The sequence below is a fragment of the Helicobacter marmotae genome (assembly GCF_003364255.1).
Classification (GTDB): domain Bacteria; phylum Campylobacterota; class Campylobacteria; order Campylobacterales; family Helicobacteraceae; genus Helicobacter_C; species Helicobacter_C marmotae.
Genome location: NZ_NXLR01000013.1, coordinates 1 through 57,286 on the forward strand (window position 1 = coordinate 1; position 57,286 = coordinate 57,286).

Sequence of the window (57,286 nt, forward strand, 5' to 3'; positions counted from 1 at the left end):
TTACCACTGACATTTTGCATAGAAGCGGTAATCTCTTCTACAGCTTGAGCGGTTTGCTCTAATGAGCTTGCTTGAGAGTTAGTGAGATTAGTGAGGTTATTTACGGCTTCTTGCAAAGTTTGTGCCTCTTGGGTTAAGCGTTGAGCAAATCCACTTGAGATAGCAAGCATTTGCGACATTTCTTTTCCCAAAACATTTGCTGTAATTTCAACATTACCTTTCGCATTAGGAATTTGGCTTGTAAAATCTAACCTCTTGTATTGCTCAAAAACATCATGAATTAAATTCATATCACTTCCCACACGTTTTTGCAGCACGTCAAGTAATTCATTTAAAATATCTTGGAGTTTTAAAAGATTAGGATTATTTGCCCTTGTCTTTAAGCGGATAGTCAAATCCCCCTGCTCGACCTTATGGACAGAATCTATGGCTTGAGAAATCGCCATATTATCTATTTCCATATGGGCTTTAATATCCACCACCGCTTCATTAATACGTTTTGCCATTTTGCCAAGCTCATCGCCTTTATCTACAGCAATATGAGCGACATCATTTCGCTCATATTTTAAAAATGCAAAAAACTCCTTTAGCCCATCATAAATCATTCTTATATCTTTTTGCATAATAAATTTCACATAGCCCACGACTAAAAGATTCACGATCACCATAGTAATAAGTAAAATAACAATAATATTTATCTCTGTAGAATGCAGCTCTGCTAAAAGCTCATCATATGGAGCAAAATTAAACATTGTCCAATATACACCATCCCACACTTCAAAGCTATGGAGAGCCACTAAGCCCTCTAAGCCCTCCTTTGATACCATTTCTACAATATCTTGGCTCTCTTTGTTTGACTTTTGGAGCTCTATTGCCCTCTTTGTACCCAATGTATCACTTACTGATAGTATTGAAGAACCTATTGCTCCTTTATCATAATAAGCTACCACGAGCTCATTGTCCCCAAGCAAAAGTCGGCGAGTATGCGGGAAAGCATTAGTTGCCTTTGAGAGAATCTGCTCCCCAAACTCACTCATATTAATAACAGCCCCCACAACTCCTATACGCTTTTTCTCATAATACACGGGAAAAGCAATACTTATTGCCTTAATTTCTTCTGAACGATACATTAAAGAAGTAGGGTCAGAAAACATCACTTCCTCAGGAGAGGCATTCCTTATAGGGACATTTGCAAAAGTTTCTATTAAGTTTTTGCCATCTTTGCTCCTTATATCGTATATGGAGCCTGTATTAATGCCTTGATTGTAGCTTTGTGGATTATCATCTACAAATACCATACCCTCTTGAATATCCTCATCATACAAGTTACTTTGGATTTTCACATAAGTTGCCACTATGCTTTGGTCATAATCCACAATATAGCCAAGTAGGCTTTTTAAAACTAAAGGAGACATCACCTCTTGCTCATTTAAACGTGCCTCAATCGCCTTAGCCATAGATTGCAAGCCCGCTCCTGCGACGTTAAAGTATTCTTCAGATTTTTGTGTATCAGAGCTTGCCTTAGCCATTAAAAATCTTTTAGCGTCATCTAGCATACTGCCTTTGATATTCAAAGACACAAGTAAAATTGCCCAAATATTCCCAATAAGCAAAGCTAATGTCAAAATCAAACTTACTTTATTGCCAATACTCATATTTCTAAACATATTCAATGCCCCTCTTTCTTTTCAAAGATAAAATTAAAATTAGTTGTAAAAGGTTTTAAATTTCTTAACCATTTTAAACAAAATAATTTTCTATATTAAAATGCTCTTTCTTCTAAAAATAGTAAATGAATGGAGAAAAAAGTAATAATTACACTAAAAAAGAGAATTTTGTGTAATTATTGGAATTTTAAATAATTCATAGGTTTTCGCTGTAGCTATGCGACCTTTGGCAGTGCGCTCTAAATAGGCATTTGCCAATAAATACGGCTCAATCACATCTTCAATGGTTGCCTCATCTTCACTCATAGCCGCTGCAATGGTGCTTAATCCTATAGGTTTGCCTTGAGCTTGGAGTAAAATATCCAAATAGCGCAAATCGAGTTCATCAAATCCTAATTCATTTACGCCAAGCTCATTAAGAGCGTATTTCACACATTCAAGGTTAATCTCCCCCTCACTTGCATAAAGCCCCACATCGGCAAAATCCCGCACCCTACGCAATAATCGTAATGCAATACGAGGCGTGCCCCTTGAGCGCTTAGCGATCTCATCTGCTCCACTTTGAGAGATAGTCCGCTTAAGCTTTTGAGCTGCTAATGACACAATGCGCGAAAGTTCATGGCTTTGATAAAATTGCAAACGAAAACTCATGCCAAATCTATCCCGCAATGGATTTGATAGCATACCTGCACGAGTTGTCGCACCAATAAGCGTAAAAGGTGCAATATCAAGCTTAATCGTCTGAGCTGCTGGACCTGAACCGATGATAATATCCAAACGAAAGTCCTCCATAGCAGGGTAGAGAATCTCCTCAATAGCCGGACTTAGGCGATGTATCTCATCGATAAATAAAATATCCCCATCATTGAGATTGGTTAAAATCGCTGCTAAGTCACCTGCTTTTTCGATCATAGGGGCGGCACTTACTTTGATATTACTCTCCATTTCATGCGCGATAATATGACTAAGAGTGGTTTTACCTAATCCGGGCGGTCCAAAGAATAAAATATGATCCAAGCATTCTTTGCGCTTCTTACTCGCTTCAATGGCGACTTTTAGATTCTTTTTAATCTTTTCTTGTCCGATGTATTCTTCCCACATATTTGGGCGTAAAGAAGCCTCTTGGGCAGATTCAAAGCTTAATTTCTCTACCTCAACTACACGATTTGGCTCAACACTTTGAATATTTGACTTTTGAAGTGAGATTTTTTCCATTAATAGCTCTCCCTATCGCTAGGGAAAGCACATGACTTCACATCTTTAGCATAAGCCCTTATAGCCTCTTTAAGCATACTTTTGCCATCACAATAACGGCGCACAAACTTAGGCTGAAATGTATCAAAAAACCCAAACGCATCACTCCATACCAAAATCTGCCCATCACAATCCACCCCCGCACCAATGCCAATGGTAGGGATTTTAATCGCTTGAGTAATGGCATGACCTGTTTGCTTTGTAACACCCTCAATTAAGATTCCAAACGCTCCTGCTTCCTGCATAGCAAGCGCGCATTCTATGAGCTCATTACATTGGGCTTCTTGCTTGCCCTTTATTTTGAATCCACCATCAAAGCGCATAAATTGAGGCTTTAAGCCAATATGTGCCATTACTGCAAACCCCTCATCACACAGCGCTTTAATGAGTGCATACTTTTCTATGCCTACTTCGAGTTTAATAGCATCTGCTCGCGTATGTTTATAGAATTTACGTGCATTTTTTAGAGCTTCTTTTGTGGTAATATAACTTCCAAATGGCATATCTGCAATAAGAAAAGAATGCTTCACTGCCCTACACACAGCCTTTGTGTGATAAATCATCTCTTCTGTAGTGAGGTTAAGTGTATCATTATTTCCCCCAAAGCTCATATTGAGGCTATCACCTACTAAAAGTATATCCACCTCGCCATCAAAAATATGCGCCATAAGTGCGTCATAAGCGGTAATAGCTGTGATTTTCTCCACACCCTTTTTTGCCCTTAATTGCCCAAGTGTCATCTTTTTATCTAGCATAATGCCTCCTTATTAAGATTCTATATGTAAGAGCACTACCCCGCATATAACCATAGCAATGCCCAAATACCCTATAAAACTTAGCTTTTCTTTTAAAAACACATAGCCTCCTAAAGTAGTGCCAATAATCCCCACTGCACCCCAAGTCGTATAAGCCACGCTTAAGGGGATAACCTCAATTCCTAAGGCTAAAAGTGTAAAAGCCACACAAACCATTACAATACAAGCTAAAGTGTAACCCTTATGTGTAAAGCCTTGTGATTTTTTTAAAAGCAAATTCGCCCCAATGTCAAAAAACGCTGCCAAAACCACCAAAGAGAGTGCCATTGCTTGAGTATGAAGCCAATGCTCCATTATCTTTGCCTCCTATGGGCTCTAAGCTCAGCATAATTCATAAGACAAATCCCGCATAAAGCAAGCAAAATGCCGCATTTTTGATAAAATGAGAGCTCTTCATTAAAATAAAAAATCCCAATGAGTGTTACACACAAGCCTCCTAGAGCCTCCCAAATCGCATACGCTATACTAATAGGCAAGCGCTTTAAACAAAGCGCCATAAAAAAATAAGACAATACAAGCAATATATACATACCCAAAAGCCCAAAATTCCTATACTCTTCTTGTAAAGTGGCTTTCAGCAGACTTAGGGCTATGATTTCTACCATAACAGCGCAGAATAAAAATACATACGCCTTTATTAAACTCATTTTTTTGCTCCTTTATTTTGAGGGAGAAACAATGTGGGCTTTTGATATATCAACATTAAAATCACAGCACTCATAGCAAACATCACAAAACTTAGAATCTGCCCCATAGATAAGCCAAAGTTATAATATCCCATTTGCACATCTGCCTCTCTAAAGTATTCACATATAAATCTTGCCAATGAATAAAGCATACCATAAGCCACAAGCAACGCACCGGGCTTTTTCACATAACGCATAAGCCAAAACAAAATAAGAAACACCAATATCCCCTCGCTAAAAGCTTCAAAAAGCTGACTGGGGTAGCGTAACTCCCCATTTACCAATATGCCTATTTTTGCTGATATGCCATCAGTTTCTATCACTCGCCCAAAAAGCTCATGGTTAAAGAAATTCCCCAAACGTCCAAATACATAGCCCAAGGGAATGGAAATGGCTGAGAGGTCCATAAATACCCAAAAAGGCTGCTTTTTAAAATAGCAAAATAATATCGCCGCTATCACAAACCCACTCACCGCTCCATGATAACTAATCCCGCTAATGCCCACAAACACACCATCTTCATAGGGGTTAAACATCTGCCAAGGCTGCAGGAGATATTCCCATCTCTGCGGAGAATAAATCAGCACATATCCTATACGACCGCCTAAAATCACACCTATTTCTACCCAAATAAAAAAGCTATCAAGAAGTTCTTGTGTAATGGGGAAACGTTTGGGTTGGTATTTGACAAAAGCCTTAGCAATAAGAAGTGCTATAAGCATAGCCCCCACATACATAATCCCATACCAATGGACATTGATATTAAATACCTCAAAGGCTATGGGGTCAATGTATTCGTAGATTCTATTCCATACGCTATAGTGTTCCAAGCTTATCCTCCATGATTTTAATTTTAAACTCATCAATCATATCGATTTCATCAAAAAACATAAATAATCTCACATCATCAACAATAATCTCTATAGTGATTTTATCTACACTTCGTAACTTAAACAAATACCCCAACACATACGAGCTAAGCGGATAAGCTTGGATAAAATAAAGCCGCAAAAGCTCATTATGGGCTAAAAATTCAGGCAAAATATTTTCAAGGTCAATTTTAAAGGCTAAAAACGCATCATAGGTCTTTAGCTTCCCTACACTTCTTACCATTTCTAAATCATTAATACTTACAACACTTAATCCCATATACCCCACCATTTATTAATTTACAATAGAGATTTTGCCTCCACTTTGCGCTCCATACTAAAGGCGATACATTTTCTACCTGCAAGGGAAATTACTTTATCTTGTCTTAGGCTTTTCTTAGAGCTTTGCAAAAGCCAAAGAATCTCTCATCTACTAGAGACTCTCTATAAGAATCACAGAAAGCCCACAGCAATTCTTCGCTTCGCTATGCTCCCGCTAGATATGACAAGGGAGCGAATTTTCTAGCGATTCTCTTTTTTCTTTTTCTATAAGGTGGAAGGGCTTAAATGTGCAAAGTTTTATAAAATAATGAGGCTTATATACTTTACTTGTGCAGGCAAGCTCCAACCCCATAATAATGCTCCACAATAACACTCTTGCCCCATTATATATCCACCCCCGCCATACTTGTATGTCGCTTTATAGATAGACTTCACTGCTAGGGGAAGTTTGGGACTTTTGTCATTCTAAACCTGTATAGCAGGTGAAGAATCTCTAAAAGAATTTCTAGTAAATTAGGTAGAGATTCTTCATCTCCGCTCACGCCATCCATAAAACATAACAATATGGCAAACTCTGCAATGCCTCCAAAGCCAATTCTAGCAAAGCTTTATTGCATGCAATTAAACATCAATTAAACATCGATTAAACTTGGCTATATTTTACAACGTAATGAAAGTATGCCCCTAGGAGGGCTTACCCTCAAGCGAAATGCCCCACCACACGCTTTAATAAGAGCTTTTCCCCTCCCGCCTAAAGGCACAAAAGCAGTGTTTTTAGCATATTTGTAGCAAGGCTTAAAAGGGAAAGATAATGTGACAATAATATGCGTAGCCTTAATAATCATCTTACAAGTAATGCCCTTAGATAATCCCAAAGAGCAAGGCAAGGGGCGAGATTTGGGCAATGTGTAAAGATGTAATTTATCTATGCGCATTATATGGTGCTCGATGATATTATGAGCACATTCGCAAAATGCAAGTCCGATATTATCGATACTTTGCCCCTTGCAAGGAAGATGAGATTCTATCCATACAAGCATAGCCCCCACATCGCTCAAACTCGCCTTAAATTCCCTTTGATACACTCTCATATTTTAAGTATGGAACTTGCTAATGGCGTCATTAAGTGCTTTTACCTTTAAAGACATATCATTAGCGATTTTGTGGATATTATGCCCCGCACTTTGGGTGGATTCTGAAGATTTGGCTATATCTTGCATCATATCTGCAAGTTCTTTGGTACTTTGGGCAATAGAAGTGCTAATTTCTCTTAAAGAGAGAGCATTGTGTTTGGTAGAAGTGAGCTTAGCATGGGTATCATGGGCTTCATCAATAAGGGGCTTTGTCTTCTCTGCGATATGTGTCATATCTTCGCTCCCCTCTTTGACATTCTGCCCCATATCATTAATGCTTTGTATCACCAGATTCACACTTGCAGCGATTTCATTGAGGGATTTTTGCGTTTTTTCTGCGAGCTTTCTCACTTCATCGGCTACCACCGCAAAGCCCCTGCCATGCTCTCCAGCACGTGCGGCTTCAATGGCGGCATTAAGGGCTAGGAGATTGGTTTGGTCTGCTATATCATTAATAATCGATAAAACAGATTTAATTTGCTCAGCCATACCCTCTAGCTCTTCTACATGGGTTAAGATATTATGCTGATTCTGTGCGGAAGTATTAATAAGTGCTATGGAATCTTGGAGATTTTTCACAAATTCATCAAGCACATGTTCGGTTTGCTCTACATTATTTCTTGTCTCATTGGCAATTTGCAAGGCATTATCAAGATTCTCACTGACATTATGAGCTAAAGCATTTACCTTATCTACTAATTCAAACTGCGAATCAGCATTTTGAGATAAAGTATGAGATACATCTAAAAGTTCATTACATGTTTGGGTGCTCTCATCGCTTACATGCTTGCTTAAGGCGATGGTATCTTGTATGGTTTGGATAAATTTATTCACATAGCCTGAAGTAGTCCCCACCTCATCATTACTTTTTATAGCAATGCGCTTGGTTAAGTCCCCACTTCCCCCCTCTGTGAGATCTCTTGCCATATTACGTAGATGATTAAGCGGCTTTACAAGCTCTTTTTCAAAGAATATATATAAGCCAAGCAATATCAATATGCCTGCTACAAACATCGTAAGCAAAAGATAATTTTCGCTCTCTTCAATTTGCTCATAAAAGCTCTGTGTAGAGATTTTAAGCTCTAATACCCCCAGCACATCTCCACTTTGAGTTTTCTCATATTGATGACATGCCATGCAACTCTCATCGGCTATCAAAGGCTTAAGAAATGTTACATTATGTATGCCATTTTCATAAGATTCTTTAAGTTTAGCCTCCTTGCTTGCAAACACATCAAGCACTTCTTTATCATTGCTGACTTTTGCACTCATACCAAATAAATCAATCACACTTTGGCTTTTATGGATTTGCAGCCCAAGCACTCCTGAAATCTTGCTCGCATCTAAAAGCCCAGCATCAATCACTTCCCTTATGCCTATATTCATACTCATACGCACAGTTTGAAAGATAGAATCCCCTAGCATTTGCGCATTTCGCTTCCCCTCCTTGACTGCCATATTTTGATAGCCTGTGCTAATAATGCCATAAAGCACGCCAAAGCCAATGATAATAAACACCATTAAAGTAAAAAGCACTTTTGAACGAAATGATTGCAACATACTCCCCCCTCCTTTTTAGCTTATTTTAATCGTTTTAATGCTTCCTTGACAATTTCAGATACGCTTGTAAGCTCAATGCCATCAAGCATTTTTGCAATCTCATTTTCCTTAAAGCCCAAACTCTGCAAGGCAAGTGAGGCTTCATGCTTGAGATCATTATAAACGGGCGCACTCTCTAAGAGCTCTGCAAAGAATCCTGCTACATCAATCATAATTTTCCCCGCACCTTTATGCCCTACGCCGGGCACCTTTTTTAGCGCATCAATATCCTTATTTGCCACAATATGCGCAAACTGCTCAGGGCTATAGGTAGAGAGGATAGCAAGGGCTACTTTAGGACCTACGCCATTAATTTTAAGCAATCGCTCAAATGTCTGCCTCTCTATATCCCTAACAAAGCCAAAAAGCAAATGTGCATCTTCGCGGATAATATGCACACAAAGAATCTGCACTGCCTTTTGTGCATTTCCTTCTAGCTCTGCCCTCAAGGCATTTGTAGCATTAAAAGACATCTGCACCCCATAAATCACTCCCCCCACATCTATTTCGATACGCATAGGCTCTAATACACATACCACGCCCCTTAAACCCACAATCATACTCATTGTGCCCGCTCCACCTTTTGGAGTTTATGTTGGTTTTGTTCAATATGTATATCCGCACTCTCGCCATCGCTAAGGAGTAAAACATCTTTAATTTCTGGGAAAAAGCTTTCATATATAATTTCATTCTCTCCCTGCCATGGGCTATCTGCGACAATGCTTGCTTCTTTTGTTTGCTTATCAAGATGCTCTAAAATCGCATTGAGGTCTTTACTCTCCTTTTGCAATTCAAGGAGTCGCTCTTTGAGATATTTTGCACGACGAAGTAAAATCACATATTCTGCTATGCTATCAGTAATGTTACGTTCATTGGGTTTATTGTTTTTCTTATTATCTTCTATAATCACTTTGATTTTTTCTATCACGGGTTTTGTCCTACGCACTAAGGCGAGATCTTTGCTTAAAACGCTAAGAAGTGAATTCATCAATTGGAAGTTATGCTCAAGGCTTGCATTAATATGCTGGACTTCTTCTTGCGTTTTTAAAGAAGCCCTTGAAGAAATGGTAATTTGATTTTCCCCGCCGCTTATATTTGTAATATGTAAAGAATGCGAGAGGGTAAGGTTTGTGTGTGAATGAAGAGTACCAATGACTATATCTTTAGCCCTGACATTTCCACCATTAGCCTGCTCTATAAATACCTCTTCCCCCTCTATATTGCCTAATTCTAAGCGATTAATATGGACTTTCTCCCCTAAGGCTTTGCCTTTATGAATATCGATATTGACTTCTTGGGCTTGCACTACTGAACTCTGGTGTGTTTGCCCATTAATTTCTACTTTATGGGCTATGATTTTGGCATTTTCTGCGACACTCCCATAAATCTTCACATCTGCTGCCTCAAGCACGATACCTGCACCTATAGCATCTTGATTAGGATCTGCACATGCTACTTCAAGTACAAAGCCCTTTTTATCTCCTCCAAGGAGTGAGCCACTTTTACGTAAGCTTACTTCAGGCAAATGAAAGTCAATAATCATTTTTAGCTCCCCCTCGCCTAAACTCACATAGGAATCTTGCAGGGCATAATACTCGATGACATCTGATTTTTCTTCCATCCTAAACTCTTCTTCTTTACATCTTAATTGTGCTTGGGATTCTCTTTTTTCTTTTTTGACATTCACATACTCTCCCCTTAAATTACGCCCACTCACGCCCTCTTGTGCTTTGAATCCTAACCCCACTAGCTCCCCACTCTTTGCTGCAAAGGAGGCAAAATCAACGCTAGGGATATGACTCGCATTCCACTCTTCTTGTAAGATAAATTTAAAATGTGAATTCATACTCGGGGTATATCCCCCCGCTTTTGCAATCACAAAACTTCGCGTAGCCTCTAGCTTGCCAGATATTTCAAGGGACTGAAACAACTCCCTTAAAGCTTGAATCTCTTGTGCAGTCTTATCCCCAAAGATTCGCACCACAACGCGTTCTAATACCTTTGCTCTTGTAATTTGTGCATATAATTCATTAAAAAACCCCTCATCATCGCCTATCTCTAAGCCCTTTTTGAGCTCTAAGCTTAGCTCATAGCATTCACTATCCACATTTAAGGCTACAAATGGGGCTAAATCCCCCTCTTTTAACCCACGCAATACGACATCATAAACTTGTTTTAGCTCAAAATCATTTTGATTATATTTTGCCTCATCACCTAATATTTGCTCGCATTCCTCTGGGGTAAGGATACTAAAGTCTTTCTTTTTTTCACCGCGATAAAGGGTATTGATTTGCAATATATCAAAGCTCACCATTTGCTCTTCTATCGCATACATTTCGCAGATTTTTTTAATTTCAGCCTTGACATCAGGGCATGCTTTGATAGAAATAGGTTCAAAAAGCTGCATACGACCCCCTCGTAGCTCTAAAGTTTATTTATTACAGCTATGATTGTACGCTTTTAATCTTTATAAAGGGTAATTTTTGATTAAAAAGGCTTTTTTAACCAATAGCAGCGGTATTTTGCTCTCACGTATTGCTGGCTTAGTGCGCGATTTATGTATGGCAAAAATCTTGGGGGCAAGCATATATAGTGATATATTCTTTGCTGCTTTTAAACTCCCCAATCTCTTTAGACGTGTCTTTGGTGAGGGGGCTTTTACACAAAGCTTTTTGCCTAATTTTATCCATAGCCGCAGAAAGGGTATGTTCGCACTCATTACTTTTTGTATCTTTGCACTTTTTATTTTTGTCCTCTCTTTGCTTGTAGCTTGCTTTAGTGGGTTTTTTACCAAGCTGCTTGCATACGGATTTGATGAGCATACCATAGAGCTTGCTAAACCCATTGTAGCCATTAACTTTTGGTATTTAGAGCTTGTGTTTATCGTAACCTTTCTCTCTGCACTTTTACAATATAAAAACTGCTTTTGGGTCAATGCCTACAATACCGCGCTTTTAAACCTTGCGATGATTGCTGCCTTATTTTTAAGTGAGAGTAAAGATTCTATGCAGGTAGTCTATATGCTAAGCTATGGGGTTATCTGCGGGGGCATAGCTCAAATTCTTTTACATTTTTATCCCCTCTATCGCTTGAGATTCTTTAAACTCCTATGGGTAGGGGTGATAGAACTCTCACAATGGATACACTCTAAACACGCAAATGCCAAAGTCAAAGCGCGCATAAAAGAGGCAAAGGCAGAAGTAAAGGCGTTTTTTAAGCAGTTTTTCCCCGCTATGCTTGGGAGCTCCACTGCACAGCTTGCTAGCTTTACAGATACACTTTTAGCTTCATTTCTTGCCACAGGGAGCATTAGCGCCCTTTATTATGCCAATAGAATCTTCCAATTCCCCCTAGCGATTTTTGCTATAGCTATTTCAACCGCGCTCTTCCCCCTCATCGCAAAAGCCATTAAAAATAAGCAAAACACCCAAGCCCTAAATGCCCTCAAAAAGGCATTTTGGTTTTTACTCATTATTTTATGTATATGTGTCATTGGGGGAATTATGCTGAGTGAAGAAATCATTAGCCTTTTATATCAATGGGGGCAATTTAGTGAAGAAAACACTCGCATTGTCGCCCAAGTTTTTAGCGCGTATATGATTGGCTTAGTGCCCTTTGGCTTAAGTAGAATCTTCTCTTTATGGCTTTATTCCTATCAAATGCAAGCTAAAGCAGCAAAAATATCAGCTATTTCTTTGCTCTGTGGCGTGATATTCTCACTTATCCTTATGCACCCATTTGGCGCAATGGGACTAGCCCTTTCAGGGAGTTTAAGCGGTTTTGTGCTTTTTATGCTCACACTTAGAATCTTTGGCTTCAAGCAATTCTTAGCTATAATATCTCACACAAAAGCATGGCTACTGCTTGTAGGCATTATCAGTATTGAGGTTTTGCTCCTCTATTGGCTCAAACCCTATATCAAAACCTTTGTGCAGGCATTTCATCTCTTTGTAAGGAATCTCTTATGATTACACTCTTTGATAGTGCAAAAAAGCAAAAGCTCCCCTTTGTGCCATTGGTGGAAAACAAAGTGCGCCTTTATGTATGCGGACCTACCGTGTATGATGACGCGCATTTGGGGCATGCACGAAGCTCTATAGCCTTTGATCTCTGGCGGAGACTCTTTTTGTTTTTAGATTTTGAAGTGCTTTTTGTCAAAAACTTCACAGATATTGATGATAAAATCATTAAAAAATCCCTACAAAGTGGCATAAATGTAAAGGAATTAAGCGAAAAGTACATCAACCTCTACCTGCAAGATATGGACGCCCTTTTAGTATTACGTGCAGATATTGAGCCAAAAGCCACAGACAATCTCCCCCAAATATGCCAAATGATAGAATCGCTCCTGCAAAAAGGCTATGCCTATAAGGGAGAAAATAGCGATATTTATTTGAGTATCCATAAAGATACGCGCTATGGAGCCCTCTCTCATCGCAGTGAAGATACGCAAAACCAAAGCCGCATACAAAATGCACAAGATAAATTAGAGAGTAATGACTTTGCATTATGGAAAGGCTATAAAGGAGCACAAGATATTGCTTATGAAAGCACTTTTGGTAAGGGTCGTCCGGGCTGGCATATTGAATGCTCGGCAATGATTGAAGAACATCTAGCCTATAAAGACAAGCCCTATGCGATTGATATACATGCAGGGGGTGCGGATTTGCTCTTCCCTCATCATGAAAATGAGGCTTCTCAAACGCGCTGTGCGACTGGAAGAGAGCTTGCTAAATACTGGTTGCATAATGGATTTGTCAATATCAATGGTGAAAAAATGAGTAAATCACTTGGCAATAGCTTTTTTATCAAAGATGCCCTTCAATCCTATGATGGCGAAATTTTGCGCAATTACCTGCTAGGGGTGCATTATCGTCTAGCCCTTAACTTTAATGAAGAAGATTTATTGCAGAGCAAAAAACGGCTTGATAAAATCTACCGACTAAAAAAGCGCATACTGCCCAGTAATGATATGCCCGATTCTACGGCACATAATGATTTAACATACCTCAATATGCTAAAAAATATTGCTAAAAACGCACAACAAGATTTTAAAAATGAGCTGCTTTTAGCCCTAAGTGATGATTATAATATCTCAAAAGCTCTAAGTATTATTGAAGATATGCTTGCACGTAGTAATGAAATCTTAGATAAAAACCCCAAAGACAAAGCCCAAAAGCAGACTATTAGAGCAAATCTTGCCTGTGTAGAATACCTCCTAGGGCTTGGAGGTAAAGAAGCTCAAAGCTACTTCCAGCTCGGACTAAGCCAAGAAAAAAAGCAATATATTCAAGCACAAATTCTTAAAAGAATAGAAGCAAAAAAGGCAAAAGATTATGCCCTAGCAGATAGCATACGCGATAGCCTTAAACAAGAGGGGATTGAAATTATGGATACCCCCTCTGGCACAACTTGGGAGAAGATATAAGAGGGCTATACTATAAGATTCTCACTTTAAGGACATAAATGCCCTTTGTTACTAAGCATTATTATCTCAAAGAGCCTATAGCAGCGTTTTTATTCCTTATGCGGGAGCGGGGCTATAGCCTCAAAGCCGCTCAAAGGGCGATAGATAAAGCTTATCTTAGACAAAATGGACGCAAAGTAGCCAAAAATGAAATGCTCTCTGGGGCAGTGCAATTAGATGAATTCCAAGCAACTGATATAAATCTCGCCCCACTTTATGCCAATGAAGATTTTTGCGTATATGATAAACCCCATAATCTCCTAAGCCACCCTAAGGGGAGATTCTATCACTACTCACTCAATGACGCCCTAAAATCTCGCTTTGGCAATACAGCTAGCATTCTCCATAGGCTTGATAAACAAACAAGCGGGCTTTTACTCTGCTCTATTAACCCTAAAACACAAAAAGAGCTAAAAAAACTCATGGAGCAAAGGGCGGTAAGCAAAATATATCGCGCGATTATTCAAGGGCGTCTTAAAGAAGAGATATTGATAGATGAGTCCATTAGCACACAAATGCGTAAAGGCGGGGATTTGTGCATTAAAAGCATTATTTGCAAAAATGGCAAGCCAAGCCGCACATTAGTGCGCCCCATTGCGTATGATACAACTTCAGATTCCACACTTATTGAAGCTATCCCCCTCACAGGGAGAACGCATCAAATCCGCTTGCATTGTGCCTTTATAGGGCATAGAATCTTAGGCGACCCACTCTATGGGGCAAAGGAAGAATACAGCAGAATCTACCTAGAAAATCCGCAACTCCCACAATATACGCAATACTTTGGCGCGCCATATTTATGCTTGAATGCCTATCAACTCAACTTCTCTTTTAAAGACAAACTCTATAGCTTTAGGAGTGGCTTTAGCTTCCATTGTGCTCCACACTTTAGCTCATATTTTCATACTTCCGCTACAATGCCCCCTTTAACGTTACAAATATGGCGAAGTTAAGAATATGGCAAGGAGGGGTTATGAGAGCATTTTTAGGCACATTAGTTATTATTTTTGGAATCACCATTTTTTGGCAAGCATGCACAGAGAATGTACTTAGCTCATATCAAAAAGAAATCTCCACCACACCACAAAGCATTCTCCTTCACTTTAAAGTGCCTATCACGCAAGATCCAGATGGCATAATCCACCAAGCAGATGAAGATACATTCACACTTAATGGCAAACATATTAGCGCAAAATATGTATATAAATCTCCTTATGAACTCCTTATTATGCCCAATATGCCACTCTTAGCGCCAAATACAACATATAAACTCGCCATTAAGCTCTCAAACCTTGCAGATTCTTTGCTTACCAATTTCCTCTCACTTTCACTACATACCCAATACACACAAATAGCATTCTCTCAATTCACTCCCATATATACTGATAGCCATAGCTTTTCTCTCCATACAGAAATCGCCCTCTCACAAAAGGTAGATATAAGCTCTCTCCTGCAAGCCATAGAACATAAAGACCACAAAGCCATAGCCCAAGCTATTACCTTTAAAGATGATGAAAATAACCATATTCCCTTCACGCTTTTATCCATAAAAGACAAACTTTTTTTAGAAACTCCCTCTTTAGAGATAAAAAAGGGCAGTACAAACTACACACTCACACTCAAAGCCTCATATTTTGGACTAAAAGATGATGAAAGCCTGCATTACATACACGCAAGTAGTGCTCATTTAGAAGTTATAGACATACAAGCCATTAATGCCCAAACCCCTTATATTCAAGTGCATTTCTCTGCCAATCTTGCCAATGAGGCACATTTACAAGACTTTATTAGCATTACACCACATATACAAAGCAAAATCTCACAACAAGGCAATACCTTACGCATTGATGCGCCATTTCAACCCTCACAGACCTACCTCTTACGTATTAAAGAGGGCATTAAAGGCATTGGCACTTCACACTTGCTTACTCCCAAAGAAGAGCATATTACTTTTCATCAAATCCCCCCAGCTCTTGCATTTTCACAACAAGGCGTGTTTCTCCCCCATAATGCACAAGATAAAATCGCATTTAAAAGCATAAATGTCAAAAATGTGAATCTCAAAGTAAGTAAAATCTACCCAAATAACACAACCGCCTACTTATACAAGCAAAATCTCATCGGTGATATGCAATATCACGACTATAGCAATGAATATTATGGAGATTATGGCATATATGCAGATTTTAAGCAGCTAGGTGATGTAGAGCTAGAGCAAACATTTTCCATTGATTATGTCAAAAACCAATGGATTCAAAGTGAAATTGACCTCTCTTCACTCAAAGACAAGCAAGGTATTTTTATCCTCTCTCTTAGTTTTACACAAGATGATGTAGATTATGAATTTTTAGAGGGTACGCCATCATGGCGTAAAGAGCAGTTTTTTAACCAAGCAAGCATAGAGAAGCATTTAATTTTTTCCAATATTGCCCTCTTAGCCCAGCAAATCAATAATAAACTTGAGGTGTTCGCCCTTGATATGCTAAGCAACCAACCTCTCTCTTCTGTGCAAATCCAAGCCATTAGCCATAAAAATCAAATGCTACAAACACTAAATACCAATGCGCAAGGCTTTGTGGCTTTTGAAAATGCAAAATCCATTCTCTATCTCCATGCGAGCAAAGAGGCAGATAATACGATTTTAAAGCTAAATACCCCCATTAGCACAGAAGGCTTTGATACAGGAGGGATAGACATTAAAAAGGGCATAGAGGCTTACATTTACACAGATAGAGGTGTGTATCGCCCCGGGGAGAATGCCTATATCAATATCATAGCAAGGGCAAATGCTAAACCTATAACACACCCCATATATATAACTATCATCTCCCCACAAGGCAAAAGCATAGTGCAAGATATTATGCTAAAAGATTCGCTTTTTGGGCTATTTTCTTACACTTTTAGCACGAATGCATCTGATCCTAGCGGGATTTATCAACTTAAAGCTAAAGTCGGCGGGAGTGAATTTTGGCATAATATATCAGTAGAAAATATCATACCAAATCGCATAAAAGTAGAGCTACATACAGCAGATATAATCCATGCACAAGCCCTAAAAGAGCATGGCAATGCGAGCTTAGATATAAAATCACATTATCTCTTTGGTGCCCCTGCAAGCAATTTAAACTTTGAGGGGAATCTTTTTATCCAAGAAAAGCCCTTTTATGCCCCTGCATATAGCGAATATACCTTTTCTCACCCTCAATCTTTGCGATACCGCTTTGAATCTTTCAAAGCAGGGAAGCTTGATAAAAATGGCTATCAACATATAGATTTTAACCTCCAAAAACTAGAAAATATAGGTAAAAACTTGCAATCTACCTTTAATGTCAAGGTCTTTGAAAATGGAGGGCGAGCTGTGAATGCAAGCAAAGCAGTAGATATAGTGCTCTATGATAGCTTTGTGGGTATTAAAGCCCCAAAAAATCGCTATGTGAATGCCAATGCAGCTATCAACCTCCCTATTATTGTGCTCTCAAGCCAAACGCACCAAATACTGCCAAACCACGAGCTTATTTATAGAATCTACCATAATAGCTACTCATGGTGGTGGGATTATAGTAATTATGATGATTTTGTGCGCCATATAAAAAGTGATAAAAACACAAAACTTCTTCAAGAGGGCACGCTCCTATCCAAATCCACTCCTAGCACTTTAAGCTTTAGCCCTAATCAAAATGGCGAGCTTTTCATAGAGGTAGAAGATACCACCAATGGTGCAAAAAGTGCTATCTCACTCTATGCAAGCCAAAATGGCGAACCAACATTAATACCAAAGCTCACACAACTCAAACTCCAATCGAACAAAACACACTATCTCAGCACAGATGAAGCCATAATTAGCTTTGAAAGCCCTAAAGATTCTAAAGCGCTTATTAGCATTATAGGGCAAGATAGGATTTTAGATCGTTTTTGGATTGATACAAAAGAGGCAAATACACACTTTACACTCCCACTCAAGGCAAGTTATGCGCCCAATATCTATGTAGCTGTGCATGTATTGCAAGATTACAATACCCTTAGCAACGACCGCTCTCAACGGCTCTATGGCGTTATCCCCATTATGATAGAAGATAAAGATTCTAAACTCACACTCAATATAAATGCCCCTACACTTATACGCCCAAATAGCACATTTGAAGTCAAACTAAGCAATAAAGAGCATAGAAGGGTGGCTTATAGTCTAGCCATTGTCGATGAAGGACTGCTTGATTTAACAAACTTCAGCTCACCTAATCCTTGGGCATATTTCTATCAAAAATTCGCATTGCCGCTTTTAAGCTTTGATAATTATGACTTAATCATCGGGCGCAATATTGGTAAAATCTCACAAGTGCTAAAAGCTGGTGGCGATGAAGCCATGGGAAGTGCAAGGCGCAAGGACTTAAGCCAAGCACAGCGATTTAAACCTGTGGTATTTTATAGTCCCCCTATTATGAGTGATGAGCATGGAGAAGCGAGCTTTAGCTATGATATGGGTGCATATATGGGAAGTGTGAGAATTATGGCAGTAGCCCTAGATGATAGAGCATTTGGAAGTATCTCACAAAATATGCAAGTAAGTGCGCCTGTGGCTATGCTGCCCACCATCCCTAGAAGCCTAAAAATCGGCGATACCTTTAGCCTAGCTATAGAAGTACTCCCCACACAAGAAAAAGTGGGCAAAGCCACACTCACACTTAAAAGCGGTGAGAAAATTGCACTTGATAGAGATAAAATTGCACTTACTTTTAAAGATAAAACCCCGCAAATAGTATATGTAAATGCCAAAGTAAGTAGTGAGCATATAGGGCAGGATTTTATTGATATTACGCTCTCAAGCGGGGATTTTCATATGCAAGAGAAGACAGACATTGACATCTTGCCTTATAATCCCTATATCACATTAAGCAAAAAGCTAACGCTTGAGCCTAATGCCTCTATTCAACTAGAAAATCCAACAGCTTTTATTAAAGATTCGCAAAGTGGCTATGTGCTTATTAGCCAAAATCCCATTCTTAGCATTGACCACCGCCTAAGGTGGCTTATGGGCTACCCATATGGCTGCATAGAGCAGACTACCTCAAGCGTATTTCCTCAACTTTTTTTAACCACATTAAGCAAGGCAGATTTTATTGATAAGCCTACCATAGTGCATAATATCAACGCAGGGATTGCACGTATTGGGAGGTTTCAGACAAATGATGGAGGGTTTGCATATTGGCAGGGAGGCTCAAAGCCTGATGAATGGGGCAGTGCGTATGCGGGGCATTTCTTACTTCTAGCCAAATCGCTTGGCTATTATGTCCCCGAGAATGTGCTTAAAAAATGGCTTATGTATGAGATAAATTATGTCAAAACCATGCCATTAGAGAAAGTGATATACCCTCTCTATTTGCTCTCTTTAGCCGGAGAGCCACAAGTAGGCTTGCTTAATAGCATATATGAGCAGCACTTTCACACTCTGCATATCACCGATAAATGGCTTTTAGCTGCTGCCTATAAACTTGCCGGCTTTAGCTCCACTGCAGAAAAAATGACCAAAGACCTCCCTACTAAAAGCACTCCAAGAGATGAAAGCTACTATCACTTTAGCTATGGCTCGCCTTTACGCGATGAGGCGATGATTTTACAAGCATATATAGATATTTATAAAAGTATGCCCCCAAGTGCTTTTCACTCTATTACCCAAGCTTTAGAAAGCAATGAATGGTATTCCACTCAAAGCCTTGCCTACGCACTCCTAGCCTTAGCGCAAAATCCTCCCATACCACAGAATGAACAACTTATTGACATTGACTTTAATGATAAAAACTTTAAGGCTAAAGATATACTAAAAGTCCCCTTTAGTGCGTTACAAGGGGAAATACACTCAAAAAGCAACTCCCCTCTTTATCTTAATCATGTATGGCATGGAATCTTGTTAGAGAAAACACTTCAAGCAAAGGAATCAAAAATCGCCATTAAGCGGAGCTTTGTTGATGAAAACAATACCCCCATAGATGTAAAAACTCTGCCATCAGGGGCTAGCTTTTATCTTAAGCTTACGCTAGATAATGCCCATAAACCCGTGAGTGTATCAAATGTGGCTATCACGCAGAATCTCCCCAGTGGTTGGGAGATAGAAAATACAAGGCTTAATCCCCATAGCAATATCCCCTCTTTTATCCATGAAGATGTGAGCTATACGGATATAAGAGATGATAAAATCATGTGGTTTGTAGATTTTAACGGGCAGAAAAAGGAGATGTTTGCAAAGATTAATGTCATCACGCCCGGCTTATATCTCTTACCACCTGCGTATGCAGAAGCGATGTATGATAATAGCTTTTTAGCCAATACAGAATCTCTGCCTATTATAGTAACCCGCCATAATGAAGAGTAAAAAAGCATTTGCATTTTTTAAGGGCATTTTTTTACTCTGTGGCTTTGGCTTTGTGCTCTTTATGGCATATGGTTTAGGGGTATTTGTAAATTTCTACCAAATGCTTAAGCACACAGAGGGCGATATATTCCAAACTCAATATAGTAAAAGTGTTGTAGATAGAAATGGGGTACTTTTAAGTGTATTTTTAAATACACAAGAGCAGTGGCATCTTAAATCTCCCACTCAAAACGTCCCGCTTAAATTATATGCCGCCGTGCTTACCTATGAAGATAAGCATTTTGATAAACATTTTGGCATTGATATACTAGCCCTTTTGCGAAGCCTAAAATATAATGCAAGTAGCCTCTATAAGCGCACCTCAAATAAACATATGGGTGGGAGCACTATCAGTATGCAAGCAGTCAAGCTCTACACCAAAGCCCCACGCACATTTACTCATAAAATCAATGAAATATTCCAAACGCTAGCCCTTGAAGTGCGCTACAGCAAAAATGAGATTCTCAATATGTATCTTAATAATGCTCCATATGGGGGCAATATTGTAGGGTATTACTCAGCTGCCCTTTTGTATTTTAATAAAGAGCCAAATTCTCTTAGCTGGGCGGAATCTGCCCTCTTGGCAGTTTTACCCAATGCACCCGGACTTATCAATTTAGAAAAAAACACATCTATTTTGCGCACTAAACGCAATGCCTTGCTCTATAGATTGCACCAAAAGGGCTACTTTAATGCACATATCCTCTCCCTTGCACTGCAAGAAAAGATACCCGCGCATAAACTTACTCATCATAATATCGCACCGCATTTAAGCACATATCTTGCCTTAAAAGAACAAGAGCATATCATACATACAACCATTGATAAAGCAATGCAAATGCGTTTAGAATCTACCATTAAACAATACCACCACAAGCTTTTACCCCAAGGTATATTGAATCTTGCTGCACTGATTGTAGATACCCAAAGTGGGGAGATACTCTGCTATGTGGGTTCGCAAGATTTTTTAGATATACAAAATTATGGGCAAATTGATGGAATCCGTGCTATGCGTTCTCCGGGCTCACTTTTAAAGCCATTTTTATATGCACTAAGCATTGATGATGGCTTGATTGCACCAGAGAGTTTGCTTATTGATGTACCCATATTTTTTGCTAATTTTCATCCACAAAATGCGCTTAAAACCTACCAAGGGCTTGTAATGGCACAATATGCCCTGCAAAAATCACTTAATGTGCCATTTGTAAAGCTTCTTCAAATATATGGATATGAAAAGTTCTTCTTCAAACTCCAAAGTATGGCGGGCTTTAGCTCAAGTAATCCCTATCAATATGGCTTGTCCTTTATACTTGGCTCTAAAGAAATGAATATGCTCCAAATTGCAAGACTTTATAGGGGGCTAGGCAATTATGGGCTATTTGGAGATGTATCATTTCTCCCACGCAAACAAAAAGAGCAAATGCGGAGATTTCTCACAAAAGGCAGTGCGTACCTCACCTTACAAACGCTCAAAGAATTAGAGCGAGAGGGGAGCTTAGAATACCACAAAGCAAAAATGACATTTTCATGGAAGAGTGGCACAAGTTATGGCAGAAAGGACGCATGGGCTGCAGGAAGCAGCCCCAAATATACTATTGTCGTATGGGCAGGCAACTTCACAGGCAAGCCAAATCCTAATATCTTAGGCGTCAAAACCGCAGGGAGCCTGCTCTTTGAAATCCTCTCCACACTCCCTGATAATAATCTACACTTTGACTTCCCCTCACAAGATATTATCTCTATTGAAGTAGATAAATTTAGTGGCTACACCTTAAGTGATGAGCATAGAATCTTACTTAAAGGGCAAGATTCTATAAAAAGCATTCTCTATCCGAGTGAAGCAAACCCATTGCGCACCTCGCCTTTTTATCGCAAGGTATTTATGTATCAAGGAGAAGAAGTAGATTCTTATAACCCCCATTTTATAGACGCAGCACCCAAGTTTGTTTTAAAACTTCCTCATGATGTCCTTGCATATTATCAAAATCAAGATGTCAATATCACTAAACATATACAAACAGAGCATAAAAATGTGCGCATTCTCTACCCTACGCAAAATCTCAAAATCCTCCAGCCAAAGGACTTTGATGGGCAAAAGGCACTCATTATACGTATAGCTAATCTCAAAAATCAGCATATCTCTTGGTATCTCAATACAGAGCTTATCCACCACTCTCCTCAAAGCACATTCAAAATATTTCTCAAGCAAGGGAGCTATCACTTAAGTATTGTGGGCGAAGATGGCAGTATGGATAGTGTCAAATTTGAAATAGAATAATAATTACCAAAATAAGTTAAGATTGCAAAAAACACGAAGGAGAAAGTATGAAATTTCAAGGCAGCAATGTGCTTATTACTGGTTCAAGCAAAGGCATTGGCGCACAAATTGCTCAAACATTAGCAAGCTATGGATTAAAAGTGTGGATTAACTACCGCTCAAAGCCTGAACTTGCCGATACGCTTAAAAACGATATAGAATCAAAAGGTGGCAAGGCTGCGGTAATTAAATTTGACGCGAGCGTTGAAGAGGAGTTTGTCGCTGCATTAAAGGTAATCCTAGAGAGCGATGGCACACTTAGCTATTTGGTCAATAATGCGGGTATTACCATTGACAAACTTGCTTTACGAATGAGTGTAACTGACTTTGAAGATGTGATTAATGCCAACCTAAAGTCATGTTTTATTGGCTGCAGAGAAGCCTTAAAAATTATGGGCAAACAACGTTTTGGAAGTGTTGTAAATATCGCTTCAATCATTGGTGAGCGCGGTAATATGGGGCAGACAAACTATGCAGCAAGCAAGGGCGGTATGATCGCTATGAGCAAATCTTTTGCCTATGAGGGCGCAGCACGGAACATTCGTTTTAATTGCGTTACGCCCGGCTTTATCAAAAGCGATATGACTGATGAATTAAAGCCCGAAATTGTAGAGGGTTATATTAAAAATATTCCGCTTGCGCGTTTTGGAGAAGCAAGTGATGTAGCCCAAGCTGTGGCATTTCTACTCTCAGAGCATTCAAGCTATATTACAGGTGAAGTACTCAAAGTCAATGGCGGACTCTATATGTAAAACAAAGCTTGCCATTTAACAAAAGTTGTTACAATGCAAGGCTTAAGTCTAAAACAAGGAGAATATAATGGATACATTTGAAAGCGTAAAGGCAGTGGTAGTAGAAAATTTACATGTTGATGCAAATGAAGTAAAACCGGAATCTCGGTTTGTAGAAGATCTCAATGCAGATTCACTTGATGTAGTAGAGCTTGTTATGGCATTAGAAGAAAAGTTTTCAATTGAAATTCCTGATGATGACGCAGAAAAAATCAAAACCGTTGGCGATGTCGTAACATATATTGAAAAAGCAGGTAAATAATATAAAAATAACCCTAGAATACTCTCTGGTGAGTGAGGATTCTCTATCATACCTACTTAAACACAAAGGAATAATATATGCGTCGAGTGGTAGTAACCGGCTTAGGAATGGTCAATTCGCTAGGCTTAAACAAAGAAGACTCCTTTAAGGCGATTGTTAATGGAAAGTGCGGTATCAAACACATATCCTGCTTTGAAACAGAGAATTTCCCTGTAAAAATTGCTGGTGAAATTACTGATTTCAATCCCGAAGATGTTCTTGACCCACGCGAAGTAAAAAAGGCAGATAGATTCATACAACTTGGCTTGCAAGTAGCCAAAGAGGCTATGAGGGAAAGCGGTCTGCTTGAGGGAGAAGTGGTTAATTCCGCATTTGGAGAGAGATTTGGTATCAGCTCAGCTGCAGGTATTGGCGGGCTTGGCAATATTGAGAAAAACTCAATTGTCTGCGAGCAAAAGGGACCACGTCGTATCAATCCGTTTTTTATTCCATCTGCGTTAGTCAATATGTTAGGAGGCTTTATCTCCATACAATACGCACTCAAAGGACCAAATCTATCAAGCGTTACAGCGTGTGCAGCGGGTACACATGCCATTAGTGAAGCAGCAAAAACCATCATGCTTAATGGCGCAGATGCTATGCTTGTTGTCGGTTCAGAATCTGCTATCTGCCCCGTAGGTATTGGTGGATTTGCAGCAATGAAAGCCCTAAGTGATAGAAATGATGAGCCACTTAAGGCTTCTCGTCCTTTTGATAAAGAACGTAATGGCTTTGTTATGGGAGAGGGTGCGGGGGCATTAGTGCTTGAAGAGTATGAACATGCCAAGAGACGTGGAGCTAAAATCTATGCCGAACTTATTGGCTTTGGCGAAAGTGGTGATGCTAATCATATCACTACGCCCGCTCCACAAGGAGAGGGGGCATTACGTGCGATGAGGGCTGCGCTTAAAATGGCAAATACATCTGTGGATTATATCAATGCCCATGGCACAAGCACCGCCTATAATGATTTATATGAGACAATGGCGCTTAAAGCCGCTTTTGGCGGGAAAGATTCTGTCCCTCCTGTAAGCTCTACAAAAGGTCAAATCGGGCATTGTCTTGGTGCTGCAGGAGCCATCGAAGCGGTTATTTCTCTCATGGCATTGCAAAATGGTGTGCTTCCTCCAACCATCAATCAAGAAACTCCCGACCCTGAATGCGACCTTGACTATATCCCAAATACTGCACGCGAAAAAAACATTAATGTAGTTATGAGTAATTCATTTGGTTTTGGTGGTACAAATGGCGTTGTAATTTTTAGCAAGATATAGCATAAAGGTGGGCAATGGCTACATATCTTGATTTTGAGCAAAAAATTAAAAATCTCCAAGATGATATAGATTCAGCTTCTTTGCGAGGTGATGATGATGCAAAGTCAATCCTCCAAAAGGAGCTTGAAAAAGAAGTAAATAACGTATATGCCAATATAAGCGATTACCAAAAACTCCAGCTTGCACGTCACCCAGACCGCCCTTATGCTATGGATTATATTGAACTCATTGGTAAAAATTTATATGAAATTAGCGGTGATAGACATTTCAAAGATGATAAAGCCATCGTGTGTTTTCTTGCCACAATAGGCGAACAAACCGCGATGATCATTGGTGAAGAAAAAGGGAGGGGAACTAAAAATAAATTAGCACGTAACTTTGGTATGCCAAGCCCTGAGGGCTATCGTAAAGCCTTGCGCGCTGCTAAACTTGCTGAGAAATTCCATATCCCTATCCTTATGTTGGTAGATACTCAAGGTGCTTATCCCGGTTTAGGCGCAGAAGAACGTGGACAAAGTGAAGCTATCGCAAAGAATCTCCAAGAATTTGCCAAGCTCAAAACCCCTACCATTGCTATTGTTATTGGTGAGGGGGGAAGCGGTGGGGCTTTGGCTATTGCAGTGTCTGATAGGCTTGCGATGATGCAATACTCTGTCTTTAGCGTTATCTCACCTGAGGGCTGTGCGGCGATTTTGTGGAATGACCCATCAAAAATAGAATCTGCCACAAAAGCACTCAAAATTACTCCCATTGAACTCAAAAAATGCGGGCTCATTGATGATATTATTGATGAGCCTATTATCGGTGCTCATAGAGATAAAGAAAATGCCGCTAAAGCTATAAAAACCTATTTCCTTAAAGCCTTAGAGGAAATCTCACAAGATGATAGCTACCTTAGCAAACGTTACAACAAACTCATTAGTTATGGGGCATTTGAATAATCAAAACCCGTTTCTAATTTCATACACAAGGAGTAAAAATGAAAAAGTGGTTTTTGGCATTTATGAACTTGGCTCTTATTATAGGTCTTAGTGCCTGCAAAGATAAGCAAGAGGTTGCACTTGATTCAATAGAGCAAATCAAGCAAAAAGGAGTTGTACGCATTGGGGTATTTAGCGACAAACCTCCATTTGGCTTTATCAATGAGAATGGTCAAAATGACGGCTTTGATGTATATATCGCAAAACGTATCACAAAAGACCTCTTAGGTGAAGAAACAAAAGTTGAGTTTGTCCTTACAGAAGCTGCCTCTAGGGTAGAATTCTTGCGCTCTAATAAAGTAGATATTATCATGGCAAATTTCACTAAAACCCCTGAGCGCGAGCAGGTTGTAGATTTTGCTAAGCCTTATATGAAAGTTTCGCTTGGAGTTGTCTCTCCCAATGGTGAGATTACAAGCATTGATGATCTCAAAGGCAAAAAGCTAATTGTCAATAAAGGGACGACAGCTGATATGTTTTTCACTAAAAAATACCCCGAAATTGAACTGCTGAAATATGAGCAAAATACAGAGGCTTTCCTTGCATTAAAGGATAAAAGGGGCGATGCACTCGCACATGATAATACCCTTGTGCTCGCTTGGGCTATGGAAAATGAGGGCTTTGGCGTAGGTATCCCTGCACTTGGCGAAGAAGAAACTATCGCCCCAGCAGTGAAAAAGGGTAATATCGAGCTTAAAGCTTGGCTTGATAATGAGATTGACACACTCACTAAAGAGGGCTTTATACAAGAAGCGTATGAGCACACACTTGCACCTATCTTTGGTGAGGAAAGAATGGATTCTGTAATTTTCTCTAATCAGTAACTCCCATCAAAAGCCCTTCATTTAGGGCTTATCTTACCTCTTTATCATTCTCATAGAGCACTTCTCTAATAACTTTTCCATTTTTATCATATTCCCTGCTTAAGCCGTTTTTCTTACCTGCTTTGTATTGGATGGTATGCCATAGCACGCCTGTAATATCATATATTTTCATCTCCCCCTCTTGTATGCCTTGAGCAAAATACATCTCACTTCTTAGCCTGCCATCGCTGACATCAAAAAGCCGACATACCCCATGCAAATATCCTAATCGATAATAAGCCTCATAAATCAATACCCCTTTATGAGAAAAAATCTGATACAAGCCCTCCCTTTTGCCATCGACATAAAATGCAATTTGTGCTATAGGACCATCAAGGTAGTAGAGAATTTCCTTGCCATGCTTAATCTTAGTACCCGGTTTATAGGTAATAAGTGCCCTGTAAGTTTGCCCATATTCTTGCACTTCTTCGCTACTTTCCTCTCCACTTATCTCTTCAAGCATTTCTTGACTATAGGGTATGTCTTCCTTTTCTCCCTTTTCTTCTTGCTCTATTTCCTTTGGTGGAAGTGGCTGTGGCAAAGGTTTTGCTAATATAGGCTTTGGTGGGGCTTGCTTTATGACTTGTTTTGCTGCTGGCTTGAGTGCTGTTTTTGTTGGTGCTTTCTTTGGGGGTAAGGTATTCTGTGCCCTTGATTCCTTACTTGATGTTTGAGTTGGAGTTTCACCATCTTTTGCTTGCTTAGGCATTTGTGGTGCTAAAGGCTCCACACACCCGGATAATCCATAAACTAACACTGCTATAATACTAAGCCATTGTGCTTTCTCTCTCACTTCTCCCCTCCATTATCTTTAATAACACGCCTGCCAACGGCAATTCTTTGTATCTATAACCTCTCCTTTGGCATTATATTGCTGCATGGCTTGCTTTTTCCCGTCTTTATAGAGCGTTGCATATACTAAAGCCCCCGCTTTATTGAAATCCTGCCTTATGCCATGAAGCCTATCATTTTTATATGTAAATTCCGCACGGAGCACTCCATTCTCATAATATGTCTTGCCCTCCCCCTCGCGTTTATTGGAGACATATTCTTGCTCACTTTGAATCTTGCCATTAGGGTAATAAAACACCCGCTTTCCTTCTTCCTTGCCTTTATTATATGTCCGCCTCTCTTGCAAGGAGCCATCATTGTAGTAAGAAAGCACCTCGCCTTCATATTCGCCATTTTCATAATACGCCTTAAAAAGCAGCACACCATTAAAGGAAACTTTTGTTTGCTTGCCACATTTTATCGTTGTGCCTTTGCAATATTGAGTTTTAATGGTTGTGGGGGCGTTTTTATCCCCTGTATAGGAGATTCTAAGATCATACGCTGCTTGGGCAAATAATGGCATAAACACAAATATCCTTACTACACGCAACATATCTAGCTCTTTAAACGCATAATATGCACACCTAAATGTTGCAATTTATGCTCGATTTGCTCATAGCCCCTATCAAGATGATAGATTCTATGAATATTTGTAACCCCCTCACTCACAAGCGCTGCCACAATAAGTGCTGAACTTGCACGTAGGTCTGAGGACATCACATCAGCGCCATGAAGTGGAGTTACTCCCTTAATAGTAGCATGGTTACCTTTAAGTGAAATATCTGCCCCAAGCCGTTGCAATTCACTCACATGCATAAAGCGATTTTCAAAAAGCCTCTCTTCAATCACACTTACCCCCTCACATTGCGTAGCTAAAGCCATAAATTGCGCCTGCATATCAGTAGGAAATCCGGGATATTCTGTAGTGACAATCTCAAAAGGTTTCAAAGTCTTAGCTGGAAGCAAAGTAATGCTATCAGAGCTTTTATCAAAGTTAAAGCCAATTTCTTCAAGCTTATCAGTAATCGCCATAATATGGGCATTTTGCACTTTATGTAATGTGATTGAAGAGTTTGTAATCGCCCCAGCACAAAGATATGTCCCTGCTTCGATTCTATCGGGTATTACTTCAATAGGTGCGAAATTAAGAAGCTCTCCCCCACTTCCCTCAATGACAAGCTCATTGCTCCCTATGCCTTCTATCTTAATGCCACTTTTTGAGAGTATCTCACATAATTGCACCACCTCTGGCTCTTTGGCGGCATTAATAATACGCGTTGTGCCATGTGCAAGTGCTGCAGCCATAATGACATTTTCACTGCCTGTTACGGTGATTTTATCAAAAAATATATCAGCTCCCTTTAAGCCCCCCTTTGCCTCTGCAATAATATATCCACCCTCTATACGAATACTCGCCCCAAGATTCTGCATAGCTTTAATATGTAAATCCACAGGACGAGCACCTATAGCACAGCCCCCGGGCAAACTCACTTCACAATAACCAAAGCGTGCTAAAAGCGGTCCCAAAACAAGAATAGAAGCACGCATTTTACGCACAATATCATATATTGCTCGCGTATGCACAATATGCTTAGAGCACGCACTTAAGGTATTATTATCATGCCAAGTGATATTCACACCCAAATGCTCCAAAAGCCGCGCAAGAGTCTTTACATCAGCTACATCGGGGAGATTGCTAATATGTACTTCATTAGAGCTAAGCAAAGTAGCAGCAAGAATAGGCAAAGCCGAATTCTTCGCCCCAGAGACAGAGATAGCACCTCCCAAATGAGCACTTTTTGTAATTTGTAAATAATCCATAATAATCCTTTTTATTTACTTTCGCGTTTTTGCAAAGCCTTACCGATAACTTCTCTAATACTAGCCTTGCTCTCAGGGTTAGCACCCTCTAAACTATCTTGAAAATTCACAACCTCATCGACTTCCATAAGATTCATATTGGCAGCAAAACGTGAAATAATATCAAGCCACAAGCTATGCTCTTCTCCGTCTTGGGGATAGCTTTTATGATTTTTTATAAATTTTTCAAGCAATGCCCTTAATTTTTCTTTATTATTGGTATTTTCATCAATTTCTTTTGAAATAGCACTCAAATCACTTTCTTTTTGCTCTACTTTCTCATTATCAAGGGCAATAGAGAGAAGCCCCGCAAAAATAATAGGCAAGCAGAGTAAAAAAAACAATAACCAATAAACAACATAAAAACTAAGATTAAACATTAATGCTTTAATTGCCCATAAAACTCGATAGTGGCTTTCACATAGCCATCAACACTTCCACAATCATAACGTCTGCCCTCAAACTTATAAGCCAAAACATGCCCCTTTCTGGCTTGCTCATTAATCGCATCTGTAATTTGTATTTCACCCTTTTTGCCCGGTTTAGTTACGCGTAAAATATCAAAAATATCAGGCGTGAGAATATAGCGACCGATGATAGCAAGATTACTTTTAGCATTTTGCACTGGGGGTTTTTCTACCATATCGCTTACTTTATATACGCCTGTTTCTATTTCTTCACCCTCAATAATCCCATATTTATCTACCTCGCTCCTCTCCACTTCCTCAATGCCAACAATACAGCAACGATATTTTTTATAAAGTTTCACCATTTGACTTAATACACCCACCCCAGCGGGATTTACGCATAAGTCATCAGCAAGCACGACTGCAAAGGGCTCATTGCCTATTAAAGTCTCTCCCGTGAGAATGGCATGCCCTAAGCCTTTCATTTCATTTTGCCTTGTGTAAGAGAATGTGCAACATTGCGTTACCTTCCTAATGCTGCTTAAAAGCTCTTCTTTATCTGTGCCTGATATTTGATGCTCTAATTCATAGTTAATATCAAAATGATCTTCAATGCTTCGTTTCCCACGTCCAGTTACAATCCCTATATCCTTGCAACCAGCCTCTAGGGCTTCTTCTACGCCATATTGTATAAGCGGTTTGGTGAGGATAGGGAGCATTTCTTTTGGCATAGCTTTTGTCGCAGGTAAAAAGCGCGTGCCATATCCAGCAGCGGGGAAAAGACATTTAGTAATCATTAAAACTCCTTTAGTTAATTAGTGTTTCCTTGAGGTAACTTTCAAGCTGAATATGATTCCCAAAACTCTCTTGATAAACAATATAATTTGCCAAAACTCTTAGCCCATAATCGCGAGATTCTTTATAGGGAATAAGCTCCATAGAAAGCCAAGGCTCATAATTACGATTCTTAATAAAAAGCGTTTTGCTTTTTAGTGTGCGTCTTAAAAAGCCCGGACCGCCATTATAAGCATAGGATACAAAAAGTTTATGCTTAAATTCCCTTGAGAGATCATTTAAATAAAATGTGCCAAATTCAAGGGCAATTACTGGATCAAACATATCTTCTAAGCTAATATTATCGCGTTTAAGACTTTTGGCAAATGGTTGCACATTAAAGGGCATTATCTGCATCATACCAAGTGCATAAGAAGTCGATACAAGTGCGGGTAAAAGCGTGCTCTCTTGCTTAGCAATCGCATAAGTGAAAGCTTTTTCGTCATTATTTTTCCATGAAATTTTCTCACTAAAGGGAGTGATGAAATAATGAATACTAAAGTGGGTTAGCTGATTGAGTACATATACAAGATGTGGGCTCGTGTCCTTATATGCAAAATGTCTGGCTAATTCTTCCAAATCTTGCCTATTTTTGATTTGGGCTAAATGTTCTTTTAAAAGTTGCCATTGAAAGGGATCTTTAATATCAAATTTTGGCTTCCTTGAAGAGAGCTTACCTAGAGTAGTAACCACCTGATAGCTTGGGGGGACATTGAGCTTTTGATTAGCATAAATAGTATATATATCTACATTTGTGCTTTGGGCTAAAGCTTCAAGAAATGCTCTATCCCTGCTTAAAAAATATTGCCAAAGTAGAGTGCGGTTTTTCTGCATGGGAGTTTGAGCTTTATTATAAGCGTGTTTAAAGTAAGTCAATGCACTTTTGTGCTGATTATGCAAAAGCTCATTTAAGCCAAGCATAAAAAGCGTATAAGAATCTGCCCCCGTAATATTAGCCCCTATAAGAGATTTTTTAAATTTATCATAGCTTTTATCCATACTCACAATAATGCGCTCTAACATAGCATTAAAGGCTTTATTATTCTCATCAGCAAGTCTTTTTAGGGCTTGAGGCTTGATACCTTGATTAATAATATGGAGGCGATTACTCGCCCTTAGCACCTCATATAAACTCGCAAAAGTTTGCGCATCACTTTTAAGCATACCTGTAAGAATCTGATGAGAGCCCAAAATTTCTATACGTTTTGCAAACTCTACATCTGCCTTGTCGTTAAAAATTTGCAGCAAAAGATCTTTGTTTTTTTTAGGCATGGAGGGGATATGGGCTAGATTCAACCCAACTTTAATGCACGCTTTATCTTGTGTAATGAGTTTATCAAAGCTAAGACTTTGGCAATACAAATCCCGCGGCAATTCCGCACTCTTGCCCTTTATGCTTAAGAGATTATCAAGCTTGGGAGTTTTACGAAATATCATATCATAGGCTTTGATCGCTTCTTGTAAAGAAGTGCGCTCATCACTCAAAAACTGCCAAATATAAAAATCCCTTGCTAAACCTCTGGGCTTAGATTCTAAAAAATCAAGCGTAATATGAGTATGGGCATATACCATACCTAAAGCGATAGATGATAAAATCCACACTCTTATCATTAAATGTGCTTTAAACCAACTCATAGCATTTGTGCCGCTTGCGCCAAAAGACGCACAAGCGATAAATCAATAAACTTTAACACCACCGCCACAATTAAAGGTGAAAAGTCAATGCCACTTATGGTGGTGGGGATAAACTTACGAAGTTTTGCATATAATGGCTGAGTTAGGCGATTAAGGAGCTGTACTATGGGATTAAATGGATCAGGTCTCACCCAGCTTATAAGTGCAGCAATAACAATAATCCATATATATAAATTAATAAGCATACTTAATATAGTCGCTATAGCGTGTAAAAAGGTAGCCAAAACCATTTTCTAATCCCTCTCTTTAAATTGTGAAAGCATAGAGTAATCTTGTGAACCCAAAGTAACAATATCGCTTAAGAAAAAACGCAAATATGGATAAAGTTCGCTTAATTCTAAGCCATGTGTAGAGCCTGTAAGGAGGATTCTTAAAGGCTTAAAAAACTTTTTACCCTTTAGTTGTGTGCGCTGCATAAGGGCAGTTTTAAGACTTTCATAATCTTTTAAATCCTCGCTATGAGATTTTATCATCTCTTGCAAATGTGCATATAATATCTTGCATTCAGATTCAAAGCTTTCATTATTTTCGGTTTGTGCGATGTTTTTAGGAGCAAATAAAAGTTTGATTTTTTCACGAATTTCATTAAGTGTGCTTGCCTCTTGCAAATAGAGCTTTGCTAAAGCCCCAAGAGTTGGGTCTTTGCTATCTAAAAGCAGGGCAAACTCTTGCTCGTTTAAAGCCTTCAAATGTTCTCTATTTAGAAATCGCAATTTTTTCATATCAAATTTCACAGGGGATTTTGCAATATGCTTTATATCAAACCACTCAAAGCAATCTTTTAATTTAAAGACTTCTGTGGGTGTGTGATTCCCTATAGATACAAGATAATTCACAATCGCTTGGGGTAAAAACCCTTCTTCAAGCAACCACGCTACAGAGGACGCACTATCGCGTTTGCTCATTTTACCGCCACTTTCCCCAAGTATAATGGGCAAATGCGCATATCCTAGCACTTTCTCATAGCCCAAAGCACGATGGATAAGAATCTGACGTGGAGTGTTACTCACATGGTCTTCACCTCGCACGATAAAGCTCACATCATAAAGCATATCATCAACCGCACAAGCAAAATTATAGGTGGGGATTCCATCTTCTTTCAAAATCACAAAGCTATCTATCTCATCTGCCTCAAAGCGCACGTGCCCTTTGATTGCATCTTCAAAGCTAATGGCACTCTTTGCCCCTCTAATGCGCACCACAGGCTTTGGATTGCTATGTTTTTCAAGCTCTGCCCACTTTGGGTCATAGCGAAAGGGCTTTTTTTGTTCTTTAGCTTCAAGGCGCTTGGATTCTAAAAATGCCTTAGAGCAGTAACAATAAAAGGCTAAATCCTTGCTTATAAGATATTCTGCAAGCTTGCGATGATGCGTAAAATTATCACTTTGATAGACCAATTTATCCCATAAAAGACCAAAGAGATTTAAAAGATTGAGTATCTCCTTATCCTTGCCCTCAATATTGCGTGCAACATCTGTATCTTCAATGCGGATAAGAAATTTCTCATTACTTTGTTTAGCGATGATATAGTTAAAAATAGCTGCTCTAAGATTGCCTATGTGCATATCACCCGTAGGAGAAGGCGCAAATCGTAGCATTATCTCCCCTTAAACATCTCTGCAAATGCTTTGGGATTAAATTCATTAAAATTATAATCCTCCTCTGTGCCCGCTAAAAGGGCGTCATTAAGTGCAAGAAGCATTTGATTAGCCTCTTGGATTTTCTCTTCCACATAAAGCACAAGCGCATGTGTATCTAGCTCGCCCTTTTGTGATTGTGGCAAAAGTGGCAGAGGATTATTCACGCTAAAGGTATATGCTTGGGAATGGAGTGTTGTATGTAGGCATGTATCAAACAACCCACAACCCATAAATGAGGCATTCTCTACAATCTCTTGTATATCTTGGCTCAAAGTATGTGCATCTTGGATAGTTGGATTCTTTGCTATTTTTAGAATCTTCTTTAGTGCAGCAGAAGCACTTTGAAGCGCACCAATAAATTCATTTGCCCCTTTAATATCCTCTCCAAACTGATGTATCCTCTCTCTTGGGTGTATTTCAGGCTCAAATTGCTCCCCTATGTGTTTTTGAAATGTGGATAATATATCTTGCATAAGCCTAACCTCACAATTAGCATTTTTACTGATATAAAGCATATTTTATTCCAATTGAAGTAATCTCACGTACTCAAGCCCACAGAGATGTTTAGTCGTATTTCACACTCCCAAAAGATATGAGCAAATAATCTCCTTATGTGGGTAGCTAAGTTTATTGCCTCTTGGAGGAGCACGAAGTAGAGGTGAAGCATTCACAAAAGCATTACAATTAAGCTTGCATAAATGAAAGGGGGAGGGGGAGGCATAGCGATAAGCCGAGTTCTGTCGTGGGTGGCTATTTATCTAGGATATGTTTTGCAACATACCTCAAGCGAAGAGTTCATATTTAAGACTTTAACCATACTCTTCTTGCTACGGATTGGGTTTGCATGGACATTTAGCATTACTGCAAAATCGGTAAGCTCTTACCCCACCTTTTCACCCTTACTTTTATTTATCATAAACAAAAGCGGTTATTTTCTGTTGCACTTTCCCTTAGGTTACCCTAGCCATTTGTTAAATGGAATCCTGTCTTAAGTAGCTCGGACTTTCCTCTTTTGCGTCTGCAAAAGCAACCACCTACTATGCCTACGTGAAAATTATAGCAAATTTTGTTATAATCATAGTTTCTTTACTTAAGTTATATTAAGGAGACATAGCCTTGCAGTGCGCATTGATAAAAGACAAACACCTCGGACATCAAATTGGAAGAGTTTCACGGAACTTTCAAGCATTTTTTATAAATGAGCTAAAAGCCTATAACCTTAGCTTTGAACAAGGTGTGGTACTGCTTTATATAGAAGAGGATTCTCAAATATATATCAATCATATCGCCAAAGAACTTGATAAAAACAAAGCCACTATTTCAAGGGAGATTCAAAGACTTATCGCCAAAGGATTTGCCTCTAAAAAACTCGCCCAAAATGACAAGCGCACTTATATCTTTACTCTCACTCCAAAGGGCAAAAATGCCTCGCTTTTATTACGCACTAAACTTATGCAGCTTGAAGCCCTCATCCATGAAATATGCACACAACAAGAAATTGACACTTGCCTTGATGTACTTACGCGCATACGTCTTATGCTTGAAGACGCCCTACTTAAACAATCTCAACTAGCCTAAAAACCACCGCCAATACACAAAAGCAAAAAGTGGAATAAGCACTATCCCCACTACACTCAGTAAAAATCCCAAACGCACCATATCCCATGTTTTGATATTCCCTTTTGCGAACACAATAGCATTAGGCGGCGTAGATATGGGAATCATAAATGAAAAACTCGCACATATCGTAATAGCAAGCATCGTCATAGTAGGCTCATTCCCGCTAAGGAATGATTGCGTAGCGGTATAGATAATAGGGAGCAAGATAGCAATAAGTGCGGTCGTGCTTAAAAAGCTCGTAGCAATCATCGCACAAATGCAAGCCAAGAATAAAAAGATAAAAAATGGCAAATGTTCAAAATTCTTAAAATACCCCTCAAATACCCCGCCAAGTTCAGATTGTGAAAATGCTGCAGCAATGCAAAAACCCGCACCAAATAAAAAGATAAGTTCATAAGGGATTGATTTAGAATCATCCCAATCCAAAAAGCCAATTTTAGGCACAAACATCAAAAGCCCAAATGCAAGCAAAATCACATTTTCATTTAAACCCAATCCATTATAAAAAGGCTTAATAGGAGAGTTGATAAAGAGCAAAACAAGGAGCACAACGATAAAAAAGAGCAAACGTTTGTGCGCAGACGTAAGCTCTACATGCTCAAAGCTATCAAGCTCCAATTCGCTTTCCCCTACCTTATAAGAGAGAATATAAATCATCGCACAAAGCATAAGGCAAGTAAGCGGAGTCATCATAAAAATCCATGTCGTAAAGCTAATGCCCTCCAATCCAAGCTCTTCTAAATATCCTAAAAATATCAAATTGGGCGGAGAGCCAATAGGCGTAGTGATCCCGCTAATACTCGCCCCAAAAGCCACAGCAAGCAAAAAGCGCATTTTTAGCGCATAATCTTGGCTTACAGAGAGGGCGATAGGGAGGAGCAAAATAGCTGTTGTGGAGTTTGAGAGAGCCGTGCCTAGCACACAGGCAGCAAGCCCAAGTGCAGATATAATGCCCTTTGGCGTCTTAGGGAAAAGCCCTAAAAACTTGCTTGCTATGACTTTATGCAAGCCTATTTTTTCTGTCGCTGTAGCAAGCATAAACCCACCCAAAAAGAGATACACGATAGGATTGGCATAATTAGCAGTAGCACTTTTAGTATCAAGAATCCCAAAACTTGGGAAAAGGATAATGGGTAGCAAAGAGACTACTCCTAAAGGGAGGGCTTTGTTTGTCCAAAGGGTAACAAGCAGGGCAATAATCCCCAAAAGCGCTGATACCTTAAAAGAAGCATCAAGGTAAAAAATCGCCAGCAATGCCGCAATTAAGCCAAAGATGAGAGCTACTAATATGCCAATGATAGTCTCATAGGTGATACTTTTTTTCTTCACGCCTTGTGTGAAATGTGTATAGATTCTATGTGCTTTTGCTCTCCTATATGCCCTTGCGTGAATATTTTTATGTGCTCTTACTTGCGTGTTTTCATACGTGCTTTTATGTAGATTTTTATGCGTATCGCTACCTTGCTCAATATTGCTTTGTGAATCTTGCTGAATTTTACTTGCCACATATATCCTTTAAGTTGTTGTTTTATGGGGGAATGCCTAAAAGTGCGGATTATAGCATAATTCTCAAATAAAGCCTATTTTAATACATATACCCCCTATATGTATATTTACAAATTTCTGCCATAATCGCCCATTATTTTTAAATCAAACGGGGAGGTCCCCATGGAAAAACAAACAATAGAAAAAGCACAAAATGAGAAAGCACAAACTCAAGATGACCTTACTTGCTCATGCTGTGAAGATCATACTCACTCACATAAACACGAACTCACTTTTATCCTCACACTTATAGGGGTATTTGCCCTCTGTATGCTTGCGCTCCATATAGAATCTTTTGCAAATATAAGCTTTGTACCTTTGCTTGTATATTTCATACTCTTTATGATTTATATTTTAGCAGGCAAGCCTATATTCTCTGCTTTTTGGGAAAATTGTAAAAACAAAATCTTCTTTGATGAGCACACACTCATGCTCTTTGCCACTCTTGCAGCATGGTGTATTGGCGAGGTAAGTGAAGCTGTGGCTGTGCTGCTTTTTTTTCGCGTGGGAGAGTTTTTAGAATCTCGTGCTATAGCCAAGTCTAAAGATTCTATTAGCGCACTTGTGCAGATTATGCCTGATATTGCACATAAAAAAGTGCATAATAGCTTTATAGATACCCATCCCCAATCCTTGCAAATAGGCGATATTTTACTTATCAAAGTAGGGGAAAAAATCCCCACAGATAGCAAAATCCTTAAGGGCAAAAGCTATATTGATATGCACTCAATTAATGGTGAAAGCCGCCCTGTGGGTGTAAAAGAGGGGGATAGCATTATGGCTGGGGCAATCAATACAACTGCTGTGCTAGAAGTACGTGTAGAGGGACGTTTTGAAGATTCACATATTGCTAAAATTGCCAAACTCACACAACTTGCAGGCAAAAATAAAGCCAAAAGCCAAAAAATCATCACATCATTTGCGCGCATTTACACGCCTATTATTTTTATCATTGCTCTATGCGTAGCCATTATCCCCCCGCTTTTTAATGGGGAATGGCATGAGTGGATATATCGCGCACTTGTAGTAATGATGATAAGCTGCCCATGTGCGCTTGTAATCGCCGTACCTCTAGGGTATTTTGCCTCTATGGGGAGAGCAAGCAAAGAGGGCGTGCTTTGCAAGGGTTCAATTTATTTAGAGAGTTTAGCAAATGTAAAAAACATCATTTTTGATAAAACAGGCACACTCACTTATGGCACATTTGAGATACTTCAATATGCTCCTACACAAGGTTACACAGACCAAAGCCTTTTAACGCTTGCCTGCATTGCTGAGCAAAACTCAAACCACCCTATCGCCACCTGCATAGCCAAGCACACAAAGCCTATGCAAATAAATATCCTCTCCTATGAAGAAATAGGAGGCAAGGGAGTGAGAGTTATATGCGATAAGGGCGAGATACTCGCGGGCAATGCCGCACTTTTAGGAGCATATCATATTGATTTTACGCCCATAGACACCCCCCATAGCATTGTCTATATTGCCCATAATGGTAATTATGCAGGGCATATCCTTATAGGAGATAAACTCAAAGCAGATGCAAAAGAATCTTTACAAGCCCTAAAAGATTGCGGTATCAAGCACTTTGCCATTCTTAGCGGGGACAATCAAGCCAATGTAGATACAATCGCCAAAGCATTAAATATCACCCACGCTTATGGCAATCTCCTCCCTGCCCAGAAAGAAGAAAAGCTAAAAGTCCTTATGCAGCAATGGCAAGGTAAAAGCGCGTTTGTGGGCGATGGCATTAATGATAGCATTGTGCTTAAAGCAAGTGATGTGGGTATAAGTATCAACACAGGGGAGAGAAGTAATGACATTAGCAAAGAGAGTGCAGATATTATCTTAAGTCATCAAAGTTTGCAAACCCTTGTGCAGGCTTATAAAATCGCACTTTTTGCACGCAAAATTACATGGCAGAATATCTCATTTGCACTCCTTAGTAAGCTTGTGCTTATAGTCTTAGGCATTATGGGCATTGCCAATATGTGGCTTGCCGTATTTGGCGATGTAGGCGTAGCTCTTTTGGCATTACTCAATGCCATGCGCCCTGTGCATAAGGCATAATTTAGTTTGTCATATCTTAAGCGCAGCCGAAGAATTGCTATTAGCATTACTAGAAACTCTACCCCTCTTATCATATCTTTACCCCTGCAAGGGGTGAATAATTGCTTTTAACAACTAGCGATTCTTGAAGGGATTCTTCGCCTCCGCTCACGCCCGCCCCCAAGAGCTGATAAAATAATTTCCTTTGCAGGTCTTTATTATGTGTGGGTTTTCCTTGCGGGTAGCGAAGTTTGTTATGTTTTTGGCGAAGCCGAAGAATTCACGTGGGCTTTCTAGTAGGTTTTGAGAGAGATTCTTCACCCCCTAGCGGGGACAAAGATATGACAAAAATGAAGATTCACTAGTCGTTAAAAGGAGATTCCCCTTTGCAAATGCTAAAGGGGAGAAGCATTAATGCGCCACAGCCTCGCTTGCACCAATGCCTGTTTTTGCCCTAAAATCAAAGGCTTCAAAATTCTCTCTATCAAGCTTAGCCCTTTTACTCTTGTCTGTAATGGAAAAAAACCATAACAAAAAGAAAGTAAGAGGAATTGAAAAAATAGCAGGGTGATCATAGGGGAAAATGGCATGCTCAAAGCCAAAAGTTTTTACCCACATACTCGGGCTTAAAATCACAAAACTTATAACAGCTATAAGCCCCAATAATCCTCCTATAAAAACCCCTCTGGTGGTGAGATTTTTCCAATATATGCAAAGCAAAATGATAGGGAAATTCACACTTCCTGCTATACCAAAGATAAGCCCAACCATAAAGGCTACATTTTGATTCTCAAACACAAAGCCCAAGAGAATAGCTAAAATGCCTAAAATTATAGTAGCTACCCTGCTTACTCTCATTTGTGTTTTCTCATCTGCCTTGCCATTTTTAAATGTGTGAGTGTATAAATCATGTGCGATTGCACCAGCCCCGCTTATGCACAAGCCCGATACCACAGCTAAAATCGTAGCAAAGGCAACAGCAGAGATAAACCCAAGCAAGATATTCCCTCCTAAAATTTCAGCAAGTATGATAACCACCATATTAGAAGCCCCATTAAAGTTCCCACTCGCATCTATATATCTTGTATCAGCTAACACAAAGGCTATGGCTCCAAATCCCAAAATAAACATGAGGATAAAAAAATAGGCGATAAATACCGTAGCCCAAAATGCTGATTTTCGTGCTTCTTTAGAATCTTTAACCGTGAAAAATCTCATTAAAATATGAGGTAAGCCCGCTGTGCCAAAAGTAACTGCAAGCCCTAGAGAAAATGTAGCGATAGGGTCTTTAAAGAACACACCCGCTTTCATTATGGCTTCGCCTTTAGCGTGATTAGCTATAGCTTGATTAAAATAATAGGTAAGATCAAATTTTGATAAATATATGATGATTAAAGCCATTAATGAAGTACCGCCTAAAAGCAAGGAGGCTTTGATAATTTGCACCCAAGTCGTTGCGTGCATACCTCCAAAAATAACATAAATCATCATCAAAATCCCTACTAACACAACAGCCAACGCATAAGGCAAGCCAAATAGCGTTTGTATCAACTGCCCAGCCCCGACCATTTGGGCTATCAAATATAAAATGACGATACATAAAGTGCTTAGGGCTGCCACTATGCGAATAGGCTTTTCTTCTAATCTTAAAGCAATCACATCAGCAAAGGTAAATTTCCCTAAATTTCTTAATCTCTCCGCGATTAAAAAAAGTATTATAGGCCACGCTATAGTCCAGCCAACAGGGTAGATAAGCGCATCAAAACCATAAGAAAAAATCAAAGCACTAAGTCCCAAAAAGGCAGCCGCACTCATATAATCTCCAGAGATGGCAAGCCCATTTTGAAAGCCCGTGATATTTCCACCCGCTGTGAAAAAGCTCTCCGCAGATTGAGTCTTTTTAGAACAAAAATACGTAATAACAAGTGTCGCTATAACAAATAAAGCAAACATCGCTACCGCTGGGGCATTAAAAGCACTTTTTGCAACTTCGCCCTCAGCATCAAAGGCAGCAGCAAGCATAAAAGATTGGCAAAACAAAAAACTAAGTAATATTTTCATTTCCTTCCTCCTTGATGAGTTGGGTTTGTCTCATTTTTTTAATAATTTCTTCTTCCTTTTTGTCTAAAAACACATTCACAACAAAGCTATATACATACGTGCCAAGCACTCCTAATAAAATAGAGCATAGTCCAAAAACTATCCCTAAAGTAACAGGCGAATCTCCAATTTGCAAAGCTAAAAAATCAGGGGTAAAACCTGTGAGAATTAAAAAACTAAAATAACAGCCCAAAATAATTATGGTTAAAACCAAGCAAAAACGCATTTTAAAGCGATAAAAATCTTCAAATTCTTTAAAAACCATTCTTTGCTCTTCATTAATTGGTTCGCAATAAGCCTTTTTACATACCATCTTTTCCTCCTTTATTTTATTTGCATTGAGCCTATTTTAAGGCTTTTTTAGTGATAGCAAAACACTAAATTTTAGGCAATACTCACCCTTTTCTTGTAAAAATATTTTTAAAATATTCTTTCAAGTAAGGTTGAAAACTGCCAAACTCCTCATCATTCTCTTAAGAGATATTCCGCCCTAAACGCCATCAATATGACAGACTTGGCTACCTTATAGGGAGTGGGCTTACCCTCTTATAAAAGAAATTAGTTTGCCAGCCCTTGGGGGGGAACACGAAATGGAGGCGAAGAATCTCTTCGCAAATCCACTAGTGAATCGCAATCCTATTGGCATCACGAGGGAATGGTAATGACCGAAGAATTGCTATAGGCGATGAGTGATTCCCTTAGAGATTCTTCAGGTCGATTCTCTGCCCGCCCGCAAAAGGAAACAAGAACAACACTAGCCATTCATTCAAACCATCCACCCTTATATGCCAATATAAGGCTCACAAAGAGCCTTATAGCTCTCCTCAAAAACCCTTTAGCCTAGCCAAAATAAATCACTAAATGTATGGAAAGGTGTATTTTCTAAAGTCTTTTGATTAGAGCATAGCTCTTGTAAATGTGCGCATTTTTTGGGGCTAAGTTTGATGGCGATATTGCGCTTAAATTTCTCTATAAGCACAGGGATACCCTCTTCTCTTCTTCTTTTATGCCCAATGGGATATTCTACCTCTATCTTTTGGCTTTTGCTACCATCTTTGTAGAAAATCTGCACGGCATTTGCAATGGAGCGTTTATCAGATTCTAAATATTCTCTTGTGTAGCGCTCATCAACTTCAACAACCATTTTATCCCTCAAAGCATCAATACGCTTATCTTTGGCTATGCTATCTTCATAATGCTCTGCAGTAAGCTCACCAAACACAAGTGGCACAGCGACCATATATTGTATGCAGTGGTCTCTATCGGCTGGGTTTGCTAGCTCGCCTACTTTATTGATGATTCTATGTCCTGATTCTTGAGTGGTGATAATGATTTTTTCTATATCATCAAGGCGGTTTTTCACTTCATCATGGAGTTTTAAGGCTGCTTCAACGGCAGTTTGTGCGTGGAATTCCGCAGGGAAGCTGATTTTGAAAAGCACATTTTCCATAACATAGCTGCCAAATTCTTGGGGGATAGTGAGCTTTTGCCCTTTCATTTTCACATCTTCATAACCCCAGAATTTTGCACTAAGCGCACTAGGATAGCCCATTTCACCACTTAGGGCTTTTAAGGCAAGATTCACTCCTCTACTTGAAGCATCGCCTGCTGCCCAGCTTTTCCTTGAGCCTGTATTTGGTGCGTGGCGATAAGTCCTTAATGCACCTCCGTCAATAAAGGCATGGCTCACTGCATTGCGCACTTCTTCAAAGTTCCCTCCAAGCATCACACAAGCTACTGCTGTGCTTGCAATCCTCACAAGCAATACATGGTCTAAGCCCACTTTGTTAAAGCAATTATCAAGGGCAAGCACACCTTGAATCTCATGGGCTTTAATCATAGCTTTAAGCACATCTTTCACAAGCAATGGTGCTTTACCTTGTGAAAGATTCTTTCTACTCACATAATCAGCCACTGCCCAAATCGCTCCGAGATTATCGCTAGGGTGTCCCCATTCAGCCGCAAGCCAAGTATCATTAAAGTCAAGCCATCTCACCATAGCCCCTACATTAAATGCCGCACGTTCAGGCTCTAGCTGATAGCTTGTACCCGGGATTTTCGCCCCCAATGGACGGAACTCCGCCCCCTCCACGACAGGACCTAAAAGCTTTGTACAAGCTGGAAAATTCAAGGCTAAAAGCCCACAACCTATCGTATCCATAAGGCAATAACGTGCCGTTTCATACGCTAAAGGTGAGTTAATCTCATATTCCAACGCATAGCGCGCAATCTTAGTTAAAAGTTCATCAAACTCTGGTCGTTTTGTTTCTAAAATACCCATATCTGCACTCATTATATCCTCCTTTGTGCATTAACGATTTTGCATAGGCACAAATGCCTTATTGTCTGGACCTGTATATTCACTGCTTGGGCGGATAAGCTTGTTATTTGCTCTTTGTTCAAAAATATGAGCCAACCACCCCGCTGTGCGTGAAAAGATAAAAATAGGGGTAAAATATGATGTAGGTATGCCCATAAAGTGATACGCTGAAGCACTATAAAAGTCCAAATTAGGGAAAAGCTTCTTTTGATCCCACATAACTTTTTCTATCGCTTCACTAATAGGATAAAGCCCTTTTGTATCTTTGACATCTTCGCTGAGTTTTTTACTCCATTCTTTAATAACCACATTGCGTGGGTCGGCTTTCACATACACGCGATGTCCAAAGCCCATAATCTTATCTTTCTTAGCAAGCTTATCTAAAATGCCCTGTGTGGCTTCCTCTGGAGTGCGATATGCTGCTATAAGCTCCATTGCCGCCTCATTTGCCCCACCATGCAAGGGACCCCTTAATGCTCCAATCGCCCCTGTGATACCTGAATAAATATCTGACATAGTCGCTGTAATCACCCTAGCAGTGAAAGTACTTGCATTAAACTCATGCTCTGCATAGAGGATTAAACTCACATGCATAGCCTTTACCCATAGCTCTTTAGGCGCGCTTTGATGAAGGAGGTCTAAGAAATATCCCCCAATAGAATCTTGAGAAGATTCTGTGCCAATCTCCTTGCCACTATGATGATAATGATGCCAAAAGCAAAGCGCGGATGGGAAAATACCTAGCAATCTTGTAGCGATTTGTTGTTGCATAGGAAAAGACATTTTCACAATATCATATTCTTCTGGCTCTAAACACCCAAGCACAGAGCAAGCTGTGCGCATAATGTCCATAGGGTGCGCATTTTTAGGTAAAAGTTTGAGTGATTCTTTTAGGGCTTTGGGCAATGCTCTTGCTGCGATAAGCTCCTTTTTGAAAGATTCTAACTCAGCTTTAGTAGGGAGCTTTTCCCTTAAAAGCAAGTATGCCACTTCCTCAAACTCACACTCACGAGCTAAGTCATAAATATCATAACCTCTATAATTAAGCCCATGCCCTGTCCCAACGGTACAAATAGCTGACTGCCCAGCACTTACACCTGCAAGCCCGCCTACTTTTGTATTTTTAATTGCTTCTCCCATAATTTCTCCTTTTATTTAGATTTAAAAAGCAAATCAAGTTTTTGCTCATATTCGTGGTAGCCTAAAGTCTCATAGAGTTCTGCGCGAGTTTGCATATGCTCTATGCTGTTTTTTTGCGAACCATTTTGCAAAATATCCTCAAACACTCCAAGTGCTGCCTTACACATAGCCCTAGCAGCTGAGAGCGGATAAAGCACCATAGAAATGCCCACCCCTCCTAACTCCTCACGCGTAAAGTAAGGCGTTTTGCCAAATTCTGTAATATTTGCCAACACCGGCACTTTGATTTTGTCTGTGAATTGTTTGTATTCTTCAAGTGTATGTATGGCTTCAGCAAATATCATATCTGCTCCAGATTCTACATACAAGGCTGCTCTATCAAGAGCTGCTTGTTGTCCCTCGCTTGCATGTGCATCAGTTCTTGCCATAACCACAAAGCTTGTATCAAGCCGCGCATCTACTGCTGCTTTGATTCTATCACTCATCTCTTGTGGGCTTACAAGCTCTTTATTAGGGCGATGTCCGCATCGTTTTTGCGCGACTTGGTCTTCAATATGACACCCCGCCGCTCCACTTCGTGTAAGCTCTCTAATCGTGCGAGCAATGTTAAATGCCCCGCCCCAGCCTGTATCTGCATCAACTAGCAAGGGTAAATCACTTGCTGCGGTGATTCTCCGTACATCAACACATACATCTTCTAATGAGCTAATGCCCAAATCGGGCACACCCAAACTCATAGCCGCTAATGCCCCGCCGCTTAAATACAATGCCTTTGCACCGCATTTTTGCGCTTGTATCGCACTATAGGCATTAATCACGCCTAAAATCTGCAGTGGAGCATACTCTCTCACTGCTTCTCTAAATTTTGTTCCTTGTGTTTTCATATTTCTCCTTTTTAAATGGGTAAATTAAAATGATTTAAACCTCCTTTATATGGTATGAATATATGGTATTTAAGGTCGTATTTTGTTACTCATACGCCAGATTTTCATTTTCTCCGCTTGGGCTATTAAATCTTCTCTAAAATCAGGGTGAGCTAGAGAGATAATCGCCTCGCATTTCTCCCAAGTACTTAAGCCTTTGAGATTTGCCTTGCCATATTCTGTAACAAAATAATGCACATTTGCCCTTGTAGCAGTAATAATGCTCCCCTCATGCAAAGTGGGGAGGATTCTGCTTTTTAATGTGCCATCTTTTGCCCTCATCGTTGAAGAGCAGCAAATAAAGCTTTTGCCATTTTTTGCCAAATATGCTCCAAGCACGAAATCTAGCTGCCCGCCTGCCCCGCTAATATGCCTTGTGCCTGAAGATTCAGAATTTACCTGCCCAAAAAGGTCAATATCTACGGCATTATTAATAGAGATAAAGTTATCTAATGCCGCGATAGTGCGTATGTCATTGGTGTAATCAACAGGCGCGCTCATACATTCTGGATTATTGTTAAGAAAGTCATAGAGCTTCTTACTCCCCATAGCAAAGGAATATGTCTGCCTCCCTTGATTGATACTCTTTTTTCTCCCATTTACCTTGCCTGCTTCACTCATTTTTACAAAAGCATCAACATACACTTCTGTATGCACGCCTAAATCTTTCAAATCTGATTTTGCGATAAAAGACCCCACCGCATTTGGCATACCGCCTATGCCTAATTGTATGCAGGCTCCATCGCTAATCTCCTCTACTATCAGTTTTGCTACTGCTTCATCAACTTGTGAAATCTCCGCAGATGGCACTTCTACTAAAGGCGGATTATCTCCCTCTACAATCATATCTACTTGAGAAATATGCACATCTGTGCCAAATCCACCTAAACAGCGGGGCATATTTTCATTCACTTCGACAATCACCACCTTTGCTTTCTCTATACACGCGCTTAAATGTGAAGCAGATAAGCCAAAATTAAAATAGCCATGATTATCCATAGGAGCCACTTGGAGCATAACCACACTTGGCGTAGCCTTTGTTTCCTTATAATATCTAGGCAATTCAGAATACCTCATAGGCATATAAAATCCCAAACCTTGCTCGATAAGCTTACGTCCGATACCACTTGCATGCCACGTATGCCATGAAGCATGTTTGCCTTGTGTATCAACCTTGAACACTTCAGGCATTTGCACTAAAACTCCTCCGCGAAGCTTAATGTCATCTAGCTCTTCTATACGTTGGCTTAGGGCGGCATCAAGGGCTATAGGTGTCGTAACAGCCCAACCATAATCCACCCAATCACCAGATTTAATCACCCCTACAGCAGCAGCTGCACTTGTCTGCTTTTGCTTATACATCTGATATATATCCATAATGCAACCCTTCATAGAAATTCTCACACTTTAACAACGCACTACCTGCCTTTATTAATGTGGAGTGACACTTATTCTAGCAAGGATATGATTTTTTACTTTGCACAACTTTTGAATTTTTCTTGCCACTTTGTCGTATAAATTACATTTATGTATAAAAATTATACATTTTTACGCATTGCTTTATAATATTTCACAAAATAGACTTTCTCCAAAGAGAGAATCTATACAATAAAGAAACTTCAAATAAAAACTTTATCAATAAGGAAAACTTATGGCTCTTAGTCTTTTGGAGAAATTGCTTGTAATCTATGAACGCTCGCACCTTAGCGTATCGCACTTCGCGCGTATCATTGGCAAAGATAGGCGTACATTGACTTCATGGATTGATAAAAATGTCAATAAAGAACCCGATCAAAAAGTGCTTCATAATGTTACAACATTTTTTAGATACCCTGAGCGCATTTGGGATAAAGACTGCTATGAGGAGGAATTTTTCACTCTTCTTACACAAATACCAAAAAGTGAAATACGCATTATTGATAAAGGCTATGAGGGCGGATTAGAATATATTTTAGAAAAGGAAAAAAACAGACGTTTTGTAATACACCCTAGATTCCCCTCTCCTGCATATCGCGATAAAATTATTACCTTTCCTTACAAGTTTGGGCATTCAGAATATGCGGCAATCCTTCGACGTAAGCGCTATGAGCTTGTATTAGAGCATGGATTTGAGAGCATAGAATGGTATAGCATAGAATCATTATTACGCTTTGCATTCTCACCCATAGGGAATATTTATAGCATTAAGGAGCGATTAGCTATTTTAAGGCTTATGCTTGAACATTTTGAAGATAATTACAATAAAAGCCTTTATTTGTTTGATTCCTATAGTGCGAAGGCTTTTGGTGTGGATACGACTTATCTCTCTCTAAGTCCGCATGAAAATTTAATGTTTTTTAAAATGCCCATAGATTCTATGATTATAGAAATCACAAACAAAGCCCTAGTCCATAGAATCCACAAATATTTTACCGCCCCCTCACATGCCCCTAAGCATATCCCTAAAGACTATGCCCCGCAGATTCTTAAACTCTGTGCCCAATGCCTTGAATCAAAAAAGGGAATGATACATTTCTGCAAAACCCTTGCGCAAAATACCCCATATGCGCAACTCTTCACAAGCTCGATTTCTACAGATTTACACCATTTATTGCATACATAGAATGGCTAGAGATTTTGTCATCTTTAAAGGTAAAGACATAAAAAAAGGGGGGGGGGATCCTTGGGACCCCCTGTGTGCGTAGGTTTTATTATCACTTTGCAAAAGCCGAAGAATTGCTTTTAACCACTAGTGATTCGTTTAAGGAGTCTTTAGTAGATAAGAGAGATTCTTCGCAATGCTTGGAATGACAAAATAATTTCCCTTGCGGGTAGCTAAGTTTGTCATTCTGAGGGAGTGAAACGACCGAAGAATCTCTCTTAGCGACTAGTGATTCCTTTAGAGATTCTTCGGTTGGGCTCTGCCCTCCCTCAGAATGACAATAAGTCCCCAACGTCTCCCAGCAGTGAGACACGCTCTCACTGCGATAAAATTAAATCGCACGAAGTGCCACCTCTTAAAGCGTCGTCGGGGTGGGGGATATATAAGGGGGAGGGAGCGACTTCGCAATTCAAGCCCCTCCCCCTTATAGAAAAAGAAAAAAGGGAATCACTAGCAAATCCGTTAGTTTGGCATCACGAGGGAAGGCGTAGCCTGACCGAAGAAACTCTGTTTGATTCACCAGAAATTCTCCAAGTTTGTCATTCTGAGCGAAGCGAAGAATCTCTAAACGAGTCACTAGTCGCCCACAGAGATTCTTCGGTCGTTTCACTCCCTCAGAATGACAATAGTGGCAGAGTTTCTAGCAATTCTAACAGAGATTCTTCGCCTGCTATGCAGGCTCTAGACATGACAACGAATCCAGCCTTTACTAAAAATCCAAAAAGCAATGCCTCACCCTAAAGGGTAAAGACATGATAAAGTGGCTGACTTTCTAGTAAATCAGGGAGCAATTCTTCGCCTGCGGCTTGTGATGACAATAATAAAATCACTTTTTCCTTTTTAGCCATTGTGAAAAGCTCGCCACATAGCTCCAAAAAAGCGGGATAAAAAAGATAGCAATAAATGTCGCTGCCATCATACCGCCAATTACTCCCGTGCCAATGGCATGCCTGCTCGCACTCCCTGCCCCGCTGCTTAAAGCCAAAGGCAACACGCCTATACTAAAAGCAAGAGAAGTCATAATAATAGGGCGGAAGCGCAATTTCGCCGCACCTATGGCAGATTCCATAATGCTTTTACCCTCTTTTTCGTATAAATGTTGAGCAAACTCTACAATCAAAATGGCATTTTTCGCCGATAGGGCGATAAGCATTACAAGCCCGATTTGAAAATATATATCATTATTAAGCCCTCTTAGAGCGGTAGCCACAACCGCACCAAACACAGCAAAAGGCACAGCACTTAGCACAGAAATAGGCATAAGCCATCGCTCATACTGCGCACAGAGAATCAAAAACACAAAAACAAGCCCAAACACAAAGGCAAGCATTCCCGTGCCACTTGTGCTTTTCTCTTGATAGCTTGTACCTGAATAAGCAATGCTATAGCCCTCAGGCAGCACTTCTTTTGCCACTTCTTCAATCGTCCTTAGCGCATCACCGCTTGAGTAGCCCGCGCCCTCATTGGCATTCCCTATGACTTTCGCACTTGTAAAGAGATTAAATCTATCTACAATATCTGGTCCAATCACGCGTTCAGGGCGTACTAATGTGCTTATAGGGATTAAGTCGCCATTGCCAGACTTCACAAAGATACGTGCCAAATCTTCTACAGAATCTCTAAATTCACTTTGCGCTTGGATATTAACTTGATATGTCTTGCCATAGAGATTAAAGTCATTCACATAATACTGCCCAAAGGTCGCCTGCATAGTAGTGAAAACATCATCAATATTGACATTCATAGCCTTTGCTCTCTCCCTATCAAGCGTAATGTGATATTGCGGAATATCCGCGCTGAAAAGACTTCTCACGCCTACAAGCTCTTCTCTTTGATTTGCCTCTGCTACAAGGAGATTAGTGTATTTCTCTAATTCTTTAATACCTCTCCCTCCTCTATCTTGGATATAAATTTCAAATCCCCCCACAGTGGATAGCCCCATAATAGCAGGCGGAGTCGTTACAAGCGCAAAGGCATCAAGGGCTGCATTAAATGCACCTGTCATCTTTTGAGAGAGGCTAAAGGCACTCTGCGTGCGCTCATTCCAATCTTTAAGCGTAACAAAAATCACAGCCCCAGAAGTACGCGCCGCACTTGCTAGCATATCAAAGCCGGCAATGAGAAAGGCGGTCTTTACTTCTGGCTGCTTATCTAAAATATCTAAAGCCTTTCTACCTTGCTCAATGGTGCGAGAAAGTGAGGCAGCAGGCGGGAGCTGGATAAAGCTTATCATACTCCCCTTATCTTCACTTGGCACAAGCCCTGTAGGGAGCTTGCTTAATAAGCCCCAAGTAACGCCTATAATTGCCACAAAGCAAAGCATAAGGGCTAGCCCTCTTCTTAAAGCCTTGCCAATTTGCTCGCCAAATTTATGCGTAAGCCAATCAAAAAAGTCATTAAAACGACGCACGAGATAAAAACTTTTAGGTGAATGTGCTTTAAGGATAGAAACACACAGCGCAGGGGTAAGGCTAAGGGCTACAAAGCCCGAAATCACAACGGAAATAACAATAGTAATAGCAAACTGCTGATAAATCGCCCCTGCAAAGCCCCCGATAAACGCCACAGGGATAAACACAGAGCAAAGCACAAGCACAATAGCTACCACCGGTCCTTGTATCTCCTCCATAGCCTTCAATGTCGCTTCTTTCACAGAATATCGCTCTCCATTAGGATGTGTTTCTGTATGTAAGATTCTCTCTACATTTTCAATCACAATAATCGCATCATCAACCACAATCCCAATAGCCAAAATAAGCCCAAAGAGTGTAAGGAGATTAATAGAAAATCCTAAGGCATACATACCCGCAAATGTCCCTATAATCGACACAGGGATAGCAATCACAGGGATAATCGTTGCACGGACATTTTGCAAGAAAAAGTACATAATAATCACCACAAGCGCAATGGCTTCAATGAATGTTTTAACCACTTCTTTAATGGAGATTTTCACAAAGTCTGTTGTATTGTAAGGATTGGCATAGTGCATACCCTCGGGGAAACTTGCAGAGAGCTCTTTCATCTTTGCCTCTACGCTATCAGCTACTTCAAGCGCATTCGCTCCTGCCTGCAGGGCAATACCAAATGCCGCAGCATTTTTGCCATTAAGGAGAGGATTCACACTATAGTCTTTCGCTCCAAGCTCTATTTTGGCTATATCTTTGAGACGCAAAGCAGAGCCATCGCTTTGTGAGCGCACGATGATATTGCCAAACTCTTCTGCACTCACAAACCGCCCTTGTGTCGTTACAGAATATGTAAAAGCAACATCACTTCCTATAGGCTCTTTCCCAAAGGAGCCCACCGCAAATTGTGCATTCTGCTCTGCGATTACACGTGCGACTTCAGAGGGGGTAAGGTTGTTTTGAGAAAGTTTGTCTATATCAAGCCAAATTCTCATAGAATAATCCCTCGAGCCAAAGGCATTCACATCACCTACACCCGGGACCCTTTTAAGCTCATTAATCACATTTAAAATCGCATAGTTTGCTACATACGTCGCATCATGGGCGGGATTATCTGAATACATCGCATATACTGCAAGCATAGTAGAAGATCTTTTCCTTGTAGTAACGCCCACCCTTTGCACTTCTGTGGGGAGTTGCGTAAGTGCGGCTTGAACGCGATTGCTGACATTTACGAGTGCCATATCCGCATCAGAATCATTAGCAAAAAACACACTCAAATTCAGCACACCGCTTGAAGTAGAAGAAGACTTCATATACAGCATACCCTCCACACCATTAATGCTATCTTCAATAATACTTGCTACCGTATCTGCCATAACTTCAGCGCTTGCGCCGCTATATGTAGCTTGCACGACAATTTCATTAGGCACGACTTGAGGATATTCCTCCACCGGTAAAACAAAAATACAAATCGCACCTACTAATGTGATAATAATCGAAAGCACCATTGCAAAAATAGGGCGATTAATACAGAATCTTGACATATTTCCCCCTATTGCACTTGGCTTGAAGTATCTACTTTATTTTGCGAAACTTTACTTACAGGGCTTACTGGAGCACCATTGCGAATTTTGGAGAGTTGATTGAGTATCAGCTCATCATTATCTTGCAAACCACTTGTGGCTAAAACTTCTCCACTCTGCAGCCTTTTACCTAAAGTAACGCGCGCAATCTGTGCCTTGCCGTCTTTAACTAAATATACATAACTCCCCTCTGCATCTTGCATAAGCGCACTCTCAGGTATAGCTATGGCATTTTGAGCTTCAAAGCCCTTAAGGCGCACCCGCACAAACTCATTGGGTAAAAGTCTGTGCTCTTCATTATCTACAATAGAGCGAGCCTTAATACTTGAAGTTTGGCTATCAAGCACACTATCGACAAAGTCAAGTTTGCCAAGCTTGTCATACACTTGCCCATTATTAAGGATATACTCCACTTCAATAAGATTATTTTCTAAACCACGCATAAGGTAATAATCTGTATTAGGAATGGCAAATTCCGCATAAATAGGGCTTAGCTGGGTAATGGTAGTCAGCACATCTTGCCCGCTCCCTCCTACGAGATTGCCCACATCATAGCTTCGCATACCGATTCTCCCGCTAATGGTTGCTACCACATCTGTATAGCCTAAATCAATATTCATATCATCAAGTGCCGCTTGTGTGCTAGCGACATTGGCTTGGGCAGAGAGGAAGTTTGAGCGCGAAGTATCATATTGATCTATGGTATAAACGCCTTGCTTATAGAGCTTTTCCACGCGTTGCCAATCGCGATTAGCCTTAATGAAATTCGCCTCTGCAGACTGCCTTTGGGCTTTGGCTTGATTAACCTTTGCTTGGTAGCGAGCCGGGTCGATTTTAAATAAAAGCTGCCCCTCTTGGACAATATCTCCCTCTTTAAAATTCTTTGATAAAAGCACGCCTTGCACGCGTGCATATACGCCCGCACTCTGCACGCTTTTTAATCGTGCAGGGTATTCAAAGCTTAAATTCACATTTTGGTGTGCGATTTTTTGTGTCTGCACTTGAAGTGCGCCTTTTGCTTGCACACTTTGCCCATTTTCCTTACAACCTATTAAAACCCCTAAAGCAAAAATGCTAAAAAATAATGTGCGTAAAATCCACATTACATCTCCTTAAATTCAAAGAATGATTAATACTACAAATCTACATTTTTATACGTTTTGTGCCATTTATAAAGCCTAAAGTACTCCCCCAATTTTGTATTTATTATGCAAAATCTTTTAATAAAAGCTCCTCTGTGTTCATCACACCAACGCCTCTATCTAGCACCATTTGGGCGATTTCTTGGGCTTCTTTTAAAGAGTGCATTTTAGCCGTGCCACATTGATATATATTTAACTCTGGGATTTGCTTTTCATCTTTAATGCGCAAAACATCTCTCATACTTGCCTCCCACGCGTCTTTAACATCATAGGCATTGGGCTCTCCTATAACACTCATATAAAAGCCCGTACGACACCCCATTGGGGAAATATCAATAATCTCTACTCGTGCATTATTTAAATGCTCGCGCATAAAGCCGGCTATTAAATGCTCCATAGTGTGGATACCCTTTTCACTTAGAATCTCTACATTTGGGCGAGTAAAACGCAAGTCAAAGACGCTAATCACATCACCCTTTGGTGTTTGCATACTCTTTGCTAAGCGCACTGCGGGAGCAGGCATACGAGTATGATCAACTTTAAAACTATCAAGTAATGGCATAAAAACTCCTTTTGTATATTTGTATAGCTGGGTATTGTAATGGATTTTTGTAAATAGTTGCCTATACAACTATTTACATTTCCTTAACTGATAGCTCCGCAAATCTCCCTAATATTCCATCACACATCTAGCCCTCTTCTCACCCCCTTAGGGGAGCACAAAATGAAGGCAAAAATCTCTATTTGATTTACCAAAGACTCTCCAAGTTTGTCAGCTCTCTAGTCTTGGAAGAGCATAGGAGGTGAAGTATTGCTTTTTAGATTACTAGTAAATGCTGGATTGATTGTCATGTCTTAGGGCTTTATGCCCGAAGAATCTCTTAAAGAATCACCAGCGACTCTGTTAGTTTGTCATTCTGAGGGAGTGTAGCGACCGAAGAATCTCTTCACAAAGCCACTAGACAGTCCCAATCCTATTGTCATTCTGAGGGAGGGCGTAGCCTGACCGAAGAATCTCTCTTATCTACTAAAGACTCCTTAACAGAAACACTAGAAAGGCAGTTATTTTGTCATTCTGAGCGAAGCGAAGAATCTCTAAACGAATCACTAGTCGCCCACAGAGATTCTTCGCCTGCTATGCAGGCTCAGAATGACAAACTTGGCAGAGTCGCTGGTAAATCTAAAAGAGATTCTTCACCTCCTAAAGGAGGCTCAGAATGACAAACTTGGCAGAGTCGCTGGTAAATCTAAAAGAGATTCTTCACCTCCTAAAGGAGGCTCAGAATGACAAACTTTGCTCACTTTTAGTGGATTTATAAAGCAATGCTTCGTGCTTAAAGCTAGCAAGAGGCGACAATATCTTGCACGTAAAGGCAGAATAACAAACAAGCCCACACAACAAATTCCCTTATTTATGCACGCAAAACTAAATGCGAAATAACAAACAAAAAACCTTAATGAATGAAAAAATGGAGTTGTAGTATAATAAGCATTAGGGGTTGCCTCAAAGGGGCGGCCACCCCTTTGAGTGTAACCTACTTTAAAAAAGGAGGTTACCATGAGTAAGATTTACAAGACAATCTTAGTGGCTATCTTACTATTATGTTTTATAATAGTCAAGTGCTACTAAGAGTTTAACCCCAAGGTCTCGCCTTTGGCTTAAGGGCGGGATCAGTCTTACTCTCCCCTTTATTAAGCCTTGAGAGCTTTTGACACTTCATTGTGCAGAGACTCTATTAGATTTACTAGTAAATGCTGTTACTTTGTCATTCCAAGCATTGTGAAAAACTCTACCCGAATTACTAACGACTCCGTTATTTTGTCATTCTGAGGGAGCGTAGCGACCGAAGAATCTCTTTTATCTACTAAGGACTCTCTTTCAAAAATACAAAAAAGTGCGACTAGTGATTCTTGCAGAGATTCTTCGGCTTTTGCAAAGCCTCAGAATGACAATAGTGGCAGAGTTTCTAGCAATTCTAACAGAGATTCTTCACCCCTTATCGGAGGCTCAGAATGACAAACTTGGAGAATCGCTGGTAAATCTAAAAGAGATTCTTCGCTTCGCTCAGAATGACAAACTAACAACATTTACTAAAATTCCAAACAGAGATTCTTCGGTCATTACCACTCCCTCAGAATGACAAGAGGGGTAGAGTCTCTAGTAAATCGAGCAGCAATGCTTCACCCTCAAAGCCAGCAAGAGGCGACAAAATTTGTATCCTTATAGGAAGCAGGCTTAAACCCAATAAAAATTCTTTTATCCAAATGTATATCCATTAAGAATTCCTTATTATAATTCCGCCTCAAGGAAAAGGAAACAAATTTATAAAACGGGAAGTTGGATAAAATTATGATAGTAGGTTATATAAGCCACGTAAGTTATATAGTAAGCTATATAGGGGAATGTACTATACCCCCCCCCCCCGCGGCACACACAAGCCATATATTCCATATATTAAAAGATATATTCAAAGCAAATACACCAAGCTATTACAAAACTCTCATAACACCCCTAACTCTCCAAGCTAAACTAGGCTCTTAATATATGTGGTTTATGCCCATGCGATATGGCTATGTGAGGGCTATCTGCCTTGCCCCATACCCCTTACTCCTCACCCCTCTCTTTATCACTTATGCCAACGCACAGACTAATAACTGGAGTAATAATTGCGAATCCACCACTAGAACCAGCAATTATTGCAAGCTTACTTCCGTCCCTACCTCTATCACATCTGCTAGTCATTATGTGAATAATCCCGGATCACAGCCTACGACACTGATTGTTGAATCAAATGTGCAAATCACCGTGAATTATGCGGGGACTGGGACAAATCCCACTATTATTGGTAATCTCGATACGCAAAGTGCCTTTAATCTCACTGTGAATACTGGGGCACGTTTGCAAAATAATAGTGCTGGAGCCTTTGCGCTCTATACTGTGCAAAATAGCAACACTACTTTAGTTAATAACGGGAGTATTAGCCGCACAGGTATACTAGGAAGCCTCACTGCTACCAATAATACTGGAGCCACTATCCAAAGAATTGCTGCTAGCTATGGGACACATAGTGTAACTAATGCTGGCACCATTACAGATATTGCCGTGCAGCAAAGTAGCACCTTTACTATGCTAGATAACTCAGGCACACTTACTAACCTTACTATGCCTAACCAAAGCACACTCCAAAATGCCACTAACACAGGAACTATCACTTTTTTTTCCATTACACACGCCAGTGCGGTGGTAAATAGTTTCACTAATGACACAGGTGGCACTCTAACTACCTTATATACCAATAACAACGCCCAGATACAAAATTTTACCAACAAAGGCACTCTAACTACCATAAGCAATGGTATAGGCACACAAAATGGAGCAGGGAATACTACTTATCGCCTCAATGGGCAAGGGAGAATAACGACCTTTACCAATGAGGGCACTCTAAGCGGGGCTTTCAATAATGGCACACGTGGAGTGATAGAGACTTTTACTAATTCTGGCTCTATGAGTAATGCTGGGACTACTGGCGTAAATTCAAATAATAACTTTAATCAAATCACTACTTTTACTAATACCTCCACTGGCACTATTGCCTTTTTACGAAATGGCGGGAGTAGCAATAGTGCCGCTATGATTACTACCCTAAATAATGAGGGGACATGGAATAATTTAACGAATGCAAATATTTCTCAAGCTCTAACCACAATAGGGACATTAAATAATAGCGGCTCATTCACTACCCTACTCAACCAAGGCGCCAAATCTCGCATAACCACCCTAAATAACCAAACTAGTGGCACCATTACTACCCTAAATAATGGCACAGGAGCGGTAATTACTACCCTA

General features: G+C 39.9%; 49 protein-coding genes and 1 other RNA gene. 17 read left to right on the plus strand and 33 right to left on the minus strand.

The window, feature by feature from the left end; all coding sequences use genetic code 11:
* From CQA63_RS06870 to CQA63_RS06920, 12 genes are all read right to left on the minus strand, one after another.
* Positions 1 to 1,667, minus strand: a 1,667-nt coding sequence (locus CQA63_RS06870) for a methyl-accepting chemotaxis protein (protein ID WP_147288747.1), incomplete at its 3' end; no start/stop codon positions are given.
* Between the two features lie 153 nt (positions 1,668 to 1,820).
* Entirely contained in the window at positions 1,821 to 2,882 is a 1,062-nt protein-coding gene (gene ruvB / locus CQA63_RS06875; protein WP_104700252.1) for a Holliday junction branch migration DNA helicase RuvB, read from the minus strand.
* Positions 2,882 to 3,676 carry a 3-methyl-2-oxobutanoate hydroxymethyltransferase gene (panB, locus tag CQA63_RS06880; RefSeq protein ID WP_104700253.1) on the minus strand — a complete coding sequence of 265 codons (795 nt, stop codon included), beginning with the start codon at positions 3,674 to 3,676 and terminating at the stop codon, positions 2,882 to 2,884. Before panB ends, ruvB begins: the two co-directional genes overlap by 1 nt.
* Positions 3,677 to 3,688: 12 nt before the next feature.
* A complete protein-coding gene (locus tag CQA63_RS06885; RefSeq protein ID WP_104700285.1) occupies positions 3,689 to 4,003 on the minus strand; it encodes a DMT family transporter in 315 nt (104 codons plus the stop codon).
* A 26-nt stretch (positions 4,004 to 4,029) separates the two neighbouring features.
* On the minus strand, positions 4,030 to 4,383 hold the full coding sequence (locus tag CQA63_RS06890) for a DMT family transporter (RefSeq protein ID WP_104700254.1): 354 nt from the start codon (positions 4,381 to 4,383) through the stop codon (positions 4,030 to 4,032).
* Entirely contained in the window at positions 4,380 to 5,252 is an 873-nt protein-coding gene (lgt, locus tag CQA63_RS06895) for a prolipoprotein diacylglyceryl transferase (RefSeq protein WP_104700255.1), read from the minus strand. Before lgt ends, CQA63_RS06890 begins: the two co-directional genes overlap by 4 nt.
* A complete protein-coding gene (locus tag CQA63_RS06900; protein WP_244916283.1) occupies positions 5,239 to 5,583 on the minus strand; it encodes a hypothetical protein in 345 nt (114 codons plus the stop codon). The genes lgt and CQA63_RS06900 overlap by 14 nt, the downstream gene beginning before the upstream one ends.
* Before the next feature lie 427 nt (positions 5,584 to 6,010).
* Positions 6,011 to 6,136, minus strand: coding sequence for a hypothetical protein (locus tag CQA63_RS10420; protein ID WP_280524195.1), 126 nt, complete (start codon positions 6,134 to 6,136; stop codon positions 6,011 to 6,013).
* Positions 6,137 to 6,226: 90 nt separating this feature from the next.
* The gene (locus CQA63_RS06905) at positions 6,227 to 6,664 is read right to left on the minus strand and encodes a hypothetical protein (protein ID WP_147288748.1); all 438 of its coding nucleotides are present in this window, start codon (positions 6,662 to 6,664) and stop codon (positions 6,227 to 6,229) included.
* 3 nt (positions 6,665 to 6,667) lie between these two features.
* On the minus strand, positions 6,668 to 8,266 hold the full coding sequence (locus CQA63_RS06910) for a methyl-accepting chemotaxis protein (protein ID WP_104700258.1): 1,599 nt from the start codon (positions 8,264 to 8,266) through the stop codon (positions 6,668 to 6,670).
* A gap of 20 nt (positions 8,267 to 8,286) precedes the next feature.
* Positions 8,287 to 8,871 carry a Holliday junction branch migration protein RuvA gene (ruvA, locus tag CQA63_RS06915; protein ID WP_411710159.1) on the minus strand — a complete coding sequence of 195 codons (585 nt, stop codon included), beginning with the start codon at positions 8,869 to 8,871 and terminating at the stop codon, positions 8,287 to 8,289.
* Positions 8,868 to 10,712: a hypothetical protein gene (locus tag CQA63_RS06920; RefSeq protein ID WP_104700259.1), complete on the minus strand. Its 1,845-nt coding sequence runs from the start codon at positions 10,710 to 10,712 to the stop codon at positions 8,868 to 8,870. Before CQA63_RS06920 ends, ruvA begins: the two co-directional genes overlap by 4 nt.
* Before the next feature lie 76 nt (positions 10,713 to 10,788).
* On the opposite strand from CQA63_RS06920, the gene murJ reads away from it, so the two are divergent.
* From murJ to CQA63_RS06970, 10 genes are all read left to right on the plus strand, one after another.
* On the plus strand, positions 10,789 to 12,273 hold the full coding sequence (gene murJ, locus CQA63_RS06925; protein WP_104700260.1) for a murein biosynthesis integral membrane protein MurJ: 1,485 nt from the start codon (positions 10,789 to 10,791) through the stop codon (positions 12,271 to 12,273).
* Positions 12,273 to 13,733: a cysteine--tRNA ligase gene (cysS, locus tag CQA63_RS06930; RefSeq protein WP_199770706.1), complete on the plus strand. Its 1,461-nt coding sequence runs from the start codon at positions 12,273 to 12,275 to the stop codon at positions 13,731 to 13,733. Before murJ ends, cysS begins: the two co-directional genes overlap by 1 nt.
* A gap of 38 nt (positions 13,734 to 13,771) precedes the next feature.
* Positions 13,772 to 14,725, plus strand: coding sequence for a pseudouridine synthase family protein (locus CQA63_RS06935; protein WP_104700262.1), 954 nt, complete (start codon positions 13,772 to 13,774; stop codon positions 14,723 to 14,725).
* 20 nt (positions 14,726 to 14,745) lie between these two features.
* Positions 14,746 to 20,136, plus strand: coding sequence for an alpha-2-macroglobulin family protein (locus CQA63_RS06940; RefSeq protein ID WP_104700263.1), 5,391 nt, complete (start codon positions 14,746 to 14,748; stop codon positions 20,134 to 20,136).
* Positions 20,126 to 22,453 (plus strand): penicillin-binding protein 1C, encoded by a 2,328-nt coding sequence (gene pbpC, locus CQA63_RS06945; protein WP_104700264.1) that lies wholly within the window; start codon positions 20,126 to 20,128, stop codon positions 22,451 to 22,453. The genes CQA63_RS06940 and pbpC overlap by 11 nt, the downstream gene beginning before the upstream one ends.
* 47 nt (positions 22,454 to 22,500) lie before the next feature.
* Complete coding sequence (gene fabG, locus CQA63_RS06950; RefSeq protein WP_104700265.1) at positions 22,501 to 23,244, plus strand: 3-oxoacyl-ACP reductase FabG; 744 nt, start codon at positions 22,501 to 22,503, stop codon at positions 23,242 to 23,244.
* A 67-nt stretch (positions 23,245 to 23,311) separates the two neighbouring features.
* Positions 23,312 to 23,545 (plus strand): acyl carrier protein, encoded by a 234-nt coding sequence (acpP, locus tag CQA63_RS06955; protein ID WP_104700266.1) that lies wholly within the window; start codon positions 23,312 to 23,314, stop codon positions 23,543 to 23,545.
* Between the two features lie 77 nt (positions 23,546 to 23,622).
* Positions 23,623 to 24,858 (plus strand): beta-ketoacyl-ACP synthase II, encoded by a 1,236-nt coding sequence (locus tag CQA63_RS06960; protein WP_104700267.1) that lies wholly within the window; start codon positions 23,623 to 23,625, stop codon positions 24,856 to 24,858.
* A gap of 14 nt (positions 24,859 to 24,872) precedes the next feature.
* Entirely contained in the window at positions 24,873 to 25,799 is a 927-nt protein-coding gene (gene accA / locus CQA63_RS06965; RefSeq protein ID WP_104700268.1) for an acetyl-CoA carboxylase carboxyl transferase subunit alpha, read from the plus strand.
* A gap of 38 nt (positions 25,800 to 25,837) precedes the next feature.
* A complete protein-coding gene (locus tag CQA63_RS06970; RefSeq protein ID WP_104700269.1) occupies positions 25,838 to 26,662 on the plus strand; it encodes a cysteine ABC transporter substrate-binding protein in 825 nt (274 codons plus the stop codon).
* 28 nt (positions 26,663 to 26,690) lie between these two features.
* Here the strand turns inward: CQA63_RS06970 and CQA63_RS06975 are convergent, their stop codons facing one another.
* The 10 genes from CQA63_RS06975 to rnpB all read right to left on the minus strand — a co-directional run bounded on the left by CQA63_RS06975 (position 26,691) and on the right by rnpB (position 35,014).
* Positions 26,691 to 27,494 (minus strand): toxin-antitoxin system YwqK family antitoxin, encoded by an 804-nt coding sequence (locus CQA63_RS06975; RefSeq protein WP_104700270.1) that lies wholly within the window; start codon positions 27,492 to 27,494, stop codon positions 26,691 to 26,693.
* 18 nt (positions 27,495 to 27,512) lie between these two features.
* Positions 27,513 to 28,085, minus strand: a complete 573-nt coding sequence (locus CQA63_RS06980) for a toxin-antitoxin system YwqK family antitoxin (protein ID WP_104700271.1) — start codon at positions 28,083 to 28,085, stop codon at positions 27,513 to 27,515.
* A gap of 2 nt (positions 28,086 to 28,087) precedes the next feature.
* The gene (gene murA, locus CQA63_RS06985; protein ID WP_104700272.1) at positions 28,088 to 29,353 is read right to left on the minus strand and encodes a UDP-N-acetylglucosamine 1-carboxyvinyltransferase; all 1,266 of its coding nucleotides are present in this window, start codon (positions 29,351 to 29,353) and stop codon (positions 28,088 to 28,090) included.
* A gap of 11 nt (positions 29,354 to 29,364) precedes the next feature.
* Positions 29,365 to 29,772, minus strand: coding sequence for a hypothetical protein (locus CQA63_RS06990; RefSeq protein WP_104700273.1), 408 nt, complete (start codon positions 29,770 to 29,772; stop codon positions 29,365 to 29,367).
* Positions 29,772 to 30,596, minus strand: coding sequence for a UTP--glucose-1-phosphate uridylyltransferase GalU (gene galU, locus CQA63_RS06995; protein ID WP_104700274.1), 825 nt, complete (start codon positions 30,594 to 30,596; stop codon positions 29,772 to 29,774). The genes CQA63_RS06990 and galU overlap by 1 nt, the downstream gene beginning before the upstream one ends.
* Before the next feature lie 10 nt (positions 30,597 to 30,606).
* Positions 30,607 to 32,244 (minus strand): lytic transglycosylase domain-containing protein, encoded by a 1,638-nt coding sequence (locus tag CQA63_RS07000; protein WP_244916284.1) that lies wholly within the window; start codon positions 32,242 to 32,244, stop codon positions 30,607 to 30,609.
* Positions 32,245 to 32,264: 20 nt separating this feature from the next.
* The gene (locus CQA63_RS07005) at positions 32,265 to 32,558 is read right to left on the minus strand and encodes a YggT family protein (protein ID WP_104700275.1); all 294 of its coding nucleotides are present in this window, start codon (positions 32,556 to 32,558) and stop codon (positions 32,265 to 32,267) included.
* A gap of 3 nt (positions 32,559 to 32,561) precedes the next feature.
* Positions 32,562 to 33,926, minus strand: a complete 1,365-nt coding sequence (gltX, locus tag CQA63_RS07010) for a glutamate--tRNA ligase (protein WP_104700276.1) — start codon at positions 33,924 to 33,926, stop codon at positions 32,562 to 32,564.
* Positions 33,926 to 34,441 (minus strand): flagellar FLiS export co-chaperone, encoded by a 516-nt coding sequence (locus tag CQA63_RS07015; RefSeq protein ID WP_104700288.1) that lies wholly within the window; start codon positions 34,439 to 34,441, stop codon positions 33,926 to 33,928. The genes gltX and CQA63_RS07015 overlap by 1 nt, the downstream gene beginning before the upstream one ends.
* Positions 34,442 to 34,678: 237 nt before the next feature.
* Positions 34,679 to 35,014, minus strand: an RNA gene (gene rnpB, locus CQA63_RS07020) — RNase P RNA component class A.
* 70 nt (positions 35,015 to 35,084) lie between these two features.
* Between rnpB and CQA63_RS07025 the strand changes: the two genes are divergently transcribed.
* Positions 35,085 to 35,546 (plus strand): MarR family winged helix-turn-helix transcriptional regulator, encoded by a 462-nt coding sequence (locus tag CQA63_RS07025; RefSeq protein ID WP_233706639.1) that lies wholly within the window; start codon positions 35,085 to 35,087, stop codon positions 35,544 to 35,546.
* On the opposite strand, the gene CQA63_RS07030 is transcribed toward CQA63_RS07025, so the two are convergent.
* Positions 35,538 to 36,917, minus strand: a complete 1,380-nt coding sequence (locus CQA63_RS07030) for an SLC13 family permease (RefSeq protein WP_233706640.1) — start codon at positions 36,915 to 36,917, stop codon at positions 35,538 to 35,540. The genes CQA63_RS07025 and CQA63_RS07030 overlap by 9 nt on opposite strands.
* Before the next feature lie 339 nt (positions 36,918 to 37,256).
* On the opposite strand from CQA63_RS07030, the gene CQA63_RS07035 reads away from it, so the two are divergent.
* On the plus strand, positions 37,257 to 39,203 hold the full coding sequence (locus CQA63_RS07035) for a heavy metal translocating P-type ATPase (RefSeq protein WP_104700277.1): 1,947 nt from the start codon (positions 37,257 to 37,259) through the stop codon (positions 39,201 to 39,203).
* Between the two features lie 390 nt (positions 39,204 to 39,593).
* Here the strand turns inward: CQA63_RS07035 and actP are convergent, their stop codons facing one another.
* The 6 genes from actP to CQA63_RS07065 form a co-directional block, all read right to left on the minus strand.
* Entirely contained in the window at positions 39,594 to 41,243 is a 1,650-nt protein-coding gene (gene actP / locus CQA63_RS07040; protein ID WP_104700278.1) for a cation/acetate symporter ActP, read from the minus strand.
* A complete protein-coding gene (locus CQA63_RS07045) occupies positions 41,227 to 41,595 on the minus strand; it encodes a DUF485 domain-containing protein (protein ID WP_104700279.1) in 369 nt (122 codons plus the stop codon). Before CQA63_RS07045 ends, actP begins: the two co-directional genes overlap by 17 nt.
* Positions 41,596 to 42,117: 522 nt before the next feature.
* Positions 42,118 to 43,575 (minus strand): 2-methylcitrate dehydratase, encoded by a 1,458-nt coding sequence (prpD, locus tag CQA63_RS07050; protein WP_104700280.1) that lies wholly within the window; start codon positions 43,573 to 43,575, stop codon positions 42,118 to 42,120.
* Between the two features lie 18 nt (positions 43,576 to 43,593).
* Entirely contained in the window at positions 43,594 to 44,742 is a 1,149-nt protein-coding gene (gene prpC / locus CQA63_RS07055; protein ID WP_104700281.1) for a bifunctional 2-methylcitrate synthase/citrate synthase, read from the minus strand.
* An 11-nt stretch (positions 44,743 to 44,753) separates the two neighbouring features.
* On the minus strand, positions 44,754 to 45,626 hold the full coding sequence (gene prpB, locus CQA63_RS07060; RefSeq protein WP_104700282.1) for a methylisocitrate lyase: 873 nt from the start codon (positions 45,624 to 45,626) through the stop codon (positions 44,754 to 44,756).
* Between the two features lie 69 nt (positions 45,627 to 45,695).
* The gene (locus tag CQA63_RS07065; protein WP_104700283.1) at positions 45,696 to 47,042 is read right to left on the minus strand and encodes a butyryl-CoA:acetate CoA-transferase; all 1,347 of its coding nucleotides are present in this window, start codon (positions 47,040 to 47,042) and stop codon (positions 45,696 to 45,698) included.
* Between the two features lie 274 nt (positions 47,043 to 47,316).
* On the opposite strand from CQA63_RS07065, the gene CQA63_RS07070 reads away from it, so the two are divergent.
* Complete coding sequence (locus CQA63_RS07070; RefSeq protein ID WP_104700284.1) at positions 47,317 to 48,267, plus strand: hypothetical protein; 951 nt, start codon at positions 47,317 to 47,319, stop codon at positions 48,265 to 48,267.
* Positions 48,268 to 48,358: 91 nt separating this feature from the next.
* Here CQA63_RS07070 and CQA63_RS09505 read toward each other — a convergent pair whose 3' ends face one another.
* On the minus strand, positions 48,359 to 48,619 hold the full coding sequence (locus tag CQA63_RS09505; protein WP_158655491.1) for a hypothetical protein: 261 nt from the start codon (positions 48,617 to 48,619) through the stop codon (positions 48,359 to 48,361).
* A gap of 32 nt (positions 48,620 to 48,651) precedes the next feature.
* On the opposite strand from CQA63_RS09505, the gene CQA63_RS07075 reads away from it, so the two are divergent.
* A complete protein-coding gene (locus CQA63_RS07075) occupies positions 48,652 to 49,047 on the plus strand; it encodes a hypothetical protein (protein ID WP_170128386.1) in 396 nt (131 codons plus the stop codon).
* Positions 49,048 to 49,132: 85 nt separating this feature from the next.
* Here the strand turns inward: CQA63_RS07075 and CQA63_RS07080 are convergent, their stop codons facing one another.
* From CQA63_RS07080 to luxS, 3 genes are all read right to left on the minus strand, one after another.
* Positions 49,133 to 52,258 (minus strand): efflux RND transporter permease subunit, encoded by a 3,126-nt coding sequence (locus CQA63_RS07080; RefSeq protein ID WP_104699735.1) that lies wholly within the window; start codon positions 52,256 to 52,258, stop codon positions 49,133 to 49,135.
* A gap of 8 nt (positions 52,259 to 52,266) precedes the next feature.
* Positions 52,267 to 53,400 carry an efflux RND transporter periplasmic adaptor subunit gene (locus tag CQA63_RS07085; protein WP_104699734.1) on the minus strand — a complete coding sequence of 378 codons (1,134 nt, stop codon included), beginning with the start codon at positions 53,398 to 53,400 and terminating at the stop codon, positions 52,267 to 52,269.
* A gap of 103 nt (positions 53,401 to 53,503) precedes the next feature.
* On the minus strand, positions 53,504 to 54,001 hold the full coding sequence (gene luxS, locus CQA63_RS07090; RefSeq protein ID WP_104699733.1) for an S-ribosylhomocysteine lyase: 498 nt from the start codon (positions 53,999 to 54,001) through the stop codon (positions 53,504 to 53,506).
* 597 nt (positions 54,002 to 54,598) lie between these two features.
* Here luxS and CQA63_RS10425 point away from each other — a divergent pair.
* The 3 genes from CQA63_RS10425 to CQA63_RS07105 all read left to right on the plus strand — a co-directional run.
* Entirely contained in the window at positions 54,599 to 54,727 is a 129-nt protein-coding gene (locus CQA63_RS10425; protein ID WP_280524196.1) for a hypothetical protein, read from the plus strand.
* Positions 54,728 to 55,334: 607 nt separating this feature from the next.
* Positions 55,335 to 55,580: a hypothetical protein gene (locus CQA63_RS07095; RefSeq protein ID WP_104699732.1), complete on the plus strand. Its 246-nt coding sequence runs from the start codon at positions 55,335 to 55,337 to the stop codon at positions 55,578 to 55,580.
* 404 nt (positions 55,581 to 55,984) lie between these two features.
* Positions 55,985 to 57,286 (plus strand): hypothetical protein (locus CQA63_RS07105; protein WP_211305734.1); only part of this gene is annotated, 1,302 nt, incomplete at its 3' end.

What these genes read in the sequence shown, in the direction of transcription:
- ruvB (WP_104700252.1), bottom strand. Translation starts at nt 2,882, where the DNA reads ATGGAAAAAATCTCACTTCAAAAGTCAAATATTCAAAGTGTTGAGCCA.
- panB (WP_104700253.1), bottom strand. Translation starts at nt 3,676, where the DNA reads ATGCTAGATAAAAAGATGACACTTGGGCAATTAAGGGCAAAAAAGGGT.
- CQA63_RS06885 (WP_104700285.1), bottom strand. Translation starts at nt 4,003, where the DNA reads ATGGCACTCTCTTTGGTGGTTTTGGCAGCGTTTTTTGACATTGGGGCG.
- CQA63_RS06890 (WP_104700254.1), bottom strand. Translation starts at nt 4,383, where the DNA reads ATGAGTTTAATAAAGGCGTATGTATTTTTATTCTGCGCTGTTATGGTA.
- CQA63_RS06900 (WP_244916283.1), bottom strand. Translation starts at nt 5,583, where the DNA reads ATGGTGGGGTATATGGGATTAAGTGTTGTAAGTATTAATGATTTAGAA.
- CQA63_RS06905 (WP_147288748.1), bottom strand. Translation starts at nt 6,664, where the DNA reads ATGAGAGTGTATCAAAGGGAATTTAAGGCGAGTTTGAGCGATGTGGGG.
- CQA63_RS06910 (WP_104700258.1), bottom strand. Translation starts at nt 8,266, where the DNA reads ATGTTGCAATCATTTCGTTCAAAAGTGCTTTTTACTTTAATGGTGTTT.
- ruvA (WP_411710159.1), bottom strand. Translation starts at nt 8,871, where the DNA reads ATGAGTATGATTGTGGGTTTAAGGGGCGTGGTATGTGTATTAGAGCCT.
- CQA63_RS06920 (WP_104700259.1), bottom strand. Translation starts at nt 10,712, where the DNA reads ATGCAGCTTTTTGAACCTATTTCTATCAAAGCATGCCCTGATGTCAAG.
- CQA63_RS06935 (WP_104700262.1), top strand. Translation starts at nt 13,772, where the DNA reads ATGCCCTTTGTTACTAAGCATTATTATCTCAAAGAGCCTATAGCAGCG.
- CQA63_RS06940 (WP_104700263.1), top strand. Translation starts at nt 14,746, where the DNA reads ATGAGAGCATTTTTAGGCACATTAGTTATTATTTTTGGAATCACCATT.
- pbpC (WP_104700264.1), top strand. Translation starts at nt 20,126, where the DNA reads ATGAAGAGTAAAAAAGCATTTGCATTTTTTAAGGGCATTTTTTTACTC.
- fabG (WP_104700265.1), top strand. Translation starts at nt 22,501, where the DNA reads ATGAAATTTCAAGGCAGCAATGTGCTTATTACTGGTTCAAGCAAAGGC.
- acpP (WP_104700266.1), top strand. Translation starts at nt 23,312, where the DNA reads ATGGATACATTTGAAAGCGTAAAGGCAGTGGTAGTAGAAAATTTACAT.
- CQA63_RS06960 (WP_104700267.1), top strand. Translation starts at nt 23,623, where the DNA reads ATGCGTCGAGTGGTAGTAACCGGCTTAGGAATGGTCAATTCGCTAGGC.
- accA (WP_104700268.1), top strand. Translation starts at nt 24,873, where the DNA reads ATGGCTACATATCTTGATTTTGAGCAAAAAATTAAAAATCTCCAAGAT.
- CQA63_RS06970 (WP_104700269.1), top strand. Translation starts at nt 25,838, where the DNA reads ATGAAAAAGTGGTTTTTGGCATTTATGAACTTGGCTCTTATTATAGGT.
- CQA63_RS06980 (WP_104700271.1), bottom strand. Translation starts at nt 28,085, where the DNA reads ATGTTGCGTGTAGTAAGGATATTTGTGTTTATGCCATTATTTGCCCAA.
- murA (WP_104700272.1), bottom strand. Translation starts at nt 29,353, where the DNA reads ATGGATTATTTACAAATTACAAAAAGTGCTCATTTGGGAGGTGCTATC.
- CQA63_RS06990 (WP_104700273.1), bottom strand. Translation starts at nt 29,772, where the DNA reads ATGTTTAATCTTAGTTTTTATGTTGTTTATTGGTTATTGTTTTTTTTA.
- galU (WP_104700274.1), bottom strand. Translation starts at nt 30,596, where the DNA reads ATGATTACTAAATGTCTTTTCCCCGCTGCTGGATATGGCACGCGCTTT.
- CQA63_RS07000 (WP_244916284.1), bottom strand. Translation starts at nt 32,244, where the DNA reads ATGATAAGAGTGTGGATTTTATCATCTATCGCTTTAGGTATGGTATAT.
- CQA63_RS07005 (WP_104700275.1), bottom strand. Translation starts at nt 32,558, where the DNA reads ATGGTTTTGGCTACCTTTTTACACGCTATAGCGACTATATTAAGTATG.
- gltX (WP_104700276.1), bottom strand. Translation starts at nt 33,926, where the DNA reads ATGCTACGATTTGCGCCTTCTCCTACGGGTGATATGCACATAGGCAAT.
- CQA63_RS07015 (WP_104700288.1), bottom strand. Translation starts at nt 34,441, where the DNA reads ATGCAAGATATATTATCCACATTTCAAAAACACATAGGGGAGCAATTT.
- CQA63_RS07035 (WP_104700277.1), top strand. Translation starts at nt 37,257, where the DNA reads ATGGAAAAACAAACAATAGAAAAAGCACAAAATGAGAAAGCACAAACT.
- actP (WP_104700278.1), bottom strand. Translation starts at nt 41,243, where the DNA reads ATGAAAATATTACTTAGTTTTTTGTTTTGCCAATCTTTTATGCTTGCT.
- CQA63_RS07045 (WP_104700279.1), bottom strand. Translation starts at nt 41,595, where the DNA reads ATGGTATGTAAAAAGGCTTATTGCGAACCAATTAATGAAGAGCAAAGA.
- prpD (WP_104700280.1), bottom strand. Translation starts at nt 43,575, where the DNA reads ATGAGTGCAGATATGGGTATTTTAGAAACAAAACGACCAGAGTTTGAT.
- prpC (WP_104700281.1), bottom strand. Translation starts at nt 44,742, where the DNA reads ATGGGAGAAGCAATTAAAAATACAAAAGTAGGCGGGCTTGCAGGTGTA.
- prpB (WP_104700282.1), bottom strand. Translation starts at nt 45,626, where the DNA reads ATGAAAACACAAGGAACAAAATTTAGAGAAGCAGTGAGAGAGTATGCT.
- CQA63_RS07065 (WP_104700283.1), bottom strand. Translation starts at nt 47,042, where the DNA reads ATGGATATATATCAGATGTATAAGCAAAAGCAGACAAGTGCAGCTGCT.
- CQA63_RS07070 (WP_104700284.1), top strand. Translation starts at nt 47,317, where the DNA reads ATGGCTCTTAGTCTTTTGGAGAAATTGCTTGTAATCTATGAACGCTCG.
- CQA63_RS07080 (WP_104699735.1), bottom strand. Translation starts at nt 52,258, where the DNA reads ATGTCAAGATTCTGTATTAATCGCCCTATTTTTGCAATGGTGCTTTCG.
- CQA63_RS07085 (WP_104699734.1), bottom strand. Translation starts at nt 53,400, where the DNA reads ATGTGGATTTTACGCACATTATTTTTTAGCATTTTTGCTTTAGGGGTT.
- luxS (WP_104699733.1), bottom strand. Translation starts at nt 54,001, where the DNA reads ATGCCATTACTTGATAGTTTTAAAGTTGATCATACTCGTATGCCTGCT.